This is a genomic window from Methyloceanibacter sp., assembly GCF_050726195.1.
Taxonomy (GTDB): domain Bacteria; phylum Pseudomonadota; class Alphaproteobacteria; order Rhizobiales; family Methyloligellaceae; genus Methyloceanibacter.
Genome location: NZ_JBOHJC010000020.1, coordinates 1 through 57,671, shown reverse-complemented (window position 1 = coordinate 57,671; position 57,671 = coordinate 1). Strand labels below are relative to the sequence as shown.

General features: G+C 63.1%; 49 protein-coding genes and 2 pseudogenes (1 of these 51 running past the window's edge). 24 read left to right on the top strand and 27 right to left on the bottom strand.

The features are described 5' to 3' along the window. From ggt to ACRECX_RS13445, 6 genes are all read left to right on the top strand, one after another. Positions 1 to 790 carry the final stretch of a gamma-glutamyltransferase gene (gene ggt / locus ACRECX_RS13470; protein WP_431559355.1) on the top strand. 971 nt of this gene lie to the left of the window's left edge, so the window shows 790 of its 1,761 coding nt (coding positions 972-1,761); the start codon falls outside the window, past its left edge; it ends in the stop codon at positions 788 to 790. 45 nt (positions 791 to 835) lie between these two features. Continuing rightward, a complete protein-coding gene (locus tag ACRECX_RS13465) occupies positions 836 to 1,843 on the top strand; it encodes an FAD-dependent oxidoreductase (protein WP_431559354.1) in 1,008 nt (335 codons plus the stop codon). Beyond that, positions 1,821 to 2,018 (top strand): sulfur carrier protein ThiS, encoded by a 198-nt coding sequence (gene thiS / locus ACRECX_RS13460; protein WP_431559353.1) that lies wholly within the window; start codon positions 1,821 to 1,823, stop codon positions 2,016 to 2,018. The genes ACRECX_RS13465 and thiS overlap by 23 nt, the downstream gene beginning before the upstream one ends. Then, positions 2,018 to 2,806, top strand: a complete 789-nt coding sequence (locus tag ACRECX_RS13455; RefSeq protein ID WP_431559352.1) for a thiazole synthase — start codon at positions 2,018 to 2,020, stop codon at positions 2,804 to 2,806. Before thiS ends, ACRECX_RS13455 begins: the two co-directional genes overlap by 1 nt. Before the next feature lie 29 nt (positions 2,807 to 2,835). Continuing rightward, entirely contained in the window at positions 2,836 to 3,465 is a 630-nt protein-coding gene (locus ACRECX_RS13450) for a thiamine phosphate synthase (protein ID WP_431559351.1), read from the top strand. An 82-nt stretch (positions 3,466 to 3,547) separates the two neighbouring features. Then, positions 3,548 to 4,534 carry a CHAD domain-containing protein gene (locus ACRECX_RS13445; RefSeq protein ID WP_431559350.1) on the top strand — a complete coding sequence of 329 codons (987 nt, stop codon included), beginning with the start codon at positions 3,548 to 3,550 and terminating at the stop codon, positions 4,532 to 4,534. Here the strand turns inward: ACRECX_RS13445 and pqqB are convergent. Next, positions 4,531 to 5,469, bottom strand: a complete 939-nt coding sequence (gene pqqB, locus ACRECX_RS13440; protein ID WP_431559349.1) for a pyrroloquinoline quinone biosynthesis protein PqqB — start codon at positions 5,467 to 5,469, stop codon at positions 4,531 to 4,533. The two genes, ACRECX_RS13445 and pqqB, sit on opposite strands and share 4 nt — an antisense overlap. A gap of 369 nt (positions 5,470 to 5,838) precedes the next feature. Here pqqB and ACRECX_RS13435 point away from each other — a divergent pair, with 369 nt between their 5' ends. The 5 genes from ACRECX_RS13435 (at position 5,839) to ACRECX_RS13415 (ending at position 10,872) form a co-directional block, all read left to right on the top strand. Beyond that, positions 5,839 to 7,434 (top strand): sensor histidine kinase, encoded by a 1,596-nt coding sequence (locus ACRECX_RS13435; RefSeq protein WP_431559348.1) that lies wholly within the window; start codon positions 5,839 to 5,841, stop codon positions 7,432 to 7,434. Beyond that, a complete protein-coding gene (locus ACRECX_RS13430) occupies positions 7,431 to 8,111 on the top strand; it encodes a response regulator transcription factor (protein WP_431559347.1) in 681 nt (226 codons plus the stop codon). Before ACRECX_RS13435 ends, ACRECX_RS13430 begins: the two co-directional genes overlap by 4 nt. A gap of 286 nt (positions 8,112 to 8,397) precedes the next feature. Beyond that, the gene (locus ACRECX_RS13425; RefSeq protein ID WP_431559346.1) at positions 8,398 to 9,366 is read left to right on the top strand and encodes an ABC transporter substrate-binding protein; all 969 of its coding nucleotides are present in this window, start codon (positions 8,398 to 8,400) and stop codon (positions 9,364 to 9,366) included. A gap of 2 nt (positions 9,367 to 9,368) precedes the next feature. After that, the gene (locus ACRECX_RS13420) at positions 9,369 to 10,160 is read left to right on the top strand and encodes an ABC transporter permease (RefSeq protein WP_431559361.1); all 792 of its coding nucleotides are present in this window, start codon (positions 9,369 to 9,371) and stop codon (positions 10,158 to 10,160) included. After that, complete coding sequence (locus ACRECX_RS13415; protein ID WP_431559345.1) at positions 10,120 to 10,872, top strand: ABC transporter ATP-binding protein; 753 nt, start codon at positions 10,120 to 10,122, stop codon at positions 10,870 to 10,872. The genes ACRECX_RS13420 and ACRECX_RS13415 overlap by 41 nt, the downstream gene beginning before the upstream one ends. Before the next feature lie 19 nt (positions 10,873 to 10,891). Here ACRECX_RS13415 and ACRECX_RS13410 read toward each other — a convergent pair whose 3' ends face one another. The 3 genes from ACRECX_RS13410 to ACRECX_RS13400 form a co-directional block, all read right to left on the bottom strand. Next, complete coding sequence (locus ACRECX_RS13410) at positions 10,892 to 11,707, bottom strand: ABC transporter permease (protein ID WP_431559344.1); 816 nt, start codon at positions 11,705 to 11,707, stop codon at positions 10,892 to 10,894. Beyond that, positions 11,704 to 12,486 carry an ABC transporter ATP-binding protein gene (locus tag ACRECX_RS13405; protein WP_431559343.1) on the bottom strand — a complete coding sequence of 261 codons (783 nt, stop codon included), beginning with the start codon at positions 12,484 to 12,486 and terminating at the stop codon, positions 11,704 to 11,706. Before ACRECX_RS13405 ends, ACRECX_RS13410 begins: the two co-directional genes overlap by 4 nt. Positions 12,487 to 13,242: 756 nt before the next feature. Continuing rightward, positions 13,243 to 14,742, bottom strand: coding sequence for a porin (locus ACRECX_RS13400; RefSeq protein WP_431559342.1), 1,500 nt, complete (start codon positions 14,740 to 14,742; stop codon positions 13,243 to 13,245). Positions 14,743 to 15,212: 470 nt separating this feature from the next. Here ACRECX_RS13400 and ACRECX_RS13395 point away from each other — a divergent pair, with 470 nt between their 5' ends. Then, positions 15,213 to 15,599, top strand: coding sequence for a response regulator (locus ACRECX_RS13395; RefSeq protein WP_431559341.1), 387 nt, complete (start codon positions 15,213 to 15,215; stop codon positions 15,597 to 15,599). Between the two features lie 23 nt (positions 15,600 to 15,622). Here ACRECX_RS13395 and ACRECX_RS13390 read toward each other — a convergent pair whose 3' ends face one another. Beyond that, positions 15,623 to 15,832 (bottom strand): hypothetical protein, encoded by a 210-nt coding sequence (locus ACRECX_RS13390; protein WP_431559340.1) that lies wholly within the window; start codon positions 15,830 to 15,832, stop codon positions 15,623 to 15,625. A gap of 441 nt (positions 15,833 to 16,273) precedes the next feature. On the opposite strand from ACRECX_RS13390, the gene hemA reads away from it, so the two are divergent. Together hemA and ACRECX_RS13380 are read left to right on the top strand one after the other, a co-directional pair. After that, positions 16,274 to 17,506: a 5-aminolevulinate synthase gene (gene hemA, locus ACRECX_RS13385; protein WP_431559339.1), complete on the top strand. Its 1,233-nt coding sequence runs from the start codon at positions 16,274 to 16,276 to the stop codon at positions 17,504 to 17,506. Between the two features lie 146 nt (positions 17,507 to 17,652). After that, on the top strand, positions 17,653 to 17,916 hold the full coding sequence (locus tag ACRECX_RS13380; protein WP_431559338.1) for a hypothetical protein: 264 nt from the start codon (positions 17,653 to 17,655) through the stop codon (positions 17,914 to 17,916). 12 nt (positions 17,917 to 17,928) lie between these two features. On the opposite strand, the gene ACRECX_RS13375 is transcribed toward ACRECX_RS13380, so the two are convergent. The 5 genes from ACRECX_RS13375 to ACRECX_RS13355 form a co-directional block, all read right to left on the bottom strand. Then, complete coding sequence (locus ACRECX_RS13375; RefSeq protein WP_431559337.1) at positions 17,929 to 18,090, bottom strand: hypothetical protein; 162 nt, start codon at positions 18,088 to 18,090, stop codon at positions 17,929 to 17,931. 121 nt (positions 18,091 to 18,211) lie between these two features. Beyond that, positions 18,212 to 19,009 (bottom strand): DUF4339 domain-containing protein, encoded by a 798-nt coding sequence (locus ACRECX_RS13370; protein ID WP_431559336.1) that lies wholly within the window; start codon positions 19,007 to 19,009, stop codon positions 18,212 to 18,214. Positions 19,010 to 19,088: 79 nt separating this feature from the next. After that, entirely contained in the window at positions 19,089 to 20,756 is a 1,668-nt protein-coding gene (locus ACRECX_RS13365; protein WP_431559335.1) for a formylmethanofuran dehydrogenase subunit A, read from the bottom strand. A 14-nt stretch (positions 20,757 to 20,770) separates the two neighbouring features. Beyond that, complete coding sequence (locus ACRECX_RS13360; protein ID WP_431559334.1) at positions 20,771 to 22,039, bottom strand: formylmethanofuran dehydrogenase; 1,269 nt, start codon at positions 22,037 to 22,039, stop codon at positions 20,771 to 20,773. A 92-nt stretch (positions 22,040 to 22,131) separates the two neighbouring features. Continuing rightward, the gene (locus ACRECX_RS13355; RefSeq protein ID WP_431559333.1) at positions 22,132 to 23,556 is read right to left on the bottom strand and encodes a GMC oxidoreductase; all 1,425 of its coding nucleotides are present in this window, start codon (positions 23,554 to 23,556) and stop codon (positions 22,132 to 22,134) included. 197 nt (positions 23,557 to 23,753) lie between these two features. On the opposite strand from ACRECX_RS13355, the gene ACRECX_RS13350 reads away from it, so the two are divergent. Both ACRECX_RS13350 and ACRECX_RS13345 read left to right on the top strand, forming a co-directional pair. Next, entirely contained in the window at positions 23,754 to 24,521 is a 768-nt protein-coding gene (locus ACRECX_RS13350) for an SDR family NAD(P)-dependent oxidoreductase (protein WP_431559332.1), read from the top strand. Positions 24,522 to 24,541: 20 nt separating this feature from the next. Beyond that, a complete protein-coding gene (locus tag ACRECX_RS13345) occupies positions 24,542 to 26,389 on the top strand; it encodes a glycoside hydrolase family 15 protein (protein ID WP_431559331.1) in 1,848 nt (615 codons plus the stop codon). Positions 26,390 to 26,399: 10 nt separating this feature from the next. Here ACRECX_RS13345 and ACRECX_RS13340 read toward each other — a convergent pair whose 3' ends face one another. Together ACRECX_RS13340 and ACRECX_RS13335 are read right to left on the bottom strand one after the other, a co-directional pair. Continuing rightward, positions 26,400 to 28,355 (bottom strand): autotransporter domain-containing protein, encoded by a 1,956-nt coding sequence (locus ACRECX_RS13340; protein WP_431559330.1) that lies wholly within the window; start codon positions 28,353 to 28,355, stop codon positions 26,400 to 26,402. 150 nt (positions 28,356 to 28,505) lie between these two features. Beyond that, positions 28,506 to 29,279: a helix-turn-helix transcriptional regulator gene (locus ACRECX_RS13335; RefSeq protein ID WP_431559329.1), complete on the bottom strand. Its 774-nt coding sequence runs from the start codon at positions 29,277 to 29,279 to the stop codon at positions 28,506 to 28,508. Between the two features lie 157 nt (positions 29,280 to 29,436). Between ACRECX_RS13335 and ACRECX_RS13330 the strand changes: the two genes are divergently transcribed. Further along, positions 29,437 to 31,767 carry a glycoside hydrolase family 15 protein gene (locus tag ACRECX_RS13330; protein WP_431559328.1) on the top strand — a complete coding sequence of 777 codons (2,331 nt, stop codon included), beginning with the start codon at positions 29,437 to 29,439 and terminating at the stop codon, positions 31,765 to 31,767. 6 nt (positions 31,768 to 31,773) lie between these two features. Here ACRECX_RS13330 and ACRECX_RS13325 read toward each other — a convergent pair whose 3' ends face one another. From ACRECX_RS13325 to ACRECX_RS13300, 6 genes are all read right to left on the bottom strand, one after another. After that, positions 31,774 to 32,160, bottom strand: a complete 387-nt coding sequence (locus tag ACRECX_RS13325) for a YidH family protein (RefSeq protein WP_431559327.1) — start codon at positions 32,158 to 32,160, stop codon at positions 31,774 to 31,776. A 175-nt stretch (positions 32,161 to 32,335) separates the two neighbouring features. Continuing rightward, positions 32,336 to 33,607: a molybdopterin molybdotransferase MoeA gene (locus tag ACRECX_RS13320; RefSeq protein WP_431559326.1), complete on the bottom strand. Its 1,272-nt coding sequence runs from the start codon at positions 33,605 to 33,607 to the stop codon at positions 32,336 to 32,338. Further along, positions 33,604 to 34,119, bottom strand: a complete 516-nt coding sequence (gene mobB / locus ACRECX_RS13315) for a molybdopterin-guanine dinucleotide biosynthesis protein B (protein ID WP_431559325.1) — start codon at positions 34,117 to 34,119, stop codon at positions 33,604 to 33,606. Before mobB ends, ACRECX_RS13320 begins: the two co-directional genes overlap by 4 nt. Next, complete coding sequence (mobA, locus tag ACRECX_RS13310; RefSeq protein ID WP_431559324.1) at positions 34,116 to 34,751, bottom strand: molybdenum cofactor guanylyltransferase MobA; 636 nt, start codon at positions 34,749 to 34,751, stop codon at positions 34,116 to 34,118. The genes mobB and mobA overlap by 4 nt, the downstream gene beginning before the upstream one ends. Positions 34,752 to 34,765: 14 nt before the next feature. Continuing rightward, on the bottom strand, positions 34,766 to 37,567 hold the full coding sequence (fdhF, locus tag ACRECX_RS13305; RefSeq protein WP_431559323.1) for a formate dehydrogenase subunit alpha: 2,802 nt from the start codon (positions 37,565 to 37,567) through the stop codon (positions 34,766 to 34,768). Between the two features lie 12 nt (positions 37,568 to 37,579). Next, entirely contained in the window at positions 37,580 to 39,205 is a 1,626-nt protein-coding gene (locus ACRECX_RS13300; RefSeq protein ID WP_431559322.1) for an NAD(P)H-dependent oxidoreductase subunit E, read from the bottom strand. 318 nt (positions 39,206 to 39,523) lie between these two features. On the opposite strand from ACRECX_RS13300, the gene ACRECX_RS13295 reads away from it, so the two are divergent. From ACRECX_RS13295 to ACRECX_RS13275, 5 genes are all read left to right on the top strand, one after another. After that, positions 39,524 to 40,231, top strand: coding sequence for an ABC transporter permease (locus ACRECX_RS13295; protein ID WP_431559321.1), 708 nt, complete (start codon positions 39,524 to 39,526; stop codon positions 40,229 to 40,231). Continuing rightward, positions 40,206 to 40,988 (top strand): ABC transporter ATP-binding protein, encoded by a 783-nt coding sequence (locus ACRECX_RS13290; RefSeq protein WP_431559320.1) that lies wholly within the window; start codon positions 40,206 to 40,208, stop codon positions 40,986 to 40,988. Before ACRECX_RS13295 ends, ACRECX_RS13290 begins: the two co-directional genes overlap by 26 nt. Positions 40,989 to 41,007: 19 nt before the next feature. Next, positions 41,008 to 41,853 carry a substrate-binding domain-containing protein gene (locus ACRECX_RS13285; RefSeq protein ID WP_431559319.1) on the top strand — a complete coding sequence of 282 codons (846 nt, stop codon included), beginning with the start codon at positions 41,008 to 41,010 and terminating at the stop codon, positions 41,851 to 41,853. A 347-nt stretch (positions 41,854 to 42,200) separates the two neighbouring features. Next, the gene (locus ACRECX_RS13280; RefSeq protein ID WP_431559318.1) at positions 42,201 to 42,734 is read left to right on the top strand and encodes a hypothetical protein; all 534 of its coding nucleotides are present in this window, start codon (positions 42,201 to 42,203) and stop codon (positions 42,732 to 42,734) included. After that, positions 42,734 to 43,711, top strand: coding sequence for a M10 family metallopeptidase C-terminal domain-containing protein (locus ACRECX_RS13275; protein WP_431559317.1), 978 nt, complete (start codon positions 42,734 to 42,736; stop codon positions 43,709 to 43,711). The genes ACRECX_RS13280 and ACRECX_RS13275 overlap by 1 nt, the downstream gene beginning before the upstream one ends. A 677-nt stretch (positions 43,712 to 44,388) precedes the next feature. Here the strand turns inward: ACRECX_RS13275 and ACRECX_RS13270 are convergent. Together ACRECX_RS13270 and ACRECX_RS13265 are read right to left on the bottom strand one after the other, a co-directional pair. Then, entirely contained in the window at positions 44,389 to 45,537 is a 1,149-nt protein-coding gene (locus ACRECX_RS13270; protein ID WP_431559316.1) for a BMP family ABC transporter substrate-binding protein, read from the bottom strand. Between the two features lie 52 nt (positions 45,538 to 45,589). Continuing rightward, on the bottom strand, positions 45,590 to 45,985 hold the full coding sequence (locus tag ACRECX_RS13265; protein ID WP_431559315.1) for a hypothetical protein: 396 nt from the start codon (positions 45,983 to 45,985) through the stop codon (positions 45,590 to 45,592). A 179-nt stretch (positions 45,986 to 46,164) separates the two neighbouring features. Here ACRECX_RS13265 and ACRECX_RS13260 point away from each other — a divergent pair, with 179 nt between their 5' ends. Continuing rightward, positions 46,165 to 49,353, top strand: coding sequence for a multicopper oxidase family protein (locus ACRECX_RS13260; RefSeq protein WP_431559314.1), 3,189 nt, complete (start codon positions 46,165 to 46,167; stop codon positions 49,351 to 49,353). An 8-nt stretch (positions 49,354 to 49,361) separates the two neighbouring features. On the opposite strand, the gene ACRECX_RS13255 is transcribed toward ACRECX_RS13260, so the two are convergent. The 7 genes and pseudogenes from ACRECX_RS13255 to ACRECX_RS13225 all read right to left on the bottom strand — a co-directional run. After that, positions 49,362 to 49,976 (bottom strand): nucleotidyltransferase family protein, encoded by a 615-nt coding sequence (locus tag ACRECX_RS13255; protein ID WP_431559313.1) that lies wholly within the window; start codon positions 49,974 to 49,976, stop codon positions 49,362 to 49,364. After that, positions 49,973 to 50,458: an XdhC family protein gene (locus ACRECX_RS13250; protein WP_431559360.1), complete on the bottom strand. Its 486-nt coding sequence runs from the start codon at positions 50,456 to 50,458 to the stop codon at positions 49,973 to 49,975. The genes ACRECX_RS13255 and ACRECX_RS13250 overlap by 4 nt, the downstream gene beginning before the upstream one ends. A gap of 219 nt (positions 50,459 to 50,677) precedes the next feature. Continuing rightward, positions 50,678 to 50,998, bottom strand: a pseudogene (locus ACRECX_RS13245) (XdhC family protein); the annotation flags it as partial. Between the two features lie 15 nt (positions 50,999 to 51,013). Beyond that, a complete protein-coding gene (locus ACRECX_RS13240; protein WP_431559312.1) occupies positions 51,014 to 52,057 on the bottom strand; it encodes a hypothetical protein in 1,044 nt (347 codons plus the stop codon). A gap of 60 nt (positions 52,058 to 52,117) precedes the next feature. Further along, positions 52,118 to 52,639, bottom strand: a complete 522-nt coding sequence (locus ACRECX_RS13235; protein WP_431559311.1) for a (2Fe-2S)-binding protein — start codon at positions 52,637 to 52,639, stop codon at positions 52,118 to 52,120. 1 nt (position 52,640) lies between these two features. Next, entirely contained in the window at positions 52,641 to 55,337 is a 2,697-nt protein-coding gene (locus tag ACRECX_RS13230) for a xanthine dehydrogenase family protein molybdopterin-binding subunit (RefSeq protein ID WP_431559310.1), read from the bottom strand. 1,137 nt (positions 55,338 to 56,474) lie between these two features. Next, positions 56,475 to 56,843 (bottom strand): annotated as a pseudogene (locus tag ACRECX_RS13225) (transposase); the annotation flags it as partial. A 285-nt stretch (positions 56,844 to 57,128) separates the two neighbouring features. Between ACRECX_RS13225 and ACRECX_RS13220 the strand changes: the two are divergent. Further along, entirely contained in the window at positions 57,129 to 57,401 is a 273-nt protein-coding gene (locus tag ACRECX_RS13220; protein WP_431559309.1) for a hypothetical protein, read from the top strand. Positions 57,402 to 57,671 lie beyond the last annotated feature (270 nt).

Sequence of the window (57,671 nt, the reverse complement as noted above, 5' to 3'; positions counted from 1 at the left end):
CCCGCGCGCCGCGCACCTGATCGCCGAGGCCGAACGCCTCGCCTATGCCGACCGCGCCCGCTATGTCGCTGACCCCGATTTCGTCGCCGTTCCCGTGAGCGGGCTGCTCGATCCGGACTATCTCGCCGAGCGGCGCGCGCTGATCGATCCGAACAAGGCGCAGAGCGAAGTGACCGCCGGCACGCCGCCTGAAGTCGAGCGCGGTGCCTTCGGCATCGACGCGACGAACGAGAGAGGCGGCACGAGCCAGGTCTCTGTGGTCGACGCCGACGGCGACGCCTTCTCGCTGACTACAAGCATCGAGTATGCGTTTGGCGCGCGCACCATGGTGCGCGGCTTCCTGCTCAACAACCAGCTCACCGATTTCTCCTTCCTGCCCGGCGATTCGGACGGGCACGCAATCGCCAATCGCGTCGAGCCCGGCAAGCGCCCGCGCAGCACCATGAACCCGACCATGGTGTTCGGCGACGACGGTAATCTCGACTACGTGCTGGGCTCGCCCGGCGGCCCGGCCATCATCTTCTTCAACCTCAAGGCCTTGTTCGCGCTGATCGATTGGCAGATGGATGCGGCGGAAGCGGCAGCCCTGGTCAATTTCGGCAGCACCGAGAAGACCGTTCTCATCGAGCCGGGCGCGGCATGGGACGCGCTCGCCGCAAGCCTCGAGGCCAAGGGTCACAAGGTGCGCCGCATGCCCATGGCGAGCGGACAGCACATCATCGCCGTGACCCCTGACGGGCTCGAAGGCGGCGCCGATCCGCGCCGCGACAGCGTGGCTCTCGGTGACTGATTCCGAGGCTAGACAGAAGCTTCGCTCTCAAGGCACCCATGCCTCATGAGTAGACCTCTCTCCATCGCCATTCGCGGCGCCGGCATTGCCGGCCTGTGGCAGGCGCTGGTGCTGGCCCGCCGCGGCCACAAGGTCGCACTGCATGAGCGATCGGCGGAAGCCTTCGCCGAAGCGTGCAGCCCCTATGCCGGCGCTATGCTCGCGCCGCGCTGCGAGGAGGAGAGCGCCGAACCCGTGATCCGCGTGCTCGGCGAGCGCGGCATTGCGCTGTGGAAGGGCGCCTATCCCAGCCTCGTCGCCAAGGGCAGCCTCGTGGTCGCGCCGCCACGCGACCGCGTCTTGCTCGACCGCTTCGCGCGTCTCACCCAAGGCGCGGAGCGCCTGGACGCGAGCGCGTTTGCCTCGCTCGAGCCGGACCTCGGCCCGCGCTTTGGTACTGCACTCTATTATCCCGGCGAAGCCCACTTGAATCCGGGCGCCGCTCTCGCCTTCCTCTTGCAGGAGGTAGAGAAGGCGGGTGTCGACGTGCGGCTAGGCTCAGGCGAAATCCCTCAGGGAGCTGACCTCGTCATCGATTGCCGCGGGCTCGCCGCCAAGGACAGTCTGCCGACCCTGCGCGGCGTCCGCGGCGAGCGCATCGTCGTGCGCGCAGCCGAGATCGCCATTGAACGGCCGGTACGGCTGCTCCACCCCCGCTTCCCGCTTTATCTCGTGCCGTGGGGCAACGGCCTGTTCATGATCGGTGCCACAGCCGTCGAGCGCGAGGACGGAGGCCCCGTTACCCTGCGCTCTGCGCTCGAATTGCTGAGCGCCGCCTATGTGCTGGACCCGGCGTTCGGCGAGGCGGAGATCATCGCCCTCGGCGCCGGCGTGCGGCCCGCTTTCCCCGACAATCGGCCTAGGATTATCGTCACGAAGGGCTATATCTACGTCAACGGCCTCTACCGGCACGGCTTTCTGCTCGCCCCGGTCCTGGCCGAGCTGGTCGCCGACTATCTCGAGCTCGGCGCCATCGATTCGGAGGTCTTCGTTGCTGATCCTGCTCAACGGTGAGCGTTTCGCCACCGACGCAAGCAATCTCGATGAGCTTTGCGCCAAGCTTGGCTTCGCCGAGGCGAAGGTCGCCACGGCGGTGAACGGCAGCTTCGTGGCCGCGGCGATGCGCCGGATTACGCAACTATCCGAAGCCGACGAGATCGAGGTCGTGGCGCCGAGGCAGGGCGGCTAATGCTCGAACTCTACGGCACACACTTCGCCTCGCGATTGCTGCTCGGCACGGCGCACTATTCATCGCCCGACGTCTTGCGCCAGGCGGTCGAGGCCTCCGGCGCCGAGATCGTCACCGTCTCGCTCAGGCGGGAGTCGGCGCGCGCTCGCACGGGCCAAGGCTTCTGGGCCCTCATCGAGCAACTCGGCCGCCGCGTCCTGCCCAATACCGCCGGCTGCCGCACGGCGAAGGAGGCGATCGCTACCGCACAGATGGCCCGCGAACTGTTCGGCACGAACTGGGTCAAGCTTGAAGTCATCGCCAACGACGACACGCTTCAGCCGGAGCTGTTCGGCCTGGTCGAGGCGGCGACCGTATTATGTGCCGACGGATTCGAGGTGCTGCCCTACACCACCGAAGACCTGAGCGCGGCGGAGCGCCTCGTTGCCGCGGGCTGTTCCGTGCTCATGCCGTGGGCGGCGCCGATCGGTTCGGCACAGGGCATCGTCAACAAGCCCGCGCTCGAGACGCTGCGCGCTTATTTCCCCGACACGCCGCTGATCATCGATGCTGGCATCGGCGCGCCGTCACACGCGGCGGAGGTCATGGAAATGGGCTATGACGCCGTCCTGCTGAACACGGCGGTGGCCAAGGCCGGCGATCCGGTGAAGATGGCGCAAGCCTTCGCCAAAGCCATCGAGGCGGGCCGCTTCGCCTTCGAGGCTGGCCTCGTCGAGCCGCGCGATATGGCATCCCCCTCCACCCCGGTGGCCGGCACGCCGTTCTTCAAGATCGATCACGCCTCCTGACCGCAGCTTCTTCCTGGGGTACGAGCGCGATGCATCTCGACCCGTTCTATCCCATCGTTCCCGACACCGATTGGCTCGCGCGTCTCTTGCCGCAGGGCGTGAAATTCGTGCAGCTGCGCATCAAGGAGAAGCCCCTCGACACCGTCCGCGCCGAGATCGAGAAGGCGATCAGGCTGTGCGCCGATCATGCCTGCCAACTCGTGATCAACGATTACTGGCGAGAGGCGATCGACGCCGGCGCCGGCTTCGTGCATCTCGGACAGGCGGATTTGGCGGGCGCCGATCTCGCCGCGATCCGGGCAGCCGGTATCAAGATCGGCATCAGTACGCATAGTGAAGGGGAACTGGAGGCGGCGCTTGCCGCCGCTCCGGACTATGTGGCGCTCGGCCCGATCTACGCGACCGCCTTGAAGAAGATGCCCTGGGCGCCGCAAGGCCTTCCCCGTCTTGCCGAGTGGCGTGCACAACTCAGCTGTCCGCTCGTCGCCATCGGCGGCATCACCCTCGACCGGGCGCCGATCGTGCTCGCGGCCGGCGCCGATACTGTCGCCGTCATCACGGACATTGTGACAAGCCAAGACCCTGAACTCAGGGCACGAAACTGGATTGCCGTCACAAATCCATGGCGCAGCTTGTCAACAGACTATCCACAAGCGTGATTGTTGACTTTGTGGTTGACCGCGCATGCGGTGACGAGGAATCATTCCTCTTGGGCACTGGGAGGCATAAGCGGGGACAGTGATGAGTTACCGGCTCGATCCGGCATTGCCGATGAGCGAGGCCTTGCGATGCGTGGCCTTCGCCGAGCTTGAGATCGCCCACGGCTCCCTGTCGACCCCGCCCGACCGTCATACTGGCGTGCATAGCGCGCGCAAGTGCTTGAAAAGGCTTCGCTCTCTGCTCATGCTGGCGCGGCCCGGGATGCCGGAGCCCATCTTGAGAAACCTCACAGACCGTATTGCTTCAATCGCCAAAGGCCTCGCCGCGGCGCGTGACGCGCAGGCGCTGATCGACGCCCTCGACAAGCTCGAACGCCATACCGAGCCTGGGCCCGGTCAAGGCCCGATCCAATCTATCCGCGGTTGGCTGCGCAAACGCCGCCAAGCTGCCGAGCAGAACCTCGAAAACAGCACCGCGTCGGAAGCGATGCGCAGACTGCTCGAGCTACGTCCGGCCTTCGCCGGGCTCGCCGTCTATCCCGACGACTTCAGCCCTCTCGCCAGGGGTCTGGAGCGCTGCTACCGCGCCGCGCGCAAAAGCTTCAAAGCCTCGCTCGACGCCGACGAAGCCGACGACATCCACGAATGGCGGAAAGGGGTGCAGCATCATTGGCGGCAGATGCAGCTCCTGACGCCGTGCTGGCCGTCCGAACTGTCGGCGCGCGTCGAGGCCGCGCGTTCGCTGTCGCAGCTGCTTGGCGACGACCATGACATCGCCGTGCTGCTCCACCTCGTCTCTATGCCGACCATGACCTTCGGCACACCCGACGAGACGGCGGCCTTTATCAAGCGCTGCCACAGGCGTCACAAGGTGCTGCGCAAGGAAGCGCGGATCAAAGGTGAGAGGCTGTTCATCGAGAAGGCGCGACCGTTTGCGGAACGTATCGAGGCCTATTGGTCGACCGCTTCGGTCGCCGGGGACAAGCCCGCCCCTGCAGTACGGCCGCAACAACCCGGCAACGTCGTCGCCTTCGGCGAAGCGCGCACTGGGCGCGCCAACCAGAGCTAGAGCTTCACAACCATCCCATCGTAGGCAACCTCCCACCCCGCGGCCTCGACCGCCGCCCGCTCGGGTGAGTCGTCGCGCAGCACCGGATTGGAATTGTTGATGTGGATAAAGATCTTGCGAACGATGCCGAGCGGCTCGAGCTGGGCGATCGTCCCCTCCGGCCCCGACATGTTCATGTGGCCGATGCGGTCGCCCGTCTTGTTCATCAGCCCTTGCGCGATCATCTCGTCGTTGGTGTAGAGCGTGCCGTCGAAGAACAGAAGTGGCGCACCTTTGAGACGGGCACGGAGCGCATCGTCGACCTTGGAGCAGCCGGGAATAAAGAAGAAGCGCTGTCCGCTCGACTCCTCGGTCACCTTTAGGCCGACCGTGTCGCCTTCCTGGGTGCCGAAACTCCCGCCGGTGCCCGCCACCTCGTCCTCGAGATAAAGCGGAATCTTGCCGGGAACGGCGAACGCCTCGACGGTCAGCCCCACGCGACCCTCGGGCCCCTCCACCGCGAACGGCTTGCCCAGCACCATGGGCTCCCGCCTGACGAGATCCGGATTGAGTACGTCGAATATGCTGTTCCCCGCGAGCACGTCGAGCACGCGCGTGCTGCCATAGATCGTGAAGGGCTGGCTCTCGCGCAGACATAGCAGCCCGGCGACCGCATCCACATCGCCATTGGTCAGAACCACCGCCTTGATGGGGCTGTTGCGCGGTGACCCGGCAGGGTCCGGCTGCAATTCCGGGGTGTCGTTGATCTGCTGCCGGAGATCGGGGGCCGCGTTCAAGAGAACCCACTGCCGCCCGTCGGCGCTGACCGCGACGGAGGCCTGCGTGCGCGGCTTGACGGTCGCCACCCCTTTGCGCGCGTCAGCCGAGTTTCTGCCGTTGCAATTCCATTGCGGCAGGCCGCCGCCCGCCGCGGACCCAATGACCTTGATCAGCATGATGTCACGGTCAATGGCGGCTGCGGGCTGGGATCGTCAAGACAAAAAGAGCGGTCTCAGTCAGGGTCGGGGGCGACTCGGTGCGTGCTCCCGCTGAGGCGAAGGAGCCAACGCACTGCTTAAGACAAGCAAAATAATAAGGAAAATTTGGCAATTCACATGCCAGGGCGCAAACGCCGTCCGTGGACCTATAGTTGGACCGCCGGTCGGGGAAGCAAGCGCCTTGGAAGCCGCGTGGCGGGCCCCAAAATACAGTATAGGTATGGCCCGCTTCCGGTGAAACCAACGGCATCCTAACCCACCAGCAAGCAAGGGAGGAACATCGGCTCCACGCTGCGAACGCGGCGATAAGGAGCTTACAGACGTCTGATGCGCTATCGCACCAAGCTCTTGATCGCCGCCGGACTGCTGCTCGCCATGTCGCTGTCGGCGGCCGGCCTCGCTTACTGGGGCGTTGCCGAGTCGCATCGCTATCTGACGCGCTCGCGCGTTGCCCACGAGCAACTCGAGCGGCAGCTGCAACTATCCCGCCACAGCCAGCAGCTCTTCAAAGCCTGGACCGACACGCTTCTGACCGGGATGACCGACCGCCCCTTGGGCGCGGCCTATCTGAACAAGGTCATCGAGTCGGACCTGTCGGCGCTTGAGGACCTCTCGAAAGAAGAACTCGCCATCGTCGAAGGCGACGAGCACCGTGCCGAGTCGGCGGAGATCGACCGTCTCGCGGCGATCCGCCGCGAGTACCAGCACACGCTCGATCAGCTGGCCGAAGTTGAGAAGCTGCGGAGCCGCGGCCGCCCCGACATCGCCTGGCAGAACCTGATCCAGTTGCTGAAAGGCGGGATCGACCAGAAGCTCAACGAGTTGATCGAGGTGGCCGTCGCCGACGAAACCGCCGAGGTGCTGAGGATCGACGCCGACGCGGCGCGTCTGTTGAGCCGGCTCGAACGCATCAGCCAGATTCACGCAGGCCTGGCCATTCTGGCGACCTTGGCGATTGTCGTCCTACTGGTTCGCGGCTTGCGCACTCCCCTCGCCGAGCTCCTACGCGGCACGCGGACGCTCGCCGAAGGCCACCTTTCCCACCGCATTGCCGTCTCCGGCCGCGACGAGTTTGCCGAGCTCGGGCGGAGCTTCAACAGCATGGCCACTGATCTCCAGGCCCACCAACAGGCTTTGCAAGACGCCCATGCGAACCTTGAGACGATCGTTGAGGAGCGTACGGAGGAACTCCGCCGCGCCAACGAATCCTTGCGCAAAATCGATGAGACGCGGCGCGGTTTCTTCGCCGATATCAGCCACGAGCTTCGCACGCCTCTCACCATCATCCGCGGCGAGGGTGAGATTGCGTTGCGCGGCAAGAACAAGCGGATCGCCGAATACAAGCACTCCATCGACCGCATCGTCGAGCAGGCGAAGCACCTTTCCGTGCTGGTCAACGACCTTCTGTTCATCGCCCGCCAAGGGGCCGGCGCCGCGCGCCTCAACCTGCAAACCATCGACTTGAGCGCGCTGGTGGAGAAGGTGTGCGGGGATGCCAAGGTCATCGCCCACGATAAGGCCATCGACATCGCGCTGGCCAACGGGTCGAGCCATGAGATGGTGCAAGGCGATCCCGCACGGCTCAGGCAGCTGTTTCTCGTTCTGCTTGATAACGCCGTCCGGTACTCCAGATCCAAGAGCGCGATCAAGGTCGAGGTGGGGAGATCCGATGGCGATGTTACGGTTCGGGTCTCCGATCGCGGCGTTGGCATTGCTCCGGAAGAACTCGACGGCGTCTTCGAGCGGTTCCGCCGCGGCGGCAACGCCTCGAACATGAATGAGGAAGGTCTTGGGCTTGGGCTACCGCTCGCCAAGGCGATCGTCGAAGCGCATAAGGGAAAGATAAAAATGGAGAGCCGCGTTGGCGAAGGAACCACAGTCACGGTCGCGCTACCGGCCGGAACACAGGGAGATGTAGCGTGAACGTGCTTTTGGTCGAGGACGAACCGCGCGTCGCCGACTTCATCGACCGCGGGCTTCGTGCGGAGAATCATGGGGTGACCGTCGCATCCAGTGGTGCCGAGGGGGTCGATCTCGCCAAGACGGGCGAGTTCGACGTCATCGTCCTCGATCTCATGCTCCCCGACATGCACGGCTACGACGTGTGCCAACGCCTGCGCCAGGAGGGGCATCACACGCCGATCCTCATGCTCACCGCCATGGACGCGTTGGAGGACAAGATCAAGGGCATCAAGATCGGCGCCGACGACTATCTCACCAAGCCGTTCGATTTCGACGAGTTGCTGGTGCGTATCGAGGCACTGGTGCGCCGCTCCCACCATTTCGCCCCGAGTTCCAATGTGCTCAAAGTCGCCGACCTGTCGCTCGACCGCGAGCTGCTCGAGGTGACGCGCGGCGGCGAGACCATCAAGCTCACCGCCAAAGAGCTTGCCATTCTCGAGCTTCTGATGAGCGCCCCCGGCCGCGTTTTCTCGCGCACGAGGATCCTCAACCAGGTCTGGGGCTATAGCGAGGACCCTTTGACCAACGTCGTCGACGTCTATATCGCCCGGCTCCGGCGCAAGATCGACACCCCCGGCCGAGAGCCCCTGATCGAAACGGTGCGGGGCCATGGCTACCGCCTGAAGGCAGCGGGATGATACGGTTGCGGTGCAGCGTATTTTTTCCCGGCCCGTCTGAAGATTACTGGCAGGCGGGGAATGGAACCTTGCTAAGTGCGGCGAGATCGGTAGATTATGCCCCGCCACTCTCGCCGACGACGCGCCAAATACCAATCGGGCCTTGCCAGAGGGCCACGGCCGCGCCTGCCCTCCCACGGCGACAGGAGCTTCGGGCGCGCGTTGCCTGGTTTGTCCCATCGAACGTTGACTGGAAGCCCATAACCAACGTGGAGGAACCCCGTTGCGGTTACGTTTGTTAGCGCTCTTGGTTTTTGTCCTGGCTTGTGTCCCCGGTGCCCATTCCGCGGAGACCGCAAGCAAGGTCAAGATCGGAGTTCTCAAGTTCGGCACGGTGAGCTGGGTTCTCGACACCATCGAGGCCAATGGTCTCGACAAGGCCGAGGGCATCGAGCTTAACGTCGTACCGCTTGCTAGCACACAGGCGACTACGGTTGGCCTGCAGGGCAATTCGGTCGATGTAATCGCGACGGACTGGCTGTGGGTGTCGCGAGAGCGCACCAATGGCGCCGACTTCACCTTCGTTCCGTTCACCACCGCGCTCGGCGCCATCATGGTGCCCCCGGATTCGCCCATCAAGACACTCTCCGACCTCAAGGGTAAGCGTCTGGGCGTCGCCGGCGGCCCGCTCGACAAGAGCTGGCTCCTGATCGTGGCCTATGCGCTGCGCACCGCCAATATCGACCTCCGCACCGACACGACGCCGGAGTACGGCGCCCCACCGCTGCTCAACGAGCGGGCCAGGCAAGGGCAGATCGATGCGGTACTCAACTTCTGGCCCTACGCGGCGCGGCTCGAGGCGGAAGGGTTCACGCAACTGATCGGCCTTGAGGAGGTCGTTCGCGAGCTTGGCGCCAGGGGCGAGGTGTCCATGGTTGGCTACACCTTCAATGAGCACTGGGCAGACAAGAATCTTGAGGCAATTCAAGGGTTTCTCCGCGCCTCCGCCAAGGCCAACGAGCTGCTTGCCACGTCCGACGCGGAGTGGGATAGGCTGAAGCCGCTGATGGCGGAGAATGATCCAGACTTCAATGAGGCCACGTTCGAGGCGCTGCGGCGACACTATCGCGAAGGCATCCCCGAACGCTCGGCCAGCCTGGACGAGGCCGATGCCAAAGTGTTGTTTCAGTTTCTTCGCGAGCTTGGCGGCAAGAAGCTTGTCGGGTCCGGTACCGAGCTCGCGTCCGGAACTTTTTGGCACGGTGGCGACCAGTGAGCATCACCTTCGCCGGATCGGAGACTGGACTGAGTCTGCGTCGTCTGCGCGGCCCGTGGGTCTCGATCGCCTCAGTGGCGGGCTTTCTCCTCGTGTGGTTCGTCGCCGCCGAGATCGCCCAGAGCCGGCTTCTGCCTGGACCGGTCGCGGTCTTGGAATTTATCTACGAGGAAACGGTCCACGGCGAGCTTCTGACCCAGCTCGGCATCACCTTGTGGCGGGTGGTCGCCTCGTTCGTCGTTGCCATGGTGATCGGCAGCGCCATCGGCCTCGCGATGGGTCAGATGCCGGCGCTCAACCGGGCGCTGGATCCCTGGCTGATCGTGCTCCTCAACCTGCCCGCCCTCGTCATCATCATTCTCGCTTATGTGTGGTTCGGGCTGAACGAAGCCGCCGCCATTGGCGCCGTCGCCCTCAACAAGATTCCCAATGTGGTCGTCACTTTGCGTGAGGGCGCGCGCGCTCTTGACCCCGGTCTTGATGAAATGGCGCGGGCCTACCGGCTAACCCCTTGGAGCAAGTTCCGGAACGTCATTCTGCCGCAACTCCAGCCCTATTTTGCCGCCGCCTCGCGCTCCGGAATTTCGCTGATCTGGAAGATCGTGCTCGTGGTCGAGTTGCTCGGTCGGCCGAACGGCGTCGGCTTCGAGCTTCATCTCAACTTTCAGCTCTTCAACGTGACCGCAATCCTCGGCTATACCCTCGCCTTCGTGGCGGTGATGCTGACGATCGAATACCTATTGGTGCAGCCCCTTGAACGATATTCAACACGCTGGCGTAACAAGCCGGTTTAAGATCCGCATTGAGGAGAAGACGTATGTCGGGGCTGACGGCACAGAGCTGACAGCCATCCGCGACTTCGTCCTCGACCTCAAGCCCGAGAGCATGACCGTGCTCATGGGGCCGTCCGGCTGCGGCAAGACCACGCTGCTCAGGGTCGTCGCCCATCTCGACGACCGCTTCATCGGCGAGGTGGAGGTTCCCACCAATACCAGTATCGGCTTCATGTTTCAGGAGCCGCGGCTGTTGCCGTGGCGTACGGTGCGCGAGAATATCGACCTCGTCGCGGCGCCCAGCTTCACCGAGGAGGAGCTCGACCGGCTGGCCCACTCCCTGGGCATCGCCGATATGCTGCCGCGCTACCCGCAAGAACTGTCGCTTGGCTTGGCACGCCGCGTAGCGCTGGCCCGCGCCTTCTCGACCAAGCCCGACCTTCTCCTCCTGGACGAGCCCTTCGTCTCCCTCGACGAGAAGACCGCCGACCGCCTGCGCCGCCTTCTGCTCGACGTGTGGTCGGCGCGGCCAACGACGGCGCTCCTCGTCACACACAATGCCCGTGAGGCGATCCAGCTGGCCGATCAATTGGTGTTGCTTGCGCCGCGCCCCACCCATGTCATCGCCGTGGAGACCATTGACATCCCGCAGGCCAAGCGGGACGCCAAAACGATCGACGCCATTCACAAGGACTTGCTGAAGCGCTATCCCGGCAATTTCTCGAGCCACTGAGCCGGCATCCCATGGCCCATCAGGCCGCCGGGGCGGCCACCACTTTGCGCTGCTGGATGCCGCGTGACGGGTCGTAGGCCCACACCGACAGCGCCAGGAACACCACCATGCAGCCCGCCACGATGGCGAGCGCCTCCCAGTTCATCTTGAGATAGAAGGCGTAGCGGATCAGCTCGACTGCCCAGGTGAACGGGTTGTAGAGGCAGATGTAATAGAGGGTGAGGCTGCCCTCCCGCATCTTCCACAGCGGATAGAGCGCCGAGGAGGCGAAGAACATCGGGAAGATCACAAAATTCATGATCCCGGCAAAATTCTCGAGCTGCTTGATGGTCGAGGAGAGCAGCATGCCGAGCGCCCCGAACATCATGCCGGTAAGGATCAGCGCCGGAAGCGCCACGAGGTAGCCCCAGGGCGGCAGCTCCACCCCAACAAAATAGGCGACGAGGAGGAAAGCGTAGACCTGGAACAGCGACACCAGCACGCCGGCGAACAGGCGCGATACGAGCAGGAACCAGCGCGGTAACGGCGTGGTGAGCAGCACCCGCATCGATCCCATTTCGCGGTCATACACCATGGACAGCGAGCTCTGCATGCCGTTGAACAGCTGAATCATGGCGAGCAGGCCCGGCGTGATGTACACGTCGTAGGTGATGTAGGTCTCGTAGGGCGGGATGATCGAAATGCCGAGCGCCGCCCGGAAGCCGGCGGCGAAGATGATCAGCCAGATCAGCGGCCGCACCAGCGCGGCAAAGAACCGCTCGCGCTGATTCAGGAATCGCAACAGCTCGCGCCAGACGATACCTTGGAAGGCCCTTGCATAGTGCATGAACGTCATGCCGCAACGTCCTCCTCGGCGTCGCCGCCGATGAGGAGCCTGAAGGCCCCGCCCAGATCCTTGGCACCCGTCTCCGCCACGACGTCCTTCGCCTCGCCGCGCGCCACCACCCGTCCTCGATCGATGACGATCAGGTCGTCGTCCGGCTCAACCTCGTCGAACAAATGGGTCGCCCACAACACGCCGATATTCTCGCTCCGCGCCAGACCGTGGATGTGCCGGACGATGGCCGTGCGTGTCGGCACGTCGAGGCCGATTGTAGGCTCGTCCAGCAAAAGCAGCTTAGGGCTGTGCAGCAAGGCGCGCGCGATCTCAACCCGACGCCGGTGACCGCCATTGAGTGACCGTACCTTCTCGGCGATGCGCTCCTCCATGTCGAGCGCCTTCAGCGCCCGGAGCATGCGCTCATCCGCCTCCTTGCGCTTCAAACCCCTGAGCGAGGCGAAGTAACGGAGGTTCTGCTTCACCGTGAGATCGAGATCCAAGGTCGGCTGCTGGAACACCACGCCGAGCGGCCCGAGCGCCTTGAACCCCCACTCGGCCGCGGAGCGCCCGTCGATCTCGATGCGGCCCGTGGGCGAATCGAACAGGCGCGTGATCAGAGAAAACAACGTGGTCTTGCCGGCCCCGTTCGGCCCGAGCAAGGCTGTCACTTTGCCCGGATAGACGTCGAAACTCACGTCGTCGAGCGCCCGCTTGGAGCCATACCAATAGGACACGTTCTTGACCGAGAGGACCGGAATCCGTGCGGATTCGTCTTTTGGCGCTTGTTTCTGCATGGCGGTTGGCGGCGCTTAAGGGACCAAAGCCCCTTCTCCTTGTCGAGTTTCCTCGTCCCAGAGATAACCCCGCCCCTGTCCTTTCACAACCCTCCGACATCCGGCTGTGCTGGGCAAGGTTTGCCAAGGGAACGCGGGAAGCATTGCCGTATCTCAGCCGCGAATCCCATCCCCTCCCCCCTTGTGGGGAGCGGGGAGACTTGGCGAACGCTCGACAGAACATGCGACATCCTTGCCGCGATGCGGGAAGCATCCGGGGTTTGCTCCTTTCTCCCCTCTTTGCAGAGGGGGATGGCGCGCCGAACGGCGCAGTCCGTAAATGGTGTCGTGTCCTCGGCAAGGACACGCGGGCGCCTTCCGGCGCGCCAATCGCGGCGTCTATGCGGCGCCGGGCCGCGCTTTCCGTTGCCGGCTATAGCCGGTCGGTCAGTCAGCTCCTGACAGGAACTCCTAATGGTCCCGGGCGGAGCCCCGGCGCCGCCCGAGTGCCTCGCAGCGAACGAGACCCGCAGGCGCCGCACCCGTCCCGCATCCATGAACGCCTCATGAGCGCGCCCCTTGAGTGGACGAGGTGCGCGCAGTGTAACGCGGGCCTTGGCGGAATGCTAGGAATATTTTCCGGGATGGTATCGAAGCGGGGATCCGGAACAGCAGAAGAAAATCCCTCCCCCTGAAAGGATTTCAATGCGGCCCTAAGACAAAAAAAGAAGCCGCCCCGAAGGGCGGCTTCCGTTTTGGTTAGTTCCGAGGTGTGGCTTAGAAGAAGATCACGCCACCGACCTGGAACAGATCGTAGTCCTCGAAGCCCTGACCCGTACGGACGTTATCCGTGGTGTTGACCAGATCGACATCGAGCTCCAGGTGCTGCCACCGTGCATAGAGGTGCATGGCGGCGGAGTCGATCTCCTGGACCACGCCGAGGCCATAGCGGGTAACCTCCGAGTCCGTGACGGCGATGAAGTCGCCGACATTGCCCGCGGCCAAGCAGACCGGGGCCACGCCAGTGAAGGCACCGGGAATGAAGACACCGCCACCGTTGAACGCACCGCCGACGGCGCAAACGTTGGTTCCGGCGATACCGCCGAACTGGTCCTTATACTCGGCATATTCGCCGAACAGCACGGTCGCACCGAGCGGGTTCCACGTCCGCTTGATACCACCCTTCAGGTACCAGACGTCGGTCTGATCGCCAGCACCGGCCAAGCCGTTGCCAAGGAACGCCGGGTTGAAGTTGGCATCTTCGTACTGATACAAGCCGTAGATGAACAAGCCCGACGGCACGTGCAAGGCCGACGCGCCAACCTGATGGAGGTCGGTGTCGTAGCCGAAGCCGGCCAGACCGCCGCCGCCGAAGATGTAGCGCTCGTCCGTGGTGTGCGTGTAGCCATAAGCGGCCGACACCTTGAAGTTGCCGAAGTCGTTCGCGTACTTCAGGGCGATATCGTAGATATCGTCCTCACCATACGAGGTCGACAGGCTGAAGCCGGCGAAGGTCGGCGAGTCGTAGCGGACGGCGTTGTAAGGCACGCCGTTGCAGTCCGCGCCGATACCAAGACCGGAGGTGTTGCAGAACAGGAACGTGCCCCACACCGCCGGCAGGATGCCGAGAGCGCTGCCCACGCCGCCGTTAGCCCGCAGGCCGAAAGCGCTGCCTTCGAACATCACCGCGTTGGACTCGATGATGGTGCCCGACAGGTCGGGAAGCAGAGCCACGTTATCCGTCGCCTGGCTCAACAGACCCCAGTTCAACGTGCCGTACTTGTCGCTCTTGACCCACATGTACGACAGCAAGGCGTTGAGGTTGGCGTTACCGGTAACGCTGGCGATCACTCCACCTTCCGTATCGTCGTTGATCTGGTTGGCCAAGAAGCCGTACGAGACGCCCGGCGCCTCGACGCTGATCGTATAACCGCCGGACCAGCCGGGTGCGATCGTCGCAGAGCCAGAGAGCTGGAAGTGGCTCGAAAGGGTCGTGCCCTTGTCGCCCACATACATGTTGCTCTCTTCGCCGTCGAACCACCAGTTGGCCGACTTGGTGACCCAACCGGAGATCGTTAGCGAAACCTTCTTGTTGCCCTTGCGGACGGTCGTCGCCTCAAGCTCGGCCACCCGCTCCTCGAGATCCGCGCAGCAGTCGCCACCGAGGTCCGCAGCCTTGGCCGGAGTGCTCATGGCGTACCCCCCGAGCGTCAGGCCAAATGCGGCTGCGATGGCGATGCGGCTGGATGTTTTTGTCAGTCCCCCAAACATGTCCATCTCCACCTTCCCTGATAAATTGCCTAATCCAAACTCTCGCTTCGAATTTGCCTCTCGGCCCTGCACCGGCGAAGTTCCGCGTAAGTTGGACAGAAATCCCCCGATAGAGAGTTCTAGTTCTGCTTATACGCGTTCCGTTGGGAAGGTAAATTGCTAACGAAGCGGGCGGGGTCGTTTTTGGCCTTCTTGTGACATTTCCGCCACGAATTTTGGGCCCGCCAAAGCTCCCTCTCCCGAACCAACATCGTGGCAGAAAGTGCTTCACTGTCAACTGCTTAACCGGGGTCTTCCTCAATCCTCCAAGGCGCCCCCGGACCACAGAGAAACGGGGCGGAATGGGAGCCTTTGCCCCCGGACTGCCCAATTGGTGTCCATCGTCGGCGCATTAATAATGCATGTTCCGATTCTGTCTTTTGCCTTAACCATCTAGGGTTTCCGAGGGAGGCGATTCGCCTCTGGAGCAACAGAGCATGAAGGATTCCGGGCAGAGCCCGAAACTCGAAGGTCTCCGGGTCCTGGTCGTCGAGGATGAGGCGCTGATCGCGCTTCAACTCGAGGACATGCTGACGGAGCTCGGCTGCGCCGTGGTCGGCCCGGCGAGCCGCGTGGCACAGGCGCTTCAGCTCCTCGATGGCGAGAAGGTCGACGCCGCCGTGCTCGACCTCAATATCGCGGGCGAGCTCGTCTACCCCGTCGCCGACGCGCTTGCGCACCGCGGGCTGCCCTATATTTTCGCAACGGGCTATGGGGTTGAAGGGCTCACCGAGCGCTATCGCGACCGCCCGGTACTGGAGAAGCCATTCCCCCGGCGCGACCTGCGCAAGGCCATGCTCGATAGTCTTCAGCGTGCAGGATGAGCCGACTGGATCGTCACCGCGCCCTAGGCGAGGCCGCCTAAGGGGAGTGCCAGTAGCGGCGGCCGGTTGAGACGAAGCTCATTCAGGCTCAGCGTCCGAGCGTCGGCCGTCGCCCGCGACAGGGCAAGGCTCGCTCCGGCGAAGGACAGCACCAGCATGGCGGCACAGCCGGCGCCGAGCAGGAAGTTCGCCGCCGAGCTTCGGGCAGACTCGTAAGCGTGGTTCGAAAACATGGACGCCTTATCCCCGTTCTTGAGCCGACGCGTTGCGGCCTTCAGGTGCCACAACTAGCAAACAGATCTTTTGTTTCCGTAAAGCTTGGGACCGCCAATTACGACTGGTCCGGGGCAAGCAACCTCTTGGTTAGTTTGGGGTTTACTTAAGGACGGCGCGGCCTATTTATGTGGCGAGCCGGCGGCCCGTCTACTGAGCCGGGTCAAAGCTCGGATGCCCGGAAAAGGGCTATGCGACAATAGAGCTGCCCCGGTTTTGCGCACCAAACCTTGTGACGGCGCCCCTATTCGGCTACGTAACTAGGTGAAAGTCTGGCCGGGTCTCGACTTAAAGCAGGCGATACAAAGACTTGCGATTTCCCGGCCGCCAAACGATCTGTCTGGTGTGCCAATAGCTGGGTGCCGTTGGCAAAACGCCAATGGTCTAGGGAACGAAGACAGATGGATTACGAAAGTCGCTTCCGGCAGCATCTGGACTCGCTGCACACCGAAGGCCGTTACCGGGTGTTCGCCGACCTGAAACGCCGCTGCGGCGCCTATCCAGGGGCCGACCATTTCTCGGCCGAAGGCACGCGCGACGTCACGGTGTGGTGCTCCAACGATTACCTTGGCATGAGCCAGCACCCCAAGGTGCGCGCGGCTATGCATGAGGCGATCGACGCCGTGGGCGCGGGCTCCGGCGGCACCCGCAACATCGCCGGTACGACCCACTACCATGTCGAGCTCGAGGCCGAGCTCGCCGACCTGCACGGCAAGGAAGCGGCGCTGCTCTTCACATCCGCCTACATCGCCAACGAGGCGACCTTGTCGACCCTAGTGCGCCTGATGCCGGGCATGGTGATCTTCTCCGACGCGAAGAACCACGCCTCGATGATCGAAGGCATCCGCCACGGCGGCGGACCGAAGCACATCTTCCGCAACAACGACCTCGGCCATCTCGAGGACCTGCTCAAGACAGTGCCGCTGGAGACGCCCAAGATCATTGCCTTCGAGAGCGTCTACTCGATGGACGGCTACATCGCGCCGGTCGGGGCGATGTGCGACCTCGCGGCGAAGTACAACGCCCTCACCTATCTCGACGAGGTGCACGCCGTCGGCCTTTATGGCCCGCGCGGCGGCGGCATCGCCGAGCGCGACGGCGTCATGGACCGGGTTGACATCATCAACGGCACGCTTGCCAAGGGCTTCGGCGTCATGGGCGGTTATATCGCCGCGAGCCGAGCCTGCTGCGACGCCATCCGCTCCTATGCGCCGGGCTTTATCTTCACGACCTCGCTCGCGCCAGCCCTCGCCGCCGGCGCGCTCGCCTCGATCCGACATCTGAAGGCGAGCGAACTGGAACGCGCGCGGCTGAGAGAGCGGGTCCGCAAGCTGAAGGGACTGATGGCCGAGGCCAAGCTGCCGGTGATGGACAATCCGAGCCATATCGTGCCGGTGATGGTGGGCGACCCTGTCCACTGCAAGGCGGTGACCGACACCCTCCTTGCGCGCTACGGCATCTACGTACAGCCCATCAACTATCCGACCGTGCCGCGCGGCACCGAGCGCATGCGCTTCACCCCATCGCCGGTACACACCGACGCGCAGATGGCTCACCTCATCACCGCGCTCGAAGAACTGTGGGCGGCCTGCCCCGTCGCCAACGGCAAGTACGTGCGCCTCGCCGCCGAGTAGAGACTACCAGCTGACCCGCATGCCGGCCTTGCCGCCGACGCCGTTGACGTCGTCGCTGAAGGTGACATCGACCAATCAAGTCTGCGGCTCTTTGTTCTGGAGTGCGCGCCGCCCGATGGGCGATACTGGCGCGGGAGGAGGCGACGATGTCAGCCCCAAGCCTTTGCCGCTGGGCCATTTTCGGGCTGTGCCTCGCCGGCCTCGCGGCAGCGCCAGCGGCGGCGCGGGATGCCGATCTCTGCCTCATCGCGGCAGAGCGCGCCAGCGCGGGAGAGACGCTCAGCGAGGAGGAGAAGAAGACGGCGCACGAGGCCTGCCTGCGCGCGCTGTCGGACACGGCCAGCATCACCCAGAAATATCAGTTCCAGGAAGCCGACTTCGAGATCATGGGCACGCGGCCGAAAAACTAGGGGACGGCGCCCCTATCGCCGCACCAGCCAGGTGGCCAGGACTACGAGCGTCAGGACGGCGAGCAGGCAGAGCAGGACGATCACGCCGATGGCGCCCAGAATCCCCTTCAACGTTCCCCAGAACCCGAACGTGGCCACCATGGCGGCAAGCAGCAGAATGACGAGAATTGGCATATCCTGTTCCCTCTTCCGATCGCGCCGCGCCTCGTACGGACGACAGTGAAGGCGCGCCAGCATACCGAATTTTCTTAAGCGCCGCCTATCATGGATCGCCGCGCGAGCGTGCGACAAGCGCCTATCGTTTGCCGAACAGCAGTATGCGGAATTCAGCCTGACCGATGGCGCGCTCGATTTCCTTGAAGGCGAAAAACGGAATCAGAGCGACACAGAAGATCAGCCAAAGCGAGAGTGCGCCGAGGAAGGACCCGCCGCCAACGGACGGGAAGCTTGCGAACAATCCTCTGCCGGCGATCAACCCAAGCAGCATCTCCTCAACGAAATAGGCGGCGAACAGCAGCGTGGTGAAGGCAACAGATTTGTAGACGATGGGATAGATCAGCGGCTTCCCCTTCAGTTCTTCCGCAAAGTGCCAATGCTCGGCGAGCAGCATGACCTTGCCCAGCACGATGGCGTTGATCGCAGCCAGCCCGTAGAACCTGAAGCTGATGTGGTTCTCGGCCAAGACGATCCACTCGTGGATCAGGAGCACAATCAAGACGATCCACAGATAGACGAAGATCGCGGCAAATTTCTTGATCTCGTCGAGCACTCTGTCTTTGAGCGTCGGTTGGCTCTTCGGCTTCTCGCCCCCAGTGGTGAATGCCTGAACCAGTGCGTCGACGACGTCACCAGTCGGCTGCGGCGGCATGGCCGCATCGGCCTTAGGGGATGGCGCGAGGTCGAAGACGGTGTGAGCCGGTTTCCACGAGTCGAGCCCCTCGGTCCACAGCAGATCGTCTTCGCGAAAGTTTCCGCCCTCGGCGAGCAGCGAGAGCTCCCGGTCCGTCAGCGGCCCGTACTGCTTGTCGCCGCGCGCCAGATACCAGCTCGGCTCATGGCTCTCAGCGCCGTTCGCGGCCACATGCTTCTGCATTGGAATCCCCCACTCCCGGTGCAACGTCCGTCAACCGAATCAGTTCCTCGGAAAGGAGGTCGAGATTAAGGCGAGCAGCTCACACCGCGCGGCGCGCCGCCGTCGGCTGCACGACGATGGCGCCTTTATCGCCCTTGACGATCTCATCGTCGGCGAGTTTGAAGTTCTCCATGCGCACGGTGTGGTAGCGGTCGAAATAGTCTTTGAGGGGCTTCTCGATGGCGCGGTCGTAATCGGGACGCGCCACATGAGTGGCGCCCTGCACCACCTTCACCACTTTGCCGCTTTTGACCACGAGCTCGCCGCCCTTGAACACCATCTCCGGCGTTGCGAACATCGCCTCGCGATTCTTGTCGTCCTTGTAGACGGTGATGTCGGCGGCGGCGCCAACGCCTAAGTGCCCGCGGTCCTTGAGGCCAAGGCTCCTTGCCGGCCCGGCGCGGGTCATGATGGCGATGTCGTCCAAAGTGTACTCGCGCGCGATGGTCGGGAGGATGCTGGCGCCTTGCGCGTCGGCGTTGATCTTCTGGAACGCGTCGTCGCGGAAGCTCTTGTCCATGAGCAGCCGGATCAAATGCGGATAGGTGTAAAACGGCGCGCCATTGGGGTGATCGGTAGTGAGGAACATCCGCCACGGATCGTCGACCAGGAGAAACGTCTCGAGCCCGATCGCCCATTGCAGCGCGTTGACGAAGCTCTTGTCGCGGTAGCGCATGGGCACGACGCCGCAGCCTGCGTCGCATTCGATGTCCATCACCACGGGCTTTTTCGGGTGCGCGCTCTTGGCGATAGCGTATTGGCGCATCGAGTCGCCCGACGCCGTGCAGGTCTGGCCGAACATCACCTGGCCGACGTCGATGGAGATGTTCGGGCTCTTGTTGACGAGCTCGGCGAGCCGCGCCGCGCCCGAGGAGAATTTGCGGTCCCCTTCCGTGCCGTAGCTCAGGAATTGGGTGTGCGTCATGTGGATGCGCAGGCCCTCGGCCGCGCGGATCGTGTCGAGCGTCGATTCGATATTGCCGGGCACGCCAAGATTGCAGCCGTGGATGTGGAGCGGATGCGTGACGCCGAGCTCTTGCAATGCGCGCGCAAGATTCAAAATGATCTGCCGCGGCGTGACGCCGTAATATTCGTGCTCCTCGTCGAGATCGAGCTTGCGCTGGTTGAACTTGAAGGCGCTGATGCCGCCCGGGTTCACTACCTTGACGGCGATCGCCTGGGCCGCGTGCATGGTCCAGGCGACGTAATCCTTGATCGCCTCGAAATCCTTCTTCCCGGAGAGCTGGCGCAGGAAATAGTCGTCCGAGCCGAGCATGGCGAACGCGCCTTTGTCGACCATCGGCGTGTCGCCCATCTCCATATGCGCCTGGCGCGCGTTGGCGGGTAGCATGGCCGGCTCGAAGCAGGCGGTGTAGCCCATCTCGGCGTAACGGTAGCCGGTAATGAGTGTCGAGGGCACGGCATGACCCGTGCCGGCCCGGGTCAAATCGGTGCGGGCGACCTTGTCCTTCAAATGGTCCTCCGGCAGCAGCATGCGGGCGATGGTCATCTTGCCGCCGCCGATATGGGTGTGGGGGTCTATGGCCCCCGCCATCACGACCTTGCCCTTCACGTCATAGGTCTTGTCTGGCTTGGCGTCGGGCTTAGGCGCGACGATTTTGCCGTCCTCCACGTAGATGTCGCGCACCGCGCCTGACACCTTGTTCTCGGGATCGTAGACTTTGCCGCCGGTGAGCTTGATCAGCATCGCGTTCCCTTAACTCAGAGCGCCGCTTCGATCGCCGTGAGCATTTCGGCCGCAGGCGGCAGCTCCGCCCGGCCAAGATCTTTCAGCGGCAAGGACACGACGCTGTCGACCCGGATCAAGCGCCCCGCATGATCAACCCCGGGAGTGCCGATGGGGATGAACACTTGGGTCGATTTGGGCAGCTTGATCCCTGGCGTGCCGAGCACGATGACCGGGAGCTTGGTGACCGGCGGCACGAGATCCGGCGAATAGGACGCGATCCACACCAGAAGATCGCCCTCGCCATCGGCCAGCATGCGCGCAATCGCATAGCGATAGGGATCAAAGTCCGGCGCACCGGACGCATAGCTGACCCGCATGGGGTAGCCGCTCTGCCAGGTCGCCACCGAGGCGGCCGTGACCGCGCCCTCCGCACCGCCAAGCGCCAGTCCGGCGAAGCGCTGGGTTGGCGCAAGATCCTTGACGAGCCCGGCGAGCTGATCGACGGTGAGCTCTGCCTGCGGAAAGTCGAGCGCCGGCGGCGCCCACACCACGACGCCGTATTTGGCCGCCTTGCACCGTTCCGCCAGCGCATCGATGTCGGCGAGCTTCACACCATCGATGTCGAGTGTCGGCTTCAGCGTGAAGCCGCGGAGCCGCGCCCGGAGTGCGCCGACGACCTCGCCGGCCCTCTCTGGCTTGCACGGCAAAGTGACGACCTCGCCGGCGCCGGCAGCCCTCGCCGCCTTGTCGAGTCCCTTGCCGATGACCACGATGGTGCGCTTCGGCGCCGTCACACCGAACATCGACTCGGCAGGCGCGGCGATCCGCTCGAAGAAGCGCTGATGCAGCGCCGCCACGTCGCTGCCGGCGATGATGAGAAGATCGGCGCGGTTGCGCGTCTCCGTCAGGGTCGACATGGTCCAGCCAACCGACTGAAGCACCTTGAAATTGCGGTATTGCGCCTCGCTCAAGGCGTGGTCGATGACCCCGCCCGAGCGCTCGGCCAGCGCCATCACCGCGCGCATGCCCTCGACGTCGGTGGCGAGCCCGCCATAGAGCGGCAGGGCCGCCTCGCCGATCAGCTTCGCCGCTTCGGCGATCGCCTCAGCCTGCGTCACGTTCTTGCCGCGCACCAACGGGCTCGAAGGCGGCAGCTTGCGCTCGAAGCCGGCGATGGCACGGCCGCACCCCGCCTTGCGCACCTTGAGGCCCTTGTCCGTGCGCTCGACCGCGAGGTCGTCGCAAATCATGCCGCAAAACGGGCACGCGACATTCTCGAACAGTTCCGGCGACGCAGCCATGGCGGGAATCCTAGAAGACGGCGGCAAGTAAGCACGGTCGAGCCGCCAACACAACTCGCAGCAGCGACGCAGGAGGCCGAGTTGGTCGCTGATCAGGCGCCGGCGAGGTGATCGCCGAGGCGAAGTCCCCAGGCGTAGATGGTGAGCGACGGGTTGACGCGGCTTGCGCGCGGCAAGGGGCTGCCGTCGCCCACATAGAGCCGCTCCATGCCATGCACCTTGCCGTGAGGGTCGACCACCGAGGTCTTAGGGTCTGTCCCGGTCACCAGGCTGCCCAGCGCGTGCGCCGTGCCGGCCATCCCCATATATTTGTCGACGCCGAGGAGGCCTGCAGCGAGCAGGCGCTCGATCCACGCGTCGATCAGCGCGTGGTGCTCCTTCACCGCGTGCGGGATGCGGTCGAGGCTGTAATCCATGATCGGCTTGCCGCCGGGCCCGCCCGAGATGATGCGGTTCTGCGGACTCGAGGAGTCCTCCGTGGTCGCCCAGAAGCCGATCGCCCGCGTGCCGAGGAACTTGTCAATGAAGCCCGGCGTCAACGGCGGCGCCTGCACGGCAAGCAGCTCGGGGTCGATCCACCCCAGGCACTGCATCGAGGAGTGCGGAAACTTGTCGTTGTAGAGCACCGCCGTCTTGCGCAGCACGTCGTGGTCCTTGAACGGCGAGAAGCCGAGCACCGCAGAGTTTATGTGCATCTTGAAATTGGCGCCCACCAGATCGCCGCAGGGAAGCGCGAGCCCGCTTGCATGCAGATGATCCTGGAGAATGCGGGGGCTCGTCATGGCGCCGGCGGCGAGCACCGTCGTCTCCGCCTCGTAGGTCGAGCCGTCGGCGCATGTGACGCCGACGATGGTGCGCGGATCGCCGGGCGCTGAGACAAGCTCCGAGACGGGATCGCCGGCGAGCAAGGTGAAGTTTGGCCTGTCCCTGATGTGGTCGATGAGGTTGCGCTCGGAATCCGACTTCAAACCGGAGGGCGAGGCGAAGCCGTCGAAGTGCTTCGCTTCCTCGGGGTGATTGATGATGTCGTGTGAGAGGCCGAGCGGCAGGGGATGCAGCTGCCAGCCGGGATCCGCCGTGATGATCTTGTCGAGCAGCGCCTGGAGCTCTGGCTCGTTCTTGAATGCCGTGATCTTCAGGAGATCTGTCGCCTCGTCGTAATAGGGCTTCAGCTCGTCATAGCCGAACGGCCACCCGAGCAGCCCGTAGTCTTGCTCAGCCTCGAACTCGACGGGCCGGAAGCGGAATAGCGCCGCGCCGTACCACTTGGTCTTGCCCCCCACATTGTAGAATTCGCCGGGAACGAACTGGTCTCCCTTGCCGTCGAGCCAAACCACGTGGTTCTTGAACACGCCGTCGACGAACACTTGGCGCACGTCCAAAGTGGAGGCATCGCGCGGCAGGAACGCCCCCTTCTCGATCAGGAGCACGCGCTTGCCGGCATTGGCCAGCTTGTAGGCGACGCTGCCGCCGCCCGCGCCGCTCCCTATAATGATTACGTCATATTGCGCGGTCATGGCTGGCTCCCTGTATGTGGCTATCAGGGCGTCACGCCCGAGATCGGGCCCGACCGGGAAAATTAGGATGATAGCAAGGTTGCCGATGCTATCGCCGATGTCTAGGCTTGTCCGTCGGCAATTGTGTTCGAGGTGAGTCGAAACGCGCGCAAGCGTTAGTGGAATATGAACATCGTCCACGCGATGGAGGACCGCACATGTCTTTGAAGAACAAGGTCGCGATCGTCACCGGCGGCAATACGGGAATTGGTCAGGCGATCGTTCTTGAGCTGGCACGGCAAGGCGCCAACATCGTCATCGATTATGTGGCGCACCCGGACGCGACGGCAGCGCTGGAGCGCCAAGTCGCGAGTCTCGGCGATCAGTGCATCGGCGTGGACGCGGACGTGAGCCAGCTCGCCGACCTCCAGAATCTCGTTGACGCCGCGGTCGCCAAGTTTGGCCGGCTCGATATCATGGTCAACAACGCCGGCATCGAAACGCGCACCTCGGTCCTCGACACTACGGAGGACCAGTACGACAGTGTTCTGAGGATCAATCTCAAGAGCGCGTTCTTCGCCACCCAGCTCGCCGCCCAGCAGATGATCAAGCAGGGCGGCGGCGGGCGTGTCATCAACATCACCTCGGTGCATGAGGACTGGCCGATGCCCGGCAACACCGCATACTGCCTGTCCAAAGGCGGCATGCGGATGCTGACCCGCACCGCCGGCGTTGAGCTCGCGCCGCACAATATCCTGGTGGTGGGCGTCGGCCCTGGCGCCGTGGAGACGCCGATCAACGTCAGCACCATGGACGATCCAACCAAACTCAAGAAGCTTGACACCGCCATCCCGCTCGGGCGCATGGCAAAGCCCGAGGAGATCGCCAGCGTCGTCGGCTTCCTTGCCGGCGACGGCGCCAGCTACCTCACAGCGACGACTATCATGGCCGACGGTGGTCTCATGCAGAGCAGCCCCGGTCTCTAACCGCAGCACGGCACGAGGCCATGGCCCTCCCCATCGAAGACTATGCGTTGATTGGCGACTGCCTTACCGCGGCGCTGGTCGGTCGCGACGGCTCGATCGACTGGCTCTGCGCGCCGCGCTTCGATTCACCCGCCTGCTTCGCCGCCATTCTTGGCACACCGGACAATGGCCGCTGGCTGATCGCGCCGGCCGATCCCAATGCGCGCATCACCCGCCGCTACCTTCCCGATACGCTGATCCTCGAGACGCGCTTCGAGACCAAGACCGGAATCGCCACCTTGACGGATTTCATGTTCCCCCAAGAGTCGCGCCCACATCTCATGCGCCTCGTCGCCGGGGTCAGCGGCGCGGTCGATTTCGCCACCGAGTTCGTTGTGCGGTTCGGGTACGGCGAGGAAGTCCCGTGGGTCACCACGATGGCGGACCGGCGCCTGCGCGCGGTGGCCGGACCGAACAAGCTCATATTGCAGTCGGCCATCGAACTGCGTGGCGAGAACCTCAGGACCAAGGGCGAGTTCACCGTGAATCAGGGCGAGACCGTGCCGTTCGCCCTCACCTATGCGGAATCGTTTTTGCCCGACCCGCCGCCCATCGATCCGCAGAAGCTGCTCAAGGAGACCGAGCAGTTTTGGCACGACTGGTCGTCCAAATGCATCGTGAGCGGTCGTTACGAGGACGCGGTGCGGCGCTCGCTGATCACACTGAAAGCGATGACCTTCGCGCCCACCGGCGGCGTGGTCGCCGCTACCACCACGTCGCTGCCCGAGCAATTTGGCGGCCCGCGCAATTGGGACTATCGCTATTGCTGGCTGCGCGACGCGACCTTGACCCTGCTCGCGCTGATGAACACCGGCTACTACGACGAGGCGCACGCCTGGCGCGAGTGGCTGCTCCGCGCGGTCGCCGGCAGCCCCAATCAGATGCAGATCATGTACGGCATCGCCGGCGAGCGGCGCCTCTACGAGGTCGAGCTGCCGTGGCTGCCCGGCTACGAGAAATCGGCGCCGGTGCGCATCGGCAACGGCGCCCACCAGCAAACGCAAATCGACGTTTATGGCGAGCTTGCCGATGCGCTGCACCAGGCGCGCAAAGGCGGTATCGCGCCGGAAAAATCCGGTTGGGAGCTGCAGCTCGAGATCCTGCATCATCTCGAAGGTCAGTGGCAAAAGCCGGATGAAGGCATCTGGGAGGTGCGCAGCGGACCGCAGCACTTCACCTACTCCAAGGTCATGGCCTGGGTGGCGTTCGACCGCTCGATCAAGAGCGCCGAACGCTTCAAGCTCAGTGGCCCGGTCGAGCGCTGGCACGACATCCGCAAGACCATTCACGCGGAGGTTTGCCAGAAGGGCTACGACAAGGGGCTGAACAGTTTCGTGCGCGCCTACGGCACCAAGGAAGTCGACGCGAGCCTCTTGCTGCTTTGCCCCGTCGGCTTCCTGCCGGCCGACGATCCGCGCATCGCCGGCACCGTGGCGCAGGTGGAGAAGACCTTGATGAAGGACGGCCTGGTGCAGCGCTACGACACGGCGAAGAGCAATGACGGGCTCCCGCCGGGCGAAGGCATGTTCCTCGCCTGCAGCTTCTGGTTGGTCGACGCCTATGTGGCGATGGGGCGCCACGACGACGCCGTGAAGCTGTTCGAGCGCCTGCTCAACTTGCGCAACGATCTCGGCCTGCTCAGCGAGGAATACGACACGAACGCTAAGCGGCTATGCGGCAACTTCCCGCAAGCCTTCTCGCATCTCGCCCTCGTCAACAGCGCCTGCAATCTCGGCCGCGACGGCCGGCCTGTGGAGCAGCGCACCGACTGCGAGCCTGGCTCAGACGCCAAGGCGCCTGGCAAGCAGGCCGCCGCGCCGACGGCTTGACTGAGCAGACTCAGAACGGCCAGGCGAAGCCGCCGAGGATCTGGACGTTCTGCTGGTCGCTGCCAGCGCCCGCCCACGTGACGGCGAGCCCCAGCGCGGCACCGTCCTGGAATTGCACCTCGAGGCCTCCGTTGAGCGACACGCCGAACTCGTCGTCCTCGAAGTCCTGCCCTGTGAGCCCGATCAGCGGGTCGAACAGGCCGAGATTGGAGAAGCCGTTGACGCCGAAGCTCGGCACGATCGTGACCCGGTTCCCGTTCGGCCCTTCCGCGATAAAGCTCCGCGCCAAATTTGCGCCCGCCGTCAGTGCGGTTTGCGTGGAGCTCGACCCGGTGACCCTTGTGCCATCGGAGGCGGTAAAGGCATCGCGGTCGATGTCGACGAACGAGACGCCGAGATTGGGGGCGAGCGTCCAGCCGTGCACCGCAAAGCCGCGTGACAGGACGAGCTGGCCCGCAAACGAGTCCGCGTCGGTCTTGCCCGTCGCCGTGATGCCCGGCTGAACGAAGCGCCCGTCGACGTCGACAACACTATAGGCGAGCATGCCGGCGAGCGAGAAGCTGTTCGGCAGCAGGACCTGGGTGAAGGCGGCGCCCGACCACGCCTCGGCGTCGGTGGAACCGCCTGCGCCCGAGACGTCGGTGTCGCCATAGCGGGCGGCGAGGCCGACATTGACGCTCGGGCTGATGAGGTAGCTGGCGCCGCCCGAGACCACGGCCGTCTCGCCGCTCTGCCCAAGCCCGCGCCGGTCGTTGTCATTGAATACGACGCCGCCGTTCACCCAGGCATTGAAGCGCTTGTCGCCGAGAAGGCCAGCGAAGCTGCCCCCTTGCGCCCGCGCCGTGGCGAGGCTGTAGCTGCCGCTGAGACTCTTCGAGCCAGGCGAGTCGTTGCCGAGCAGCGCGGGCTCAGCCGGGGCCAGCAGGACCGGCTGGAAGCCGGTGGCGGAAAACGCCGATGCGACCGCGAAGCTGCCGTCGGTGCCGCCCGGCGCGGAGGCCTGGTTCGAGGCCCCCTGCGCCCGGTCGCACGCGGCCTTTTGGGCCTGGAAGGCATTAAAGGCCTGGACGAACTCCTTGTTGGCTTCCGCCTGATTGCTGGCAGCGCCCTTCCGCTTGTTCTGTACCTTGACGAGCTCAAACTTGGCCCTCTCCAGGCGTTGAATTTTCGGGGAGTCCGCTGTTATGCCTAGCCGTGCCTCGGCCACCGCTTCCGCCAGACTTGCCCTAGCTTCGTTCAGCTCGGCGTTGGTCTCGTTCAGCGCCCGTTCCGCTCGCACGAGCTTGACGCGGGCGGCTTCCAGCGCGGCGAGCAGCGCTTCCAGAGCCGCGGGGTCGCATTCAATTCCTTGGAACCCCGGATTGTTGAAGCCGATCGCATTGAGCGGGCTGACAAAGGGAATGCCGAAATCGCGGAACAAATCGCCGTCGATGCCGCCCGGCACGATCTGTTGCACCACCGCGTCGACCTGGCCGGCGGCCTGATTGGCGTTCAGCTGAGCGTCATCGCCGTCGTCATCATTGTCATTGTCATTATTGTTGTTGTCGTCGTCAGGCGCGTTCTTGCAGTTGAAACTGATCTTGACCGTCCCGCCGCTGGTCGAGATGTCGAGGTCCACCCGCGTGCTCGCGTTCTTATCGACGACCACCTTGAAGGTCTTCTTCTTGGCGTTGGCGCCACCGACATTGTCGACCGTCGCTTCGAAATCGAGAAATTTTACGCTCACAAACGAGTTGGGCGGCGCGACGATGGTGACCGTGATCGTGTCGCCCGCCTCGAACTTGAACACCTTGCCGTTGCCGATTTGTCCGCTGACGGACGCCGTCGTGCTGTCGCTTTGGCCATCGAGCGCGTTGCAGCCGGGCGAGGCTTGCGCCGCTCCGGCCATGACCACGGTCAGCACAGCCGCCGACGCGACGCCAATCAGAAGCCGCCGGAAGCGCGGCACAAAACAGTCCGATCCCATCACTACCCCCCGACTCGTCCCCGCTCCCGGCGCGGGCGTTGTTTATGGGGGAGACGTTGCCGCCCTGGCATGAAGGCGGGTACTACCCGTTGGGGTGGGACGAAGCATAAAGCGGCCCGCTGTGGCTCGAATGCCACAAGTCGCCGTGGATCAGACCTCGCCGGCAGGGCCGCCGCCCGGACCATTGTTCCCGGGCACGCGCGGCGAGCGGAATAGCGCCACCGCCTGAACCCGGGTGCGTGCCCCGAGCTTGGCGAGCACGTTCTTGAAGTGGTAGCGCACAGTGTTCTCGGAGATGCCGAGGATCGCGGCGATGTCGCAATTGGTCTTGCCTTGCGCCGCCCAGCCGAGACATTCCGCCTCGCGATTGGTGAGCGGCCCGACTCCCTCCAGCAAACCGGCCATGTCTTCTGGAATGGTCGGTCCCGTCGCCTCCAAGGCCTCGAAGAAATGGATCGCCTTCAGGTGAATTTCATCGCGCGTAGCGAGAAAGCGCTGCGCCGCCGTCTCGCCGCGGCCGGTCATGTATACCGTGACGCCCTTGATGAAGCGCAGCGAGCTCATAGGCACGAGCCAGGCATGGTTGACGCCGAACAGGCGCAACAGCCGCCGCTGCCAACGGGCTGAGGCGTTGTCCGCCTGACTCTCGAGCAGCGCCACGTAGTCGTAAGGTCTGAGGCTGCGGCCGGCCTCCGCGAGCGCTGGGCAGATCGCCGCGACGCCATCGGTCATGTAGTCGCGGACGATGCCTAGATCGTAGCTCGCCACGGCCCAGTTACCCTCGCGCACGGGGCTTAGAACGGTGTCCGGATCGATGCAGAAGGCGTCGAACGCGGCATAGCCGAGGTCGGAAATGTCGTCGAGGAAGGCGCGGACGAGCGATTCTTGACTCTCGGCGGGCGCGTCGCCCCAACGCATGTCCATGCCATGCCCCGTCGCCTCTTCGGCGCCCAGTCCGCCCGCGCATCCCTGTGCGTAACATCTCTCGCGGCGGCGGCTGCGGCAACCCTCGATCTTGCTAAGGATTACCGCTTAGAGCACGATCCGCGCGGCGATAACTCCGAGCGGAACGGCGACATCCATGCAAGCACCCTGCGGCCCTTGTACCCCCACCTGGGCCCCCGCCCGCAAAGATTTGGTCGGCGCAAGTCTCGGCTCCTCCAGGCTGTGGTTCACCATCGCTCAAGGCATCGTCACCGAGGTCTACTACCCGCGCATCGACATTCCCCAGATCAAGGACCTCGGCTTTATCATCGCCGACGACAAAGGCTTCTGGGTCGAGCTGCGCCGCCTCAACGCCTACACCATCACCTTGCCGAAGCCCGGCGTGCCCGCGGCCGAGATCATCCACCGCCATCCCCGCTTCACCTTCACGCTCGAGGTTTGCGCCTCGCAAAGCCGCGACACCCTCCTGATGCGCTATTCGCTCGAAGGCGATGCGAGCCTCAAGCCTTATGCCCTGCTCGCCGCCCGCCTCGGCGACGACGCGCGCAACAACGTCGCGTCGTCGGCGACACATGACGGTCGCCACGTATTGTGGGCCGAGCAAGGACCATTTGCCATCGCGCTGTCCGCCGTCGACCAGACCGGCACTGACGGCTTCGGCCGCCGCTCGGTAGGCTGCCTCGAAGTGAGCGATGGCTGGCAGGACTTCAACAAGAACGGCCGCATGACCTGGGAGTACGACAGCGCCGGCCCCGGCGCCGTAACCCTGATGGGCGAGCTCACGCGGCGCGGGACGCTCGCGCTCGGGCTCGCCGGCACCAAGGAAGCCGCCTCGACGCTCTCGGTTTCGGTGCTCATGGACGATTTCGACGAGGAGTGGACGAACTATTGCCGCGACTGGGAGGAATGGCTCGGCACCTGCCGCCGCGCCACCTTCGGCGGCAAGATCGACGAACGCCTGGCGCTTTCCGCCGCCATGCTGAAGGTCCACCAGGACCGTACCTATCGCGGCGCCACGGTGGCGAGCCTATCCGTGCCGTGGGGCGACACCAGCACGAGCCGCGGCGGCTATCATCTCGTGTGGCCGCGCGACCTGGTGGAGACGGCGGGCGCGTTGGTCGCCGTCGAGTGCTACCGCGACGCCCGTGACGTGTTGCGCTACCTCATCGCCACCCAGCAGGAGGACGGGCATTGGTTCCAGAACCAGTGGCTCGGCGGCCGCGCCTTTTGGCAGGGAGTCCAGCTCGACGAGGCCGCCTTCCCCATTCTGCTCGTCTCGCTGCTGCACGAGCGCGACGCACTCGACGGCATCCCGGTCACCGACATGATCAAGCGCGCCGTGGGCTTCGTTTGCCGCCACGGCCCGAGCACCAACCAGGACCGTTGGGAGGAAAACTCCGGTCTCAACTCCTTCACACTTGCTGTCGCCATCGCCTCGCTGGTGGAGGGCAGCGTCTTCCTCGACGGTGCGGCCAAGGAACATGCGCTGCGTGTCGCCGACTACTGGAACGCGCAGATCGAGGCGTGGTCATTCGTGCGTGGGACGTCTCTCGCCGGGCAAGCCGGCGTGAACGGCTATTTCGTCCGCACCGTGCCGCCCGACTTTCTGACTGGCACGCGCGACCTCAACGAAATCGTGCCCATCAAGAATCTCCCCTACGATCCTCGGTTGCCGGCGAGCGATCAGGTTTCGACCGACTGCCTTCAGCTCGTGCGCTACGGCCTGCGCGCGGCAAACGATCCCTCCATCGCCGAGACCGTTAAAGTCATCGACCACCTGCTCGAGACCGACACGCCGTCAGGGCCGGTGTGGCACCGCTATAACCACGACGGTTATGGCGAGCATGACGACGGCACCGGCTTCAATGGCACTGGCCGCGGCCGCGGCTGGCCGCTGCTGACCGGCGAGCGCGGGCATTACGCGCTCTCTGCCGGCGAGGACATCACACCCTATCTCGAGGCCATGATGGCCATGTCGAGTCCCTTAGGGCTGATACCCGAGCAGATTTGGGACTCAAGCCCGATCCCCGCCTGTGGTCTCGTGCCCGGCAAGCCGAGCGGCTCGGCCATGCCGCTGGTGTGGGCCCATGCAGAGTTTTGCAAGCTCTGCCACAGCCTCGCGCAAGGGCGCCCGGTGGACCGGCCCGCGGCAACCTGGGCACGCTATCGCGGCGTCCGCCCCATGCTCGACTACGACATTTGGGGCCCGACCTATCAGCCGCGCAACGTCGCCGCCGGGCATACGCTCTACGTCGCGTTGACGGCGCCCGCGACGATCCATTTCGGCACCAATGGCTGGAAGGACATCCAAGACATCGACACGGCGGACACGGGGCTTGGCGTGCATGTCGCCAAGCTGCCGACCGAGGCCTTAAAGGCGGGCGACAGCATTCAGTTCACATTCCTGTGGCGCGATGCCGGCGCCTGGGAAGGCCAAAACTACGAGGTCGTGATCGCCGCGCCGTGATCCGCCTTAGGCGTGGAAGAAGAGCAAGACGCTCACCACGATGAGCAGAAGCGCGAGCGTCACCGACAGACTCAGGTCGGCGACGATGCCGGGCGAATGGATCTTCTGATCGTCGAGCATCCACCCCGTCCGAACGAAGCGGAACGTCGCCACCAATATGAAGATGATGCCGACCACGATGAAGGCGTGCCCGGCGCCCCAGCCGAAAGGTGTCGTCATGTGTTCCAGCGCTTGAGGACGCACGCCCTCCGCAGACACGGCGGCCGCCATGGTGTCGACGAACAGGTCGAACTTCTCGATGAGGAAGCCGAACGCGATCACGGCGATGCCGGTGCGGAGCCAAGCAAGGAAGGTCCGCTCGTTGGCCGCGTGGTCGGTATAGGATCGGATCATGCGGGGCCTCGTTGCGCCGTGTGCGCCACTGGAGCTTGGCGCATAGGCCCAAAGAATGGCTTAAGCCACGCGACTTGCGCGCCTCGTTATGCGAGGCATGACTTCTCCCATGCCTACGTAAGTGTTTGTTTTATATTCATTATCTGTTCGACCCGAGCGCCAAGCAATCCGCTGGTCAGTCGAGACCGAACGCGGAGAACGGGATGAAGTCCACGAGGTCCCCCTCGCGAATTTCCTGCACATCCTCGTGGACCTCGATCAGTCCGTCGGCCTCGCGCAGCGAGGAGATCAGCCCCGAGCCGTCGCGCGGAAACTTGGCGGCGAGGAGGCGCCCATCCTCGCGGACGAGCCTGGCGCGCCAGAACTCCCGACGGCCTACTTTCTTTTGCTGGCTGAACGCAGCCGGCACGGAAAATCGCACAGGCTCCGGCCATGCGCCCCCGGCGAGCCGCGTCAGCACCGGCCGCACATACATGACGAAGCAGACAAACACCGCCACGGGATTGCCCGGCAGGCCGAGCACGACGCAGTCGCCGATCTGGCCAAAGCTCATCGGCCTCCCCGGCTTTATGGCGATCTGCCAGAGATGGCGCTTGCCGAGCGCATCGATGCTTTGGACGACGTGGTCCTCTTTGCCTTGGCTTGCGCCACCCGAAATGACGATCGCATGGAATTGCCCGCTCGCCGCTTCGAGGGCTGCGACCACGCGCTCGCGCGTGTCGGACAGGACGCCGAGGTCGATCGTTTCCATTCCTGCTGCGGCGATGAGGCCATGCAACATCGGCGCGTTCGCATCATAGACTTTGCCTTCGGCGAAGGGCTCGCCCGGACGCAAGATTTCGTCCCCGGTCGAAAACACGGCGACCTTGAGCGGCGCATGACAGCACAATGCGCCGAGACCTGTCGCGGCGGCACTCGCCACGTCTTGCGGCCTCAGCCGCACACCAGGCGCAATAAGTGTTTCGCCGGCCTTCGTGTCCTCGCCGGCGAGCCTGCGATTGGCGCCTGGCTTGAGGCCCGGAGAGATATGCGCCCAGCGCGCCCCATCCCGCTCTTCGATGCGCACATCCTCCTGCATCGCCACCGTGTCGAGGCCGGCGGGCATCACTGCGCCGGTGAAGATGCGGACCGCGCTGCCGCCTTGTACTGCGCCTCCGTAAGGGTGTCCCGCCGCAGCCTCGCCGGCGATCCTGAGGCTCGCACCCGTCTCGGCGGCGTAGTCTGACGCGGCGAAGGCGTAGCCGTCGACAGCCGCATTGTCATGGGCGGGAATGAGACGCGGCGCGACGACCGCTTCCGCCAGGAAGCGGCCGGCAGCATCGGCGAGCGGAACCTGCTCGATTCCCGTCACGGGATGCACCCGCGCTTTCAGGATCGCGATGGCCTCATGGTGCGGGAGCCGGTCCTTGTCGAGAACGAAGCAATCGTCGATCAGCTTGCCGGTCATGGGCGCTTGAGATTGAGGGTCGCGACGATGAAATCGACCATGCTCCCAACGTCGCCGATTGGGAAGACGGGCAGTTGGACTCCCTCCTCCTCAGGCCGATCCGAGGCGATGGCAACGATTTCCGGAAATTGCACCGCCAGGGGCTCGCGCGACGCGGCGCCCTCCCGGCGGATCTCGATCTTCGGGTAAGCCTCGCGCTTATAGCCTTCGACCAGGACGAGATCGCACGGCCCCGCATAGGGCAGGAGCTCGTCGAACGTCATCTCGGGCGTATCGCCAAGCTCACGCATCAGGGCGAAGCGACGGGGCGAGGAGAGCATCACTTGGCGCGCGCCCGCCTCGCGCATCTTGAAGGAGTCGCGGCCGGGATGATCGATCTCGAACTTGGCGTGGGCGTGCTTGATGACCGAGACGGAGAAACCCCGGCGCGTGAACTCGCGGATGAGATTGGTCATCAGCGTGGTCTTGCCGGAATTCTTCCAGCCGACAACGCCGAACACGGGCAAGGTCATGGCGTGTTCTCGCTGAGAAGCGCCTCCGCCTTGGCGAGGTCCTCTGGCGCGTTGATGTTGAAGAAGGGGTCGATGCTCTGTCCGCCGACATCGACCGGCGGAAAGAACACTGGCACCGCGCCGTGATCCTTGGTCCAGGCACCTACCTTGCGCTCGCCCCTCTCGAGCGAGACCCTAAGAGCAGCCGCCAGTGTGACCGGCCACAGCCCGATCACCGGATGCGTGCCGGCTTCGGATTGCGCGATGCAGAACGCCGACTTGTCCTGGGCTGCGGCGAGGAACCGGCGCACCAGATCGGCGGGCAAGAACGGCGTGTCGGTGGCGACGGTCACGACGTGGCTCATGTCCGGGCGATTCGCTTTCACCCATTGAAGTCCTGCATGTACGCCGGCGAGCGGTCCGGCATAGCCGACGATGCTGTCCGGAACGACCGGCAGGCCGAAGTCGGCAAAACGAGCGGCATCTTCATTGGCGTTGATGATCATGTCCGAGACCTGCGGCCTCAGGCGGTCGATGCTCCAGGCAAGGATGGGCCTGCCCCCGACCGTCCGCAGGCATTTGTCGCCGCCGCCCATGCGGCTCGACCTGCCGCCTGCGAGCAGGACACCGACGACGCCATTCGGCAAAACCATTGTAGATCTTACGGTTACAGGCCCGAGGCTGTCACGTCGAGACTGGGCTCCGGCACGCGTTGCGGCCTGCCTTGCGCGGGTCCGATCTTCACGGCGCAATATTTGTACTCCGGGATCTTGCCGTAAGGATCGAGCTGCGGATTGGTCAGGATGTTGGCCGCCGCCTCGACATAGGCGAACGGAATGAACACCGTGCCTTCCTGTACGGCGAGGTCGGCGCGCGCCGTGAGCTCGATCGAACCCCGGCGCGTCGTGACGCGCATCAAGTCGCCCGGCGCGATGCCGTAACGCGCCAGCGTCCTTGGATTGAGGCTCGCCGTGGGACCAGGCTCAAGCGAATCGAGCACGCCGGCGCGCCTTGTCATGGCGCCGGTGTGCCAATGCTCGAGCTGTCGCCCCGTCATCAGCACGAAGGGATATTCCTCGTCCGGCACTTCGGCCGGAGGCAGAATGTCGGCCGGCACGAGATAAGCGCGGCCCGACTTGGTCGGGAAGCCCTCGCCGAACACGACCGGCTCCCCGGGGTGATCCGGCTCCGGGCAGGGATAGATAATGGAGGATTCGCGCTCGAGCCGGTCCCAGGTGATGTTGTCGAGCGACGGCATCGCGCGTTTCATCTCCTCGAAGACGTGCGAGGGATGGGTGTAGGTCCAGGGCAGCCCAAGACGCTTGGCCAACTCAATGATGATCAACAAATCGTCGCGTGTGTCACCGGGGAGATTGAGCGCCTTGCGGCCCATCTGCACCTGACGGTTGGTGTTGGTGACCGTGCCCGCCTTCTCGGGCCAGGCGGAAGCCGGGAGCACCACGTCGGCCATCATCGCCGTCTCGGTGAGGAAGATGTCCTGCACCACGAGATGTTCGAGCTTGGCGATGCCGGCGCGCGCATGATCGAGATCGGGGTCGGACATCGCCGGGTTTTCGCCCTGGACGTACATGCCTTTGATCTCGCCCTTGTAGGCGGCATTGATGATCTCGACCACGGTCAGGCCGGCCTTGTCGGAGAGCGGCGTCCCCCACAGCTCCTCGAACCTCTTGTGGATCGGCTCAGCCTGCACATCGGCATAGTCCGGATAGAACATGGGGATCAGTCCGGCGTCGGAGGCGCCCTGAACATTGTTCTGTCCACGCAAGGGGTGCAGCCCGGTGCCAGGGCGCCCGACCTGGCCGCACATCAGCGCGAGCGAGATCAGGCACCGCGCGTTGTCGGTACCGTGCACATGCTGCGAGATGCCCATGCCCCAGAAGATCATGGCACGCTCGGCATTGCCGAAGATGCGCGCGACGTCACGAATAGTTTTGGCGTCGATACCGCAGATCGCCTCGACCGATTCGGGGCTGTAGCTGGCGAGATGGTCCTTGAGCCTGTCGAAATTGTCGGCGTACGCCTGCAGGTACTGAACGTCGTAGAGCTTTTCCTCCACGATCACATGCATGATGGCGTTGAGCAGCGCCACGTCGCTTCCCGACTTGAAGCGCAGCATGTGGGTGGCGTAGTTGCGCAGTGCCTGCCCGCGCGGATCGATGACGATTAGCTTGGCGCCGCGCCGCGCCGCCTGCTTGAAGAACGTCGCGGCGACTGGGTGGTTTTCGGTCGGGTTGGCGCCGATGATGATGATGACGTCGGCATGCTCAACTTCGTTGAATGTCGCCGTCACCGCACCGGAGCCGATGCCTTCGATCAGCGCCGCCACTGACGATGCGTGACACAACCGCGTGCAGTGGTCGACGTTGTTGGTACGGAAGCGGGTGCGGATCAGCTTCTGGAACAGATACGCCTCCTCATTGGTGCATTTGGCCGAGCCGAAGCCGGCGATGGCCTGACCGCCATGCGCATCGGCGACGCGCGCGAGCCCCGCCGCGGCGAAATCCAAGGCCTCCTCCCAGCTCGCCTCGCGGAAATGCGTGTAGGGGTTTGCGGGATCGACGTTGACGCCCTTCGGCAGGCCGGGCTTACGGATCAAAGGCTTCATCAGCCTCTGGGGATTGGTGACATAGTCGAAGCCGAACCGGCCCTTCACGCACAGCCGGTTCTCGTTCGAATAGCCGTCACGTCCCTGCACGAAGGCGATCTTCTCGTCCTTGATCTGATAGCTGATCTGGCAGCCGACGCCGCAATAGGGACACACCGAGTGGACCTCGCGGTCGACTTCTCTCGTTCCATGCTGCGTGATCGGATCGACGATCGACTTCGGCATGAGCGCGCCGGTCGGGCACGCCTGCACGCATTCGCCGCACGCCACGCAGGTGGAATCCCCCATGGGATCGTCGAAATCGAACACCGGCCTGGCGCCGATGCCCCGAAATGCCATGCCGATGACGTCGTTGACCTGAACGTCGCGACAGGCGCGCACGCACAAGCCGCAGTCGATGCACGCGTCGAGATTGACCGCCATGGCGGGGTGCGACAGGTCGGGCTTGATAATGCCGTGCGCCGGGAAGCGCGAGGTCTCGATGTGCTGCGCCTCGGCCCAATGCCAAAACGGCGAAACACGATCCGGCGACTCCTCGCGCGGCGGCTGATCCGCCAGCAACAGCTCCATCACCATGCGTCGCGCTTTGACCGCACGCTCGGTCGCCGTCTTGACCACCATGTTCGGGGTCGGCTTCCTGATGCAGGAGGCAGTGAGGGTGCGCTCGCCTTCGACATCGACCATGCAGGCGCGGCAATTGCCGTCGGCGGCGTAACCGGGCTCCGGCAGCCAGCACAGATGCGGGATGTCGATTCCGTGGCGCTTCGCCACCTGCCAAATGGTCTCACCTGGCCTGGCGGAGACCATCTCTCCATCAAGCGTGAACAGCAACTGGTCCGTCATGGCGTCATCCAATCAATAGCTTGCCGGGCGGCCCGCGGCGCCCGGGCGCGCGGGCTCATCGAAGAAAAATTGCATCGCAGTGATGAAGGCATTTGGCGCGGCTTGGCCGAGACCGCAGATCGAGGCGTCGCGCATGGTCTGCGCCAGCTCGTTCAGCAGGTCATCGTCCCAATCGTCTCTTTCGAGCAGCGCCACCGCCTTGTCGCAACCCACGCGGCACGGCGTGCACTGGCCGCAGGACTCACTCTTGAAGAAGCGCAGCAGGTTGATCGCGACATCGGCGATGCGATCTTGCTGCGAGAACACGACGATGGCGTGGCTGCCGACGAACGAACCATATTTGTCCAGAGTGCCGAAATCGAGGGGAACGTCGCCGAGGTACGCCGGAAGAATCCCTCCCGATGCGCCGCCTGGAAGATAGGCCTTGAACTCCTGGCCATCCTCCATGCCGCCGGCGCGTTCGATCAGCTCGTTCACGGTCACCCCGGCCGGCGCGATAATGACGCCGGGCTTCCTCACGCGGCCCGACACCGACCAGGAGCGAAAGCCCTTGCCGCCGTTCATGCCATGATCGGCAAACCACTTGGCCCCCTTCTTCAGAATCTCAGGCACCCAGTAGAGCGTCTCGACGTTGTGGTTGAGAGTCGGGCGGCCGAACAGTCCGACCTCGGCGATATAAGGCGGCCGATTGCGCGGATAGCCGCGCTTGCCCTCGATCGATTCGATCATCGCCGACTCTTCGCCGCAAATATACGCGCCGGCGCCGCGACGAAGTTCGATATCGCCCTTGTCGATGAGGCCCGACTTTTCGAGCGCGGCGATCTCGTGCGCCAGGATATGCAGCACGGCGGGATATTCGTCGCGCATGTAGAGATAGATTCGCTCCGCTTCCACCGCCCAGGCCGCGATCAGCGCGCCTTCGAACATCTGATGCGGATTGCGCTCGAGGTAGTAGCGGTCCTTGAAGGTGCCGGGCTCGCCTTCGTCGCCGTTGATCGTCATCAGGCGCGGGCCGGGATAGGAGCGGACGATCTGCCACTTCTTGCCGGCGGGAAAGCCTGCGCCACCAAGCCCGCGCAGTCCCGCGTCGCCCATTTCGGTGATTACCTCCTGGACATCGCGCTCTCCAGAGCGGCACTCCTTCAGCATTGCGTAGCCGCCTTCGGCAAGATACGCGGCGAGTCCCTTGTAGTCCGGAATCTCGGTTTCGCGCCTGCCGCTCTCGACCACCTGCTCGACGGTCTCCGGCGTGGCGTGGTCGACGAAATAGTGTCCGACCTCGCAGACCGGCGCCGTATCGCAGCGTCCCATGCACGGAGCCGGCACAACGCGCACCTGCGCAGGATTAACGCCGGCCCGCAGGGATTCATAGAGCACATCGGCGCCTTTGATCGCGCAGGTAATCGAGTCACACACGCGAATGGTCGTCGGCGGGGGCGGCGTCTCCCCCTCCTTCACCACGTCGAAATGAGCGTAGAAGGTGGCAACCTCGTAGCCCGCAGCCTGCGGCAACTTCAGCTCATCGCACAGCGCGCGCAAGTGCCGGCTCGAGATGCAATGATAGCGATCTTGGATGAGATGGAGATACTCGATCAGCAGATCGTGGCGGCGCGGACGATCGCCCAGAAGCTCCCGCACCTGTTCCCGTGCCGCGAGGTCGAGCTGCCTGCCCTTGGGAAAGCCTCGCGCACGTTTACGAGATCCGACATTTCTCGCAGGCCGATCCGGCCCACCATTCAACGGGGTTTCCTGCTCCACACTTCTTACTTCCGTTTGCCCAGCGGGAATTTGAACGCTTCCAAACTTGGTGATACCAGTCCCTGACATATGTCGGCAAGCTAGCGGCGGCAACTCGCCTGCGGTTGACACCAAAGCGGTATACTTTTTCAGCTTGGACGATCGGAAAAACTGAACGTCCAATCGGAAAGTCTGATCAAACGGATCTGGACGGTTTCAATGACCGACTTTATCGAGGCATTTCGCAGGGCCATCGGCCTCATCGTCACGCTCGATCCGAGTCTGGTCGAGATTCTCGTCCTATCTCTCCAGGTCAGCTTGGCAGCCATCGCCATCGCCAGCGTGCTCGGCTTCGCCATTGGCGGCGCGCTCGCCGTCTACCGCTTCCCGGGACGGGGCGCGGTATCGGCCATTCTCAGCGCTCTAATGGGCTTGCCGCCGGTTGTCGCGGGGCTGGTGGTCTACCTCCTCCTGTCCAATGCGGGCCCACTCGGCGTCCTCCAGCTCCTCTACACGCCGACGGCCATGATCATCGCCCAGGTCGTGCTGGTGACGCCGATCATCGGCGCGCTGACCCGGCAGGCCTGCCAGGACCTTCTCGAGGAATATGACGAGCAGCTGCGCTCACTCGGCGCCTCACCCAGTGCTATCGTCGTCACGCTGCTTTGGGATGGCCGTTATCGCCTGATCACTGCGGTGCTGGCCGGCTTTGGCCGGGCGATCGCCGAAGTTGGCGCCGTCATGATCGTGGGCGGCAATATCGACCACGTGACCCGGACGATGACCACGGCCATCGCGCTGGAAACATCCAAGGGGAACATTGCCCTTGCCCTTGCCCTCGGCATCGTCCTCCTGGCTCTGGCATTCGCCATCAATGCCGCGCTGATCGGGGTCCAGCGCCTTGCCAACCGTCTCGCCTATGCTTGATCCCACCTCCCCGCTCTTGGGCTTAAGCGACCGCTTCGTCAGCCCGCCGCTCCCGCTCGAACTCAAGAACCTCGCCTACGAGACTGGCGGGAAACGCGTGATCGATGGCGTCGACGTGACGATCGACACGCGCCGCATCACGGCGATCATGGGGCCGAACGGCGCGGGCAAGAGCCTCCTGCTCAGATTGATGCATGGGCTGATCGCCCCTACGCAGGGCGAGATCTTGTGGGCTGGACGGCGGATGGACCGCATACTGGCACGCCGGCAGGCCATGGTCTTTCAACGCCCCGTCCTGCTCCGCCGCTCTGTCGCGGCGAATGTCTCACATGCCCTGGGCTTGCGCGGCGTCGACCGTGGCGAACGCGCCATCCGCGTCGACGAAGCTCTCAAGCTCGCCGGTCTCGAGCGGCATGCGTCCACACCGGCGCGCGTGCTGTCGGGCGGCGAGCAGCAGCGGCTCTGCCTCGCCAGGGCCATCAGCCTTGAGCCCGACGTGTTGTTTCTCGACGAGCCGACATCGAGCCTCGATCCCGCTTCGACCATGGCCATCGAGCGGTTGCTCCTCGATACGCAGCGTCGCGGCATAAAGGTCGTCCTCGTGACCCATGACGTCGGCCAGGCGCGGCGGCTCGCCCATGATGTCATCTTCATGCACCACGGCCGCGTTATCGAGCATCAGAGCGCCGAGGATTTCTTCGCGGAGCCGAGCAGCGAGAGCGCGAGGGCATTCCTGAGCGGCGGCCTCGTGCTGTGACTTGAGAGGAGACGCCGCCGTGGTTGCTTCCACTTTTCGACGCCTGGCCACACTCGTTCTCGGCACGCTACTGCTCGCTGGGGGCCCCTCCCTCGCGCACGCAGCCGACGACGATTTTATCATCGTCCAGTCGACCACATCGACGCAGAACTCCGGCCTGTTCGATCATATCCTGACGAAATTTATCGAGAAGACCGGCATCGCTGTGCGCGTGGTCGCCGTGGGCACCGGCCAGGCCCTCAAAAACGCGAGGAACGGCGACGGCGATGTTGTACTCGTTCACTCCAAGCCAGACGAAGAGAAGTTCGTCGCCGAAGGCTGGGGCGTGGACCGGCACGATGTCATGTATAATGACTATGTCATCGTCGGCCCGGCGGCGGATCTCGCAGGAATCACCGGCCTCAAGGACGCCCCCAAGGCATTCGAGAAGATTGCCGCCGCGCAGGCTCACTTCGTATCGCGCGGCGACGACTCCGGAACTCATCAGGCCGAGCTCGGCCTATGGAAGGAGGCCGGCGCCGATCCCCAAAAGGCGAGCGGAGACTGGTATCTCGAGACCGGCTCCGGCATGGGCGCGACGCTCGCCATTGCTGCCGGCAAAGAGGCCTATACCCTGACTGATCGTGGAACGTGGTTGAGCTTCGCCAACAAAGGCGGCCTCAAAGTGCTCGTCGAGGGCGATCCCAATCTCTTCAACCAATACGGCGTCATTCTCGTCAATCCGGAGAAGCACAAGCGGGTGAAGGCCGAGCAGGGACAGGCCTTCGTCGACTGGCTGATCAGCGGCGAAGGCCAGAACGCCATCGCCAGCTTCAAGATCGGCGGTGAGCAGCTCTTCTTTCCCAACGCGCGCCCGGGCTCGTAGGCGCGCGGGTCAGAACGCGGAGTTCTTAAGCTCCTAGAGCAGGTGCTGGAAGGTGAGGCCGGCGCCGTCGACTATGCGCACAATAGCTTCAGGGTTCACCTAAGAACGACCCCCAAATGGGTATGCCAGCCCATTATTAATCCAGTCGATCCATGCGGGGGGCCATCCACCGATGCTGGTCATCGGGGCGGTGGAATCAGGGTTCAATAAAATTATACTCAAATAACAACGACAATATTCTAACATCTTCTATGATTTGCCCAAAGCAGAGCAAATGTATTTCTATGATTTAGCCAAATACTACTCGGCATTCTGCATCCGCCCTCTCCGGGCGCGGAGAACAGCGAATGCCGACAATTTCCAAGTCGCCCGAAGAGGCCGCACTACAACTTACCCGGGAGAATATGACCTGGGCCGCCGAGTTCGGTGAGGCGGCGGGACCGATCACTTATGGGTTTAGGGCCACCCCGCCAGCTCATGAGAACAGCCGCGGGGTGAAAGCAACGTTCACTCCCTTTACAGAGAGCCAGATCGAAGCGGCAACACTTGCCATAAATCTTTGGGCAGACATAGCGAATATTACCTTCGAACAGGTCACTGACGGAGATAGCCCCTACGCAAATAGCGCGACGATATTGTTCGGAAACTACTACTCCCAGAGCGACGGAGCCGCGGCCTACTCGAACTATCCTTCTGCCGCGTTGACTGATCCGAAATATTCATCAGGGGACGTGTGGGTAAATCAATACTACCAGCCCTCGTCAGAAAGCTATAGCTTGATGATCTTGCTCCATGAGAGGAATATAACGCCGGACCGAACATTGTCATTACTTATAACAACCACGCCGAATATTTGGAGGACAGCCGCCAGTATACTGTGATGAGCTATTTCTCGGCCGGGAACACGGGCGCCTATCATGGCCTGGCCAAGCCAGAAACCCCGCTCATGCACGACATCGTGGCCCTGCAACACGCGTATGGCGCCAATCTTACGACCCGTACGGACGACACGGTCTATGGCTTCAACTCGAATGCCGATCGCGACGTTTTTCACTTCACGCATGCCAAAGACCAAGGCGTGTTCGCTATTTGGGATGCCGGGGGAATCGACACCCTCGACATGAGCGGGTTCCTTCAGGACCAAGTGATCGATTTGACCGCCGGCTCCTTCTCGAGTGTCGGCGGACTGAAACACAATGTCTCGATCGCCCCCGGGGTCACCATCGAGAATGCGCTTGGCGGCGCTGGGAGCGACATCATCTTCGGCAATGACGCGCCCAACGCGCTTTGGGGCCTTCGCGGCAGCGACGTCATGCGGGGCGGCGCCGAATCGGACTTCCTGAGCGGGGGAGCAGGAAGTGATGTGCTCTACGGCGACGAGGGGGCCGATGTGCTTCTCGGCAATAGCGGCAACGATCGAATGTACGGTTCGGTGGGGGATGACGTTCTCCTGGGCCACGGCGGCAAAGACAAGCTCATGGGCGGCCCCGGCAACGATTGGCTGACCGGAGGAGGCGGAAAGGACATTCTGGTCGGCGGTTCGGGTGCCGACGTTTTCGACTTTAATCGCATCACCAAATCCAAAGTCGGCGGCGCCAAACGCGACAAGATCACTGATTTCGAACGCGGCCAGGACGAAATCGACCTCAAGGGCATCGACGCCAAGAAGGGCACCGACGGCAATCAGAAGTTCAAGTGGATCGGCAACAGCGAGTTTCACCACAAGAAGGGCGAACTCCGCTACGAGGACAAAGGCTCCAAGGTTATCGTCCAGGGCGACGTGAACGGCGACGGCAAGACCGACTTCGAGATTTACGTGAAGGTTGGCTCATTGAATGCTCACGACTTCCTGCTTTGATGCAAGGGACATGCATGCTTCAGCTCGGCGATGACGCGGCGCATGCGAGTGCTTGGAGGCCCTAAGCAGAAGCTTCTTGCGCCCAAGCTGGTGCGCGAATTCGTGAGAGCCTTTTAGGAAGAAGTAAATCGCACCAACGCCGAACGCGAGCAACAATCTAGGGCGGACCGGCAACGACTCGAGTCCATCAAGCGAAAGATCGCGATGCATCACCGGCTGGCTGACTTGGAGACGCAGCTGAAGATGCTCGAGAGACGATTAAGTGAGGTTCCTCCCTCTGCCGTACGCCTCCATCCGCGGCTGGTGGAGGTCTATGCTGATAAGGTCCAGCAGCTTGAAGCCGCACTAATGATCCCGCCATCAGGCTCCGAGGCTACCCATGCGATCCGGTCGCTCATCGACCGGATTGACCTGCATCCAGGGGGCGGCGGCTAAGGGATCGCCGCCACTCTCTATGGCGATCTGGTTCATATCTTGGCACTTGGCGACGGTTCCCGCTGCAAACGAAAACTCCCCGAAGCTGTTGCTTCGGGGAGTCAAATAACGTTGGTTGCGGGGGCTCGCAGCCACCTATACCGAACACGGCTTCACTACACGCGAGAAGCAACATACCCGTGCCGCGGCTGACAACGGAAGCAGAACATTGCGCGTCGCTAGCCTTAGCTAGCTCGACCGGATCACGGGAGCGAGCCGATAACGCCCTCGATCAGATAATCGGTCTCTTGGAGCTCACCGGCATAGGGGCCGTACGTCGTGCCGGCCGGCACCACGAGCTTGCCGGTATTGTCCTTGATCGGGCCGACAAAGATCGCGTCCCCGTTCTTCATCGCCTGCATGGCAGTCTTGGCGGCGTTGATCGCCTCAGGGTTAGCTCCCGCGCCGAACGGACTCGAACGGACATAATCCCTGTCATAGCCGCCGATGACGAAATTCGGCAGGGCCTCCCCCTTCTGCACAGTCTCGACGAAGGTCTCGAACATGTCCGTCCAATGGTAATCAGAACCGGTGATGTAGCCCTTGGGGGCAAGTGGCGCCTGATCGAATGCATGACCGCATGTCTTCACGCCGCGGGCCTCGGCCGTCTCGATGACTACACGCGGAGCGTCCAGGTGACAGGTGATGACGTCGCAGTCCGCGTCGACGAGCGCGTTGGCTGCCGCGGCATCTTTCGCCTCGTCCTCCCACCCGCCGGTGAAGACGACCCGCACGGTCGCGTTTGGATTGGTCTGCCGAGCGCCGAGAAGAAATGAATTCACGTTCAGGAGCACGGCGCCGAACGGCAGACCGGCCACGAAGCCGAGCGTGTTCGTGGTCGTGCAGAGGCCGGCGGCGACGCCGTTCACATAGTGGCCCTGGTTGATCAACGCATTCTGGCTGCCGACATTTGGCGGGTTGCTGCTGCTCGCGCGCGCCGCGGCCTGGCGGAACAGGATATTCGGATATTTCTTCGCCATCGCCACAAGGAAGGGATCCTCGTCGAACGACGTCGAGAAGATCATCCCTGCGCCGTCGGCGATCATGTCCTCCATAGCCTTAGCATAAGCCTTGGTTTCCGGATCCTCCTTGCCGCTGCCGTAGTTGGTGCTCTCCGGAAGGTACCCCGCCTCGATGACCCCCACATGCGGAACGCCTCGCAGCGCCGCGGCAGCCACGGCATGCGACTCGTTCCAGCCCCAGTCCTTGCGCGGGCCGATATAGACGAAGCCGGCCTTGAGCTCCGCTGCGCGCGCGGGACGGAGCGGAACGATATTAGGAACGAGGCCGACAGCGCCGAGCAGCGCCATGCGCCTTAGCAAGTCGCGCCGCGTTTGGTCGAATTCGGACATACCCCCTCTCAAGTCAATGGTCACATCGGCTGCGTCGGGGGCCTCCCCAATTTCACTTCAACGGCCGGCAGTTGATGGCGACGATCTTCTGGGTCCGCCCGGCCTTACCATCGCAGCCTAGGCGATTGTGCTTGCCGTATATCGGGGGATCCAGAAAGTACTCAAAGTCGTCCGTGTCAGTAGCCTCGATAATTCTATAGAGCTTGTATGGGCCGCTTTCACAGAGCATTTGCTCGGCATCGACGAAGAGGGAGGCCGGCAACACCACAATGGTCTCGAGGTTCGAATCTGCCGCGCAGAATTTTTCGATAAGCTCGGCACGATCCCTGACCTGAATTATCACCGGCGGCCACTCAGGCTGAGACGCCGGCACCTCATCCTCGGAAAATCCCGGCCCAATCCCGGCCAACGCCAAGGCAAGCGCTATAGGGACGATAAATCGGTACACCTTACACCTCCCTCTCGAGCGACGACGATGGCATTAGATGGCATTACAAGGAGGACGCAATGTCTATCAATAGAGATTTCTATTTCCTGATGAATATTTTATGATCGCCGGGCGAGGCGCTAATCTAGTTTTATGGGCCGGGCTCATACGATAACTGAGCTTATGCGGAGGGATTCCTCATGGATGGAGTATTGCGGCCGTTCTTCATGCGCGGCACCGTCGTTATCCTTGCGCTTTTCGTTGCATCACAATGGTTGGTCGCCTCGGCGCAAGACTCCGCTTCCAAATTCGATCTATCCATACGGCCGGAACTCACCGAGCCCGTAGCGCTCTCGAGCAAGGACGGAATTCTCGAGGTGAGGCTGACCGTCCAGCAGGATGAGGCCCGCCTCGACACGGTGGCCAGGCCCGTCAAGAACTTCCTGCTCTTCGCCTATGAGCTGATACGCGGCACGGCATCGAACGGCCAGATGTCCGGCGAGAATCTCTATCCCGGACCCACGCTGCAAGTGATGCCTGGAGACACGTTGATCGTCCATCTGGACAACGCAATGACCGGTCTCACCATCAGCGATTTCTACGATCCGGCTTATACGCCGAAGGGCGAAGCGGTCGATATTTACCCGCGTCAGATGGGTTCGTCGCCATTCAACCTTCATACCCATGGCATGCATATCAGTCCGAAGGGCAACGCCGATAACGTGCTGCTCCACATTCCAGGCGGGATGTCGAATACCTATACGTTTGAACTTCCCAAGGACCTGCCGCATGGCGCCTACTGGTACCACAGCCACCTGCATATGTTGACGACGTCTCATGTCTATTACGGCTTGGCTGGCCAGCTGGCGATCGGACGCCTCGACGGAAACCTGCCGATCGTGACCGAGAACAAGATTCCGATCCGGAATATGCTGCTGCAATACAATTACGTCTTCGACCGGGCAGGAGGGCTCGCCCAGCTCAACAATCCGAACTGGGCGCAATATATCAGCACGCTAAAGGCGCCCGAGAGCGATCAGCTGGCAAAGGGCACCTACCGTCCGCTTCTGGTACCGACCACCTTCTTCGACTCGAAGAAGGGAACGAAGTACGCCACCATCTGGTACACGGGAACGGCGGATTGGAACCAAGGACCGGGCTCGATTCCCGATACCCGCGGGCAATTCCATTTCATCCCGGCCAATCTGCAGCGCTTTATCGCGCTACCCGGCAGGTCGACCGGCGACATCCCGGCCGATCCGTCGCTACCCGACCATCGGCGCGACATGCAGTTCACGGTGAACGGCCAGTTCCAACCGGTCGTCAAGAGCAAAGCCGGGCAAACCGAGATCTGGGTGCTCTCCAATATCAGCGACATGGCCTATTTCAATTTGCGGCTCACCGAGACGGCGACAGGCAAGCATCCCAAGATCGCCGTCGTCGGCCAGGACGGGCTTCCCTATAAGGAAGTGCATCATCCTATGTGGGACGACGGCACGCGTCTGGTTGTTCCGCCGGCCACTCGCTATGCCATCGCCGTCACCATCCCGGCAGAAGGCGAGCTCGTTCTGGAAATGGCGCCGAGGGGCGGCGACGTCAGGACGATGACCGCGCCGGGGATTCTTTACACCAATGACGGCACCGAGAATCCTCCAGCCGAACTCGGTTACTTGAGCGTCGAACCTTCGGCCTTAAGCTATCACGACGGATTTTTCGTTTTCCCCACGCAGATCTTGGCGAGAGCGGTGCCGTCCGAAGGGAAAGGCACCACGACCGAGTTTGCCGAGGGACAGCCCCTCAACGCCTATACCGTTTTCCAGGACCTCTCAAAGGTCACTCCCGACTTCAAAAGGGAGCTGACGATCGCCGGCATGTTCTTCAACGACCTTGCCAGCAAGGACGACCCCAAAGCCTTCGTCTATGCCTTCGACGGCACGGCGTTTCCCAATGTGCCGCTGCTCCAGCCGAGGCTCGACTCGATCGAAGAGTGGACGTTCATCAATCACAACAACGACGAGCACCCGATCCACATTCACGTCAACGACTTCCAGACCGTCGCTTCTTTCGATCCGTCCACGGGCATCAAAACTCCACCGGAACAATGGTTCATCGACAACACCAATGTCCCGGTGCCGATACTTGGCCCAGGAGAGGCGGTCGTCCAACCCGGCACTCTGTCTCTGCGCAGCAGTTTCGATCACTTTACCGGACTCTTCGTGATGCACTGCCATCGCCTCAACCACGAAGACAACGGGCTTATGACTTTGGTCAACGTCATCCCCGCTATATCGTCCTATGCCGTGGCGGTACCGGGATCGAAAGGACACGCGGCCGAGGTTAAGGTCTATGACGGCAATGGAGACAAACTCATTGCCACGGTCACGCCGTTCCCCGGATTTGAGGGAACGCCGAGCGTGGCTATCGGCGATATCAACGACGATAGCGTCTACGACCTGGTCGTCGGCGCCGGCAAGGACTACGCGCCGGAGGTCGTCGTCTATTCAGGAAAGGCGGTTGACGGCAAGGGACCGTTCGAGACCGAGCTTGCCCGATTCGAGGCCTTCGACTCTTCGGTGAAAGGCGGGGTAAGCGTAGCGGCGTCGCAGATCGACGGCAGCCAGGCCGACAACATCATCGTGGGCTCCGGGCCCGGTATCCTGAGCGAGGTCAAGGTCTTCCGCTCCAAGCTGCCGGAGCTGGGCAAAGCGCCTGAGCTGTTCTCGACGTTCAATCCCTATCTCGACGACCGCAACGGGGTAAGCGTCGCATCCGGCTTCGTCGATTTCACCACCGGCCGCTATAGCATCGTCACCGCGCCCGGCCCGGGCAGCGTGGCGCAGGTCAAAGTCTTCAATTTCTCGCTGATGAAGCCCATCGAGAAAGTGAGGAAGAAACTCGAAGGCTCCGAACAGTGCGAGCCAGGCGCAAACAAGCCCGCCGTGACGAACGCCTTTATGCCCTTTGGCATAGGTTATCGTGGCGGCTTGTCGCTCGCGACTGGCTGGCTGACCGGTCCGTATGGGGGAGCCGAAACGATCGCCGTAGGCCAATTGGCAGGCCCCGGCGAGGTCAAGGTCTATACGAGCGGCTCGCGGCTTCAGGGCGGCCCCAGTATCTACCTGGCCAGCGCCGAGCATACTCCGGTCCCGATTTTCTCCCAGATCGCAAACTTCCGGCCGTTCGAGGGAGGTTCAGGGGTGAGCGTGGCGACGACCAGCACGACGGTCGGCTCGGACTTGCTGGTCGGCGGCCTCTCCGAGGACAAGACCGTGGTGCGAAAATATGGACTCGCCAGACTTGAGCCCAATGCCACCACGCTTGTCGTCAGGCAGCTGAGCACGGTCGTTTCCGATGGAGGTTCCGCCCTGGTCGGTCTCGGTGGGGACTGAGGCGACGCTTACCGGCCTGCGCCGGGCTGATTGAGCCGCGCGAGGTCGGCCGGCGTATCGATGTCGTGGAAGATGCTGTCGGTGGCGACATCCACTTCGACGAGATGCGCCGCGTGCCGGGCCACCAGCGGTTTGGCGCCGCTATCGCCGGTCAGTTTCATCATCTCGGGGAAGTAATCGCGTCCCCACAGGACGGGATTGCCTCTTCGCCCGCGATGCACCGGCACACAGATCGCGCCGCGTCCTTTGAACTCCGCCATTAAAGCACGGATGACCGGAATTTCGATTTCCGGCATGTCGCCGAGGCTGATCAACGCGCCGTCGGCGTCAGGAGGGACCGCCTCAAGCCCGGTCCTGAGCGAGGCGCTCAAGCCATCGGCGTAATCGGGATTGGTGACGATGGCCACGTCAAGCCGGTTCAGCGCCTGGGTGATGCGGCCGGCTTCGAAACCTGTTACCGCGATGACTGGCCTGACGCCGCTCTCAAGAACAGTGGCAACAACGCGACGGATCATCGGCTCCCCACTGACCGGCTCGACAAGGACCGGCTCGACAAGCTTGTTGCGCGGGGCCATGCGCGCGGAGCGGCCGGCGGCAAGCACGATGCTCGCGATCTTTATCACGTGCGCGTTACGTCCTTGCCCCGCTGCACGGCAGCGATTTCGGTCATGATGGAGAGCGCGATCTCGGATACATCGAGTGCGCCGATATCGAGACCGATGGGCGCGTGGATGCGCGCGATGTCGGCGGGAGGCACGCCCGCCGCAAGCAGACGCTCCGCGCGCTTGGCGTGCGTCTTCTTGCTCCCCAGCGCGCCGACATAGAAGGCGTCGGAGCGGAGCGCGGAGATGAGCGCCGGATCGTCGATCTTCTTGTCGTGACTCAGCACCGCGACCGCGGTCGAAGCATCGAGGCCGAGCGCCGGCAACGCTTCCTCCGGCCATTCTTGCACGATCTTGGTGTCTCCAAAACGCTCTTCCGTGGCGAAGGCCTCGCGCGGATCGACGATCACGACTTCGACGCCGAGCGCGCGGGCCAATGGCACGAGAGGCTGCGCGATGTGCACGGCGCCGATAACGATGAGCCGCGTGGTGGGGTTGAACATCTTGATAAAGACTTCGTCGGTGCTTCCTTTCAGAACAGCACTTCGTCCCCGGCGAAAGGCGTCCGCGAGCGCCGGCGCAAGTTCCGGCCCGAGATCGTCCGGCGCATGCGCAAGGCGGCGAGCGCCGGTCGCGAGGTCGGTGACCAGCGCCACCTTCCGACGCGCCGCAATGTCCTCGACAATCCGGCGCAGCACGCCGTCCTCCTCGCTCTTTTGTGATTCAAGTGGCTCAAGGAACACGCGGATGGTGCCGCCGCAGGTCAAACCGACCTTCCATGCGGCGCCGTTCTCGACGCCGTACTCAAGCGTCTTCGACTTGGCGGAGGCAAGGACCTCGGGCGCTTCGGCGATGACCTCGCCCTCGACGCATCCCCCCGACACCGAGCCGAGAAAATTCCCGTCTCCGTCGACGATGAGCTAGCTGCCGACCGGTCGGGGCGCCGACCCCCAGGTTTGAATGACGGTGGCGACTGCCACGGGGCGGCCTTCGGCGCGCCACGCGAGCGCCGTGGGAAGAATGGTCGGATCGCTTAGGCTTATCACTCTAAGTGCACCTCATTGCTTGTCCTTGGCGTCTGCGCGTTCGAGCCACCGCTTCATGTTCTCGATTGGCTCGACGATGCAGCCGGGCGCCGAATGATCCTCGCAACAGCGCTGCAAATCTCTGATATGGGCGTCGTACTCCGCCCAAAGGCTACTTTGCACTTCTGGCAAACGTGCGCCCATCCAGCCGTGGGGGAGTAATCCGTAATCCGTGTAAACCGGATCCGGATTGTCGTATGCCGTTCCCTTCGGCGCGCCGAAGCGGCCGTGCGGTGCTTGGCCGATCGATTGCAGCATCTTGGCCGGCTGCTCGCCGAAATCCCCGACCATCTGCGTCTTGCAGGTGTTGAACGAGCCGATGCGGTGGCAGCCCGCACACGAGTTGCCCCGGGTTGATATGCTCATTGGCTTGGGCCAATTGACGAACGGGCCGCCGACGTCCACCGAGTGGAATCCCCAAGGGTCGGAGGGGACCTGGGCGGTTTGATCGATCCACGGCGTATGCATCCACGGATCGCTGTCGTGGCAATAAATGCAGCCATGATTGAAGACTTCCCGGGGGGAGGCCCAGAGTTCCTTCGCCGATATGAAACCCTCCGGCGGCGTTTCCTCGGTCGGAGGCGGCACGCGGCGGCCATCGTCTCCCCCGGGCTTCTCGCCGAAGTTCTTCGAGATGAAGAAGCAGGTGCTGCCCGTTTTGACATTGTGCATGATGGCTTCGATCGAGTCGAAGCGGGGGTCGTCGGGCGGTCGTATATACATTCGGCGGCAATAGAGGATCATCTGGATGTCATCATCACGTACAGTCCTCACCCGCGTATAGGGCGTGCATTGGCCGTCGGTCTCCTTCGGATAAGGCAGGTAAGCCGGCTTATCGCAGCGCATGTGACGCGAATAGGTCTCTGGCGCCTTGCCGTTTACCGTGATCGGGATGATTTCGCCGTTGAGACAGTTGAATGGAGGAATCTCAGCGATCAACTGCGCACATTCGCGCCCATAGTCATGGATGTCGTAGTCGTGCTTCTCGGGGGCGACCGTGTCGCCGGCAAGGATCAAGGCGGCCACTGCGACGATCGCCACACGTATCCTTTGGCCTTTCATTTATTTCTCCGACCCTCAGATCGCGAGACCGGGTGTGTCGAGAATGACTTCACGAATGGCCCGATGGTAGCGGACATAGCCGGTGCACCGGCAAATGTGCTGGCCAACCGCATCCTCGATGGCGGCATCTACGGCGCTTTTCGCTATCGGGCTGCGTTTTAGGCGATCGAGCAGACAGTAGGCGGCCATCAGGAAGCCCGGTGCCGAATAGCCGCACTGGAATGAGAAATTTTTCAGAAAGGCATGCTGGAGCGGATGAAGTTCGCCGCTCTTGCTGAGCCCCTCGACTGTCGTGATGATCTTGCCGTTTGCCGCGCTGAGCGGTGTGGTGCACGTCCGGGTCGGTACGAGGAGAGCGCCGGGGATACGTGCGGCGGCGACAGTGCAAACCCGGCAAACAGCGATACCACAGCAGAATTTGGTGCCGGTCAGGCCGATCTCGTTACGCAGGAAGTCGTTTAGCCACATGTCACCATCAATCGACTCGCGAACGATCAATTCGTCGTTGATGGTCAGACTGAGCGCGATATTGCCCATGTCAGTTCCAGACTGCCCGCACCTTGTCGGGCGTGATGGGCAGTGACCGGAAGCGATGGCCGATGGCGTGCATGACCGCATTGGAAATCGCCGGCCCTACTGTGATCATGACGAGTTCGGCAATGCCGCGTGGGATGGAATCTGCAGGATCTGGCGGGATGAAAATCTTCTCGACGTCATGGATCGCACAGTCCGCGGAGAGGGCAACGTGGTAGCGATCGAGATTCCATTTGCCATTTGCCGCGCCATCCGCATCTGTCGGCAACCCCTCCAACAAGGTATGCCCGATTCCCATCGCCCATCCGCCATCCATCTGACCTTCGACAAGGTCCCGCTGGATGATGGTTCCCGGAGCCAGAACATGCACACCCCTGATCAGGCGGACGACGCCGGTCTTGCGATTGACTTTGACCGCAGCGAGAGCGCCCCCGGCAGCGAAGCTCTGTCCGTTCTCCTCCCACATGCTCTCGGTGGTGAAGAGCAAGGGATTCTTACGATCGACTAGTTCATAGGCCGGCATGTCGCCGCGCTGTATGGCCAAGGCATCGATTTTCCAGCGATTAGTGATGCCGTCGACGGTATAGTCGGCCTCGATCCAGCGACCGCTGAAAAACCCATGTACCATGGCGCTGGTCGCGAGTTTCTTCTCGTATAGTTTGGCCGCAATCGCCGAAAACGGGATCGGCGCGAACCCCGCGCTGGTCAACTGGCCCTCGCTCCACGAAACGTCAGCGATGTCGATCCGGTCGGCCATGGTGCCCCAGATCGAGCGGGCCGCGGGCAGGATCGAAGTCTTCAATAGAATGTCGGCCGCCTGTTCGGTGGCATGCAACCAACGACCGACTCCCGCCGTCGCTTTGGTCGAATTCCACACGATCGGGGTCCAGCGCGGGTTCTCGGGCTGCTTGTCGAAGCCGCCGACAAGCTGCAGCTCCCGGAATATATCCGTCCTCCCGGTGTCGACTTCGTCCGCGTTGCGTCCTATTGCCTTGCTCGTCGCCAAGGCATGCGCCGTTGCGGCGCCCTGGCCCATATCGACGTGATGGGTGATCACCGACAGACGGCCGTCGGGACCGATATGCACCTGCGACATGACCGCGTCCGCACCCGATCCGAAATTCTTCATGGCAAGAGCCGCGCCGACACCGTAGCGCTCGTCTTCACTCGAGAGCCGCTTCTGATCGGCGTTTCGGTTCGTCCATAGGGGATGAGCCAACGCCTTGTCGCAGATTTCGCCGAGCCCGGGCGGCGTGCGCGGTGCGCCCGTGACGATGGTATCACCGGGTCGGAGAAGGTTTATCTTCCGGAATTCGAGAGGATCGAGGCCGCGTGCGAGTGCGACTTCGTCAACCATCGATTCGACCGCGAATGTAGACTGGAACGATCCGAAGCCGCGCATGGAGCCTGCAACTTGCGAGACGGTACGTTGCGCCCGCGACCAGATGTCGGCGAGAGGGGCGCGATACACACCCGTTCCGAGGATCCCGGTCACATTGGCGACATAGACGCTGACATTGCGGCGTCCACCTCCGTCGAGGACCGAATGATTCCGGAATATCTCGATAAGGTTCGCGTTGCTTACACCGAGCGTCAGCTCGACCCTGGATGCGTGACGTTTGATCCCACTTTGAAACTGCTGGAACCGATCATTGGAGATACGGATCGGCTTATCCGAGTAGGCCGCGGCGAGAGCAAGATAAAGACATAGGATCGAGGTATCGCGTCCGCCAAACCCCCCACCGGGATAGGCGGCATAGAGGTGGACGTCGTCGATTTCGATCGGGCACTCATTCGGGGCGAACAACGCTCGCGCCGCGTCAACGTCGTAGCCGGGCGACTGCGTGCCGATCAGCATCCGCAATGTCTTTGCCTCGCGGTCGAACCAGGCGAGGCCCGTTTCGGGCTCCATAAACATCGGGTCAACCACGGGAGTTTCGTAAGTCTGATTGTAGACATCGAGATCGGGCGACTTGAGCGTTTCGCCGATCATATTCACGATCTCCATAGCCTTTTCGTTCGTCGCCCCCGGTTCGGCCGGATGGACCGGTCCCTCGATCGTCTGCGCGAAGCGTTGTTCGCCCTCTCTGGTGAGGGCATGAACGATACTGGTTTCCGGCTTGTAGCTGGTTGGCTCGGGTAGGGGCACGTCCTTGCCAACTCGGATGGCTTTGCCGTTCGATACGATCTGTTCCTTGGCCTCGTAATAGGCGGTCAACTCATCGTACAGAAGAATCGCCAGGGCCTGACCGAGATAGGACGGCGGCTTTCCGGCCTGCACGAGATACTCGCCTTCCGGATAATCCTCCTCGGCGATGCCGATCGAATCACGGGCCAGATCGGCGGCAGTTATCGTGACAATCGGCTGAAGCTCTTTGGGGAGCTGATCGAGATCGAGGCCATCGAAGATGTGACCGACGAAGGGTGCGTACACGACCAGCGCGTGACGGTATTTCGCCGGCCAATTGGGTAGATCGATCGGCTGGAAGTCGCGAGCGTAAATTCTCTGGCCGGTGACCTTCGCCAGTCCGTCGATACGATACCGGGCCTGTCCCGGTCCCCCACTCCACCCGCCTAGTGGATTCATCGTCGCTGCGTGAGAGACCGGCCATCGCCCGAGGTCGATAGTGGAGACGAGGAGGCCTGCCGTGCCGGCCGCCGCCTTCAGGAATTCGCGCCGGGTTAGCCAGCCGGTTCGCACGGGTTACTACTCCTTTCGAGACCGCCCAGTTCCGACTGGGTGCAGCCCATGCGCAGTATCGCTCCCACTAACCTTCTGAAAAAGGGTCTTCGAGCAGGTATTCAAAGGTTTATCGGCCAGTGTGCGGATTGTCGCAACCAAGAAGCCGGTGACGGAGGCGGTGATCATCGGGACCCGCATCGACATGGCGCCCGACGAGATGCCAACAAATGATCGCTCCTGTCACTCAGGTTCAAAGTGACGAGCCAGGCGTCTGCCGCTTCAAGACAGATCTCGTCACGGCTGGTCGTTGGCATTTCAGACTAGCCGCCAAAGTCCAGGGCGAACCCGAAACCCGTGAAACGCGAGGTCATCTGCACCGCCAAACCCTGATCTGCAGCATGAAACTACTGGGTAGTTTGGCTCTCTTCATACTTGGCGCCGCCCTCGGATCGGCAGGCGCGTTTATCTACACCCGGTGCTCGGACGAGCTTTCTCAGTCCTCTGTCCGGCTCCAAGCCCTCAGCGGAAGCTCCTCTACTATCGCGATCCGAGCGGCGCACCTTACTGGTCCGCCACGCCCAAAAAGGATGCAAGCGGGCGTGACTACCTCCCAGTTTATGAGGACGAGGATAGCTTGAATTTTGAGGGAGAGTCGGTCAGCCCGCCCGCTACAGATCAAAGGGCGCAAGCCCATAGAGAGCGGCGTCACGTAATGAGTTGTGCACGTACGCCAGTCGACTTTATCTCGGCCAAAATGCGGACCCGGCTAGCTTGGATCATCCGGAGTTATGCTTGTCCTCTGCCGCTGGAGGCCCGAGCACCAGTGGGTATAGCAGACGCTCACTCACACTTCGCTGTCCCTAAGGGTCGATGCTGTCGATAAAGTGGGCAGCGCGACCGGATCCGGAGCTCCGGTTTTGGAGCTGGTCACATTTATGCCGATGGCATCAATCCGCTGTTGGAGGGAATCCCGACCAGCGCGGACATGTGCTCTTTGGGCTGGTTTTGACCGATACTGTCGATAAAGTCGGCGGCGCGACCGGCTAGGCTCGCCCGCTGCCGCGAGGCTAGTTGAGGTTGTCTTGCCTTCATCGGCACCCCCAGCCGGGGCTGAGGGCTCGGCACCGACGCTACGGGACACCACTGCACCAACTCTCACGCAACTGACGCGGCCGCGAGGTCTGGCGGAGGCCAGACCATCCGCAGCGCCATGGTCTTGAGGTTCTGCACGATGGCCGCGAGATGGAACTCGTCGCGGGCACCGGAGAGGCCGCGCAGCCGTAGCCGCTCGAAGCCGTGGTGGGTCTTCAAGTGCGCGAAGCGCATCTCGACCCGCTTCCTCTCGTCACGCGATCTGGCGAACGCCTTGGTCTTCATCTTGCGGCGGGCCACATCGCGAGCGTCCTCGTGAACATCGCGGGGGATCTTGCGTGCTGCGCCCCGGGTGCAACACCTCGCCTTAAGAGGACAGACATCGCAATCTCGTTTCGAGGCGCGGTAGAGCAGCGTGCGCCCGTCATGCAGCACCTTCTCGGCACTAGCGGCCTGCGGGTGCATGTCGCGGCAACGATGCCACTGCCGAGGTGAATGCCCAATTTGGGCATAGGCTATTTCTTCGCCTCCCGGATGAGGTTCCGTGTCAAAGCTCTGCATGGTGCCACCTCCATAAAACACAGAGGGCCCAACCAGCCAAGAGTGGTTAAGTGCAGCACTGCACTTTCCTGTCGCACGAAATGGAGGTTGACCCGCCGGCCGGGCATGTCCATTCAGTGCCGATACCGGCTGCGGAGGGCACATCAGGACACACACATGGGCAAATACGCAGCAAGTTGTTGGGCAGCGAGGAGATCGCCCGCTTCACTTGCGCTTTTTCATTTCGAAAAGCCGGACGGGTTCTCGTTCACGCCGGGTGAATCGATCAACCTTTTGCTGCCGGAAGATTTTCCCGGAGTCGGCGACGATCGCCAGCGGGCCCTCTCTCTCGTCATCGCGCCGCACGAGGACCGGCTGACGATCGCCACCGCATGCGCAAGAGCGCCTACAAGTAGCCGCTCAAGGCCAGTCATCGCTACCTCCCTCTAGTGCGAGCCGCGACGAGTGTCGGGCCCGCGCGTTCGCATCTCCTGGATTAAACAGCTGATGAGCTTGAGCGTTCTCTCGAGCAGCTCACTAATGGCGTCGCGGGGCTGTGCGCTCCAGCTCCGGATTCCGGCAGCCCCCTACGTGCGGAATCGATGCGATTTTGTAGTTGTACGCGCTTTGCATTACTACCGGAATCGGTTGTGGCCCCACGAAACAATGCCGCACCGGCAGACACGACGACCTGCCTGAAGACTCTAGTGAAAATATTGT

Coding starts and splice junctions, on each gene's coding strand:
- ACRECX_RS13445 (WP_431559350.1), top strand. CDS start 3,548: ATGAGTTACCGGCTCGATCCGGCATTGCCGATGAGCGAGGCCTTGCGA.
- ACRECX_RS13345 (WP_431559331.1), top strand. CDS start 24,542: ATGGCCCTCCCCATCGAAGACTATGCGTTGATTGGCGACTGCCTTACC.
- ACRECX_RS13325 (WP_431559327.1), bottom strand. CDS start 32,160: ATGATCCGATCCTATACCGACCACGCGGCCAACGAGCGGACCTTCCTT.
- ACRECX_RS13450 (WP_431559351.1), top strand. CDS start 2,836: ATGCATCTCGACCCGTTCTATCCCATCGTTCCCGACACCGATTGGCTC.
- ACRECX_RS13380 (WP_431559338.1), top strand. CDS start 17,653: ATGTCAGCCCCAAGCCTTTGCCGCTGGGCCATTTTCGGGCTGTGCCTC.
- ACRECX_RS13340 (WP_431559330.1), bottom strand. CDS start 28,355: ATGGGATCGGACTGTTTTGTGCCGCGCTTCCGGCGGCTTCTGATTGGC.
- ACRECX_RS13250 (WP_431559360.1), bottom strand. CDS start 50,458: ATGTTCAACCCCACCACGCGGCTCATCGTTATCGGCGCCGTGCACATC.
- ACRECX_RS13260 (WP_431559314.1), top strand. CDS start 46,165: ATGGATGGAGTATTGCGGCCGTTCTTCATGCGCGGCACCGTCGTTATC.
- ACRECX_RS13435 (WP_431559348.1), top strand. CDS start 5,839: ATGCGCTATCGCACCAAGCTCTTGATCGCCGCCGGACTGCTGCTCGCC.
- ACRECX_RS13275 (WP_431559317.1), top strand. CDS start 42,734: ATGAGCTATTTCTCGGCCGGGAACACGGGCGCCTATCATGGCCTGGCC.
- ACRECX_RS13465 (WP_431559354.1), top strand. CDS start 836: ATGAGTAGACCTCTCTCCATCGCCATTCGCGGCGCCGGCATTGCCGGC.
- ACRECX_RS13330 (WP_431559328.1), top strand. CDS start 29,437: ATGCAAGCACCCTGCGGCCCTTGTACCCCCACCTGGGCCCCCGCCCGC.
- pqqB (WP_431559349.1), bottom strand. CDS start 5,469: ATGCTGATCAAGGTCATTGGGTCCGCGGCGGGCGGCGGCCTGCCGCAA.
- mobB (WP_431559325.1), bottom strand. CDS start 34,119: ATGACCTTGCCCGTGTTCGGCGTTGTCGGCTGGAAGAATTCCGGCAAG.
- ACRECX_RS13270 (WP_431559316.1), bottom strand. CDS start 45,537: ATGTCCGAATTCGACCAAACGCGGCGCGACTTGCTAAGGCGCATGGCG.
- fdhF (WP_431559323.1), bottom strand. CDS start 37,567: ATGACGGACCAGTTGCTGTTCACGCTTGATGGAGAGATGGTCTCCGCC.
- ACRECX_RS13370 (WP_431559336.1), bottom strand. CDS start 19,009: ATGCAGAAGCATGTGGCCGCGAACGGCGCTGAGAGCCATGAGCCGAGC.
- ACRECX_RS13360 (WP_431559334.1), bottom strand. CDS start 22,039: ATGGCTGCGTCGCCGGAACTGTTCGAGAATGTCGCGTGCCCGTTTTGC.
- ACRECX_RS13400 (WP_431559342.1), bottom strand. CDS start 14,742: ATGGACATGTTTGGGGGACTGACAAAAACATCCAGCCGCATCGCCATC.
- ACRECX_RS13235 (WP_431559311.1), bottom strand. CDS start 52,639: ATGGGCAATATCGCGCTCAGTCTGACCATCAACGACGAATTGATCGTT.
- ACRECX_RS13410 (WP_431559344.1), bottom strand. CDS start 11,707: ATGACGTTCATGCACTATGCAAGGGCCTTCCAAGGTATCGTCTGGCGC.
- ACRECX_RS13390 (WP_431559340.1), bottom strand. CDS start 15,832: ATGTTTTCGAACCACGCTTACGAGTCTGCCCGAAGCTCGGCGGCGAAC.
- ACRECX_RS13320 (WP_431559326.1), bottom strand. CDS start 33,607: ATGACCGGCAAGCTGATCGACGATTGCTTCGTTCTCGACAAGGACCGG.
- ACRECX_RS13375 (WP_431559337.1), bottom strand. CDS start 18,090: ATGCCAATTCTCGTCATTCTGCTGCTTGCCGCCATGGTGGCCACGTTC.
- hemA (WP_431559339.1), top strand. CDS start 16,274: ATGGATTACGAAAGTCGCTTCCGGCAGCATCTGGACTCGCTGCACACC.
- ACRECX_RS13220 (WP_431559309.1), top strand. CDS start 57,129: ATGGGCAAATACGCAGCAAGTTGTTGGGCAGCGAGGAGATCGCCCGCT.
- ACRECX_RS13280 (WP_431559318.1), top strand. CDS start 42,201: ATGCCGACAATTTCCAAGTCGCCCGAAGAGGCCGCACTACAACTTACC.
- ACRECX_RS13350 (WP_431559332.1), top strand. CDS start 23,754: ATGTCTTTGAAGAACAAGGTCGCGATCGTCACCGGCGGCAATACGGGA.
- ACRECX_RS13455 (WP_431559352.1), top strand. CDS start 2,018: ATGCTCGAACTCTACGGCACACACTTCGCCTCGCGATTGCTGCTCGGC.
- mobA (WP_431559324.1), bottom strand. CDS start 34,751: ATGGTTTTGCCGAATGGCGTCGTCGGTGTCCTGCTCGCAGGCGGCAGG.
- ACRECX_RS13405 (WP_431559343.1), bottom strand. CDS start 12,486: ATGCAGAAACAAGCGCCAAAAGACGAATCCGCACGGATTCCGGTCCTC.
- ACRECX_RS13395 (WP_431559341.1), top strand. CDS start 15,213: ATGAAGGATTCCGGGCAGAGCCCGAAACTCGAAGGTCTCCGGGTCCTG.
- ACRECX_RS13295 (WP_431559321.1), top strand. CDS start 39,524: ATGACCGACTTTATCGAGGCATTTCGCAGGGCCATCGGCCTCATCGTC.
- ACRECX_RS13335 (WP_431559329.1), bottom strand. CDS start 29,279: ATGGACATGCGTTGGGGCGACGCGCCCGCCGAGAGTCAAGAATCGCTC.
- ACRECX_RS13365 (WP_431559335.1), bottom strand. CDS start 20,756: ATGCTGATCAAGCTCACCGGCGGCAAAGTCTACGATCCCGAGAACAAG.
- ACRECX_RS13355 (WP_431559333.1), bottom strand. CDS start 23,556: ATGACCGCGCAATATGACGTAATCATTATAGGGAGCGGCGCGGGCGGC.